Below are 56,401 nucleotides of genomic sequence, written 5' to 3' on the forward strand. Positions count from 1 at the left end.
CTTCTACATCTTCGACGACGAGCTGGTCCGGAGCGAGATGTGGACAGGGTCGTTCAGGACTTCTCAGTCCACCGACATCGCGTTCTTCGAGCAAGCATTCGAGCGGCTCCGGAGCAACGCCGTGTACGGCGATGCCGCGCGCCAACTCATTGCCACCCAGCTCGAGAATCTGCAAACTTCAGAAAACCCCTAGAAGCTCTCGCGCGCTGCGAACGAAGGTTGTCATCTGGCCGAGTTCCACAAGGAGTTCAGATGACTGATCCGGCGGCAACCGCCGAGTGGTTTGCGCGGGAACCCTCGTCCTTGATCCTCCAGCCCACCACGCTGTGCAACCTGAACTGTGTCTATTGCTACCTGCCCGAACGGGCGAAGAAGCGGGACATGACGGTCGAGGTGGCGGCCGCGATCGCCGATGGAATACCCGCTGGCTGGCCGTCTATGGGAGCCATCGACGTCGTCTGGCACGGTGGCGAGCCGTTGACTGTCGGGCCGGAGAGTTTCCTGAAGCTCATCCGGCCGTTCGAACAACTCCGCGTTGCAGGTCGCGTGAAGCAGGTCATCCAGACCAACGCGACTCTTGTCACCGAGCAGTGGTGTGATGTCTTCTCGGCGTACGACGTCGCGGTCGGCGTGAGTATCGATGGCCCGCCGGCCGAAAACATCGGACGAGTCGACTGGCGGGGACGGCCTGTATTCGACCGGATCGTAGCGGGCATTGAGCGGCTCAAACGACACGGCATTTCTTTCACCGTCATCGCCGTGGTCGGCAAGTCGCAGATCAGCCAGGCGAAGATCATCCTCGACTTCCTGAGGGATCTGGGCTGCGCGCAGGTGGGGCTCAATCTGGAGGAGCAGGAAGGTGTCAACACCCGTGCGGGGACGCCATCGGCGGACCAAGCGCGCCGGTTCTGGCGCGACACCATCGAGTGGGCACACGCCAACCCCGAGGTCAGTGTCAGGGAAATCGTCCAGCTCCTCGACTTCCTCACCCTCACCCCCGACAGACGAAGCTCCGACACAAAGCACGACCTGATACCGACCATCGGTGTGACCGGCGACGTCGTGCTCCTTTCACCGGAACTGCTCGGCACGCAGGCTCCGGCCTACGGGAACTTCATCGCCGGCAACGTCACTCAAGAGCCATTGTCGTCAATCTTGGACCGGGCACCCGGCCTGCGCTATGTAAAGGACTTCGCCCGTGGCATCGAGAACTGCAAGTCGACCTGCGAGTTCTTCGCCGTCTGTCAGGGCTCGCACGCCGGAAACCGGTACTTCGAGCATCGCGACTTCACCGTCACCGAGACCGAGCACTGCAAGACATCGACCCAGGCCCTCGTGCTGGCGATGGCCGATCTGACGCTTGAACGGAGCCGGGCATGCTGACCCTTCTCGAACGACTCGCCAACGGTACGGAGCCGATCCTTGCCGACTTACTGCAGCGCCGACGCGCCGAAACGGAATCCGCGCCCGATACGATCGACATCGTTGATTGGAACAACAAGCCAGGCTGGGACAACTGGAACCAGAAAGCACCAGCCTGGAAGAAGAAGCGCGTCTACTTCACGAAGAAGAACTAGAGGCCGCCAGGTGCAGACCACGACGTACGGCAGGACGCGGATCGTCCTGCCGCATGTGGAGGACGAACTGCATCCGGCCGGCACGGTTCCCACATCGGGCAAGCTGGCAGACTTCGTGTTCACCACGCCACAGGTTCGTCACCTGGCGATGTCCGACGGCCGCCTACTGGGCGGCCGCGTGACGGGCTCCGAAGCGCAGCGCGTCACATTCGATCGGGTGCGGCTCGAGTCGCTGTTCATCGAGGACGTCAGCTGGACCTCTGCCCAACTGACCGATTGCACATTGTCCCGGGTTGTGTTCCGTCGCTGCAAGCTCCTCGGTACTCGCTTCGTCGCCACCCGGTTCAGCAATGTCGTCTTCGAAGACTGCCGGCTCGAGTACGCGGATCTCGACCGGGTCGTCAGCGAGGGACCGGTGGTCTTCGTCCGCACGCTGGTCAACGAGACGACGTTCAGCGACTGCCGATTTCCCGGCGGTGCAATGACCGAGTGCGAGCTGAAGTCGGTCACGTTTGCGGGCGGCGACTACGTGGACTTCGACGTACGTGGAACCGACCTGACTACCGTGCGGGGAGCCGCCAGCCTGAGCGGGACGCTGATCACGCCCGAGCAGCGATACCAGCTCGCGGAGGCTTTGGTGAATGAGCTGGATCTGCGGTATCCGGAGGATGACGCGTGACGGACGACGCGGCGCGCCGAGGATGGATGGACCGCCATCTCAGCTGGTTCGCTGACTACTTCGGCGTGCTGATCGTCGGCCAGTCCGTACACACCGATCGGTTTCACTCCGTCGGTGCCAAAGTCGAGCTCGACGGTGGCCCCGCGTGGCTTCGGGTGGTGTACGCCGATCCGGAATGGGGTGTGGGCGAATACCTTGACGGCAATGTGACAGCCGGCGAACTCGACTTGCCCAGGCCGCACGTGCTTCGGTGGCTGGAGCGGGAGGATGAAGGCCGCCGGCTGCGTGCCGAGCTGCAGACCTACATCGCCGCCCGCCCGATCGCGCCGGGAATGATCCTTACCTCCGAACCGGAACTGCCTGAGCCCTGGTTCGACAGGCTTCGAGAGATACTCGACCAACTCGCCGCTCACCCGTCGCCGCGATCCGGATTGGATCCCGACGACCTCGACCACGGCATTCGTGCCTTCTTCGGGGTCGGCATCTCCACCCGATCAGTACCTTGGACATCCGCGCACTGCGATCTCCATTGGAACAATCTGACGGCTCCGGAGCTTTTCCTGCTCGACTGGGAGATCTGGGGAAAGGCGCCGGCTGGATACGACGCCGCGACGCTGTACTGCGCGAGTCTTTTGACGCCAGATGCCAACAGCAACATCCAGCACACGCTTGGCCGGCACCTCCAAACCACCGCCGGCCGAATCGCAACCTTGGCCGCCGCCGTACGCTTCCTGCGATTTGTCGACGAAGGCCAGTACTCACCTCTGGCGGCCCCGCTCCACGCGGCCGCCCACTCGGCGCTCATCAACCTCTCACCAATCAATGGGCTCAGTTGACCACGAGTAAGCCGATAGACCGGCGCCCGCCAGGCAGCCGCTGAACTCTTCTCTGTCTTTGTCTTTCCTTATCTTTTCTGTGCCTTTGTCTTTTCTGGTTGTTTTCTTGTTTGTTGTTCTTGTTGCTTTTCGGGGCTGTGGGGTCCGGTTAGTTGCGGAGGTGGAGGCGGCGGGCGGCTTCGGCTATGGAGCCGGTTATGGAGGGGTAGACGGTGAAGGATTGGGCTACCTGGTCGACGGTGAGGCGGGCGCCTACGGCCAGGGAAATGGGGTGGATGAGTTCGCTGGCTCGGGGGGCTACTACTACGCCGCCTACGACGATTCCGGTGTTGGGGAGGCAGAAGAGTTTTACGAAGCCGTCGCGGACGCCTTGCATTTTGGCTCGGGCGTTGTCGGCGAGGGGGACCTTGACGACGAGGGCGGTGCTGCCGCCGGCGTCGACGGTTGCCTGGGTCAGGCCGACGGTGGCGATTTCGGGGGCGGTGAAGACGTTGGCGGAGACCGTTGACTGGTCCAACGGTGTGACGGCGTCGCCGAGCGCGTGCGCCATCGCGATCCGGCCCTGCATCGCGGCCACCGACGCGAGCATCAGGACACCGGTGCAGTCGCCGGCCGCGTAGACGCCGCGGGCGGTGGTACGCGACACCCGGTCGACCTGGACGAAGCCGCCGTCGGTGAGCGACACGCCCGACTCGACCAGGTTCATGTCGTCGGTGTTCGGGAGGGAGCCGACGGCGAGCAGCGCGTGCGAGCCCTCGACCGTACGGCCGTCGGTGAGCGTCACCACGACACCGTCGCCGCGGCGCTGGACCGACTCGGCGCGGGACTTGCTCAGTACGGTCAACCCGCGCCGCTTGAACACGTCCTCCAGCACCGCCGCCGCGTCGGCATCCTCCCCGGGCAGCACCCGGTCCCGCGAGGACACCAGGACCACATCGCTGCCGAGCGCGTCGTACGCGCTGGCGAACTCGGCGCCGGTGACACCTGACCCGACCACGATCAGCCGCTCCGGCAGTTCGGAGAGCTCGTAGACCTGCTCCCAGGTAAGGATTCGCTCGCCGTCCGGCTCGGAGCCCTTGAGGATGCGAGGCCTTGCACCGGTGGCGATCAGCACCACGTCGGCGTCCAGCCGCTCGTCGCCGACGACCACGGTTTCGGGTCCGTCGAGCCGGCCCCGGCCCTGGATCACCCGCACCTTGTCCCGGTCCAGCCGGCGGCTGATGCCGGTGGACTGGGCGGCGGCCAGCGCCTTGACCCGTTGGTTGACGACGGAGAGATCGACACGCACGGAGTTGGCCGGATCGTCGTCGCCGTCGTCCAGCCGGACGCCGAGCTCGCCTGCCTCCTCCACCTCGGTCATCACCTCGGCGGTGGCGATCAGCGTTTTGCTCGGTACGCAGTCGGTGAGCACCGCTGAACCGCCGATTCCGCCGGAATCGACAACTGTCACCTCCCCGCCGAGCTGGGCAGCCGCACTGGCCGCTTCGTACCCGCCTGGACCGCCTCCGATGATCACAACTCGCGCCACGGGAGGCCATTGTTCCGTATCCTCTGATTCCGTGAACCTGTACGCCGCGTTTGCGTCGAATCTGGACCCGAACCTGATGGCCGACCGGTGCCCGTACTCGCCGCTGCGTGGGACCGGCTGGATCACCGGTTGGCGGCTCACGTTCGGTGGCGAGGAGCTCGGCTGGGAGGGCGCGATGGCGACCGTGGTCGAGGACCCGGCCGACCCGTCCAACCAGGTCTTCGTGGCGCTGTACGACGTGCACCCGAAGGACGTCGAGCGGCTGGACGAGTGGGAGTGGATCGACCAAGGCGTGTACCGGAAGATCCAGGTCCGCGTACAGACGCTGGACGGCGAGCAGCTGGCCTGGATGTACGTGCTGAACGCCTACGAAGGCGGGCTGCCCTCCGCCCGCTACCTGGGCGTCCTCGCCGAGGCGGCCGAGGCCGCCGGCGCCCCGGACGACTACGTCGCCGACCTGCGCGCCCGCCCGTGCCAGTCGTCTGGTCACTAGGCGTGGGATCACCAGACAGGGCCTAAAGTGCATGTGTGACAGATGATTTGAAGGCTGCCGCCGAGGCGTGGCTGCGTGAGGACCCTGACCCCGATACCCGCGCCGAGCTGGAGCGGCTTTTGGCTGCCGGGGAGACTGCTGAGCTGGCCGATCGCTTCGCCGGCACCCTCGAGTTCGGTACGGCGGGACTGCGCGGTGCCGTCGGCGCCGGCCCGAACCGGATGAACCGGGTGGTCGTGATCCGCGCCGCCGCCGGCCTCGCGGCGTACCTGAAGGCGCAGGGTCGTACGGATGGCCCGGTGCTGATCGGGTACGACGCGCGCCACAAGTCCGATGTGTTCGCCCGGGACACCGCTGCCGTGATCCGCGGCGCCGGCCTGGACGCGGTCCTCCTGGATCGCCCCGCGCCGACCCCGGTGGTTGCCTTCGGAATCAGGCACTTGAAGGCCGTCGCGGGCGTGGTCGTGACCGCGTCGCACAACCCGCCGCAGGACAACGGGTACAAGGTCTACCTGGGCGACGGTTCGCAGATCGTGCCGCCGGCCGATGCCGGGATCGCGGCCGCGATCGCCGCGGTCGGACCGCTGGCCGAGGTGCCGCGCGGTGACGACTGGCAGACCACCGGCGACGACCTCCTGAACGCGTACCTGGACCGGATCGCCGAGCTCGTCCCGGCGGACGCGCCACGGGACCTCAAGGTGGCGTACACCCCGCTGCACGGCGTCGGGCGCACTTTGGTCGAGGCGGCCGTCGCCCGGGCCGGGTTCGAGGCACCGCGGGTGGTGCCGTCGCAGGCCGACCCGGACCCCGACTTCCCGACCGTCTCTTTCCCGAACCCGGAGGAGCCCGGCGCGATCGACGCCGCGCTCGACCTGGCCCGCGAGATCGGCGCCGACATCGCGGTCGCGAACGACCCGGACGCGGACCGTTGCGCGGTCGCGATCCCGGATCCGGCCGCCGCGGACGGCTGGCGGATGCTGCGCGGCGACGAGCTCGGCGCCCTGCTGGGTGAGTTCCTGCTGTCAAAGCGCCCGGACGGTGTGGCCGCCTGCTCGATCGTGTCGTCCTCGTTGCTCGGCAAGATCGCCGCCTCGTACGACGTGCGGTACGCCGAGACGCTGACCGGATTCAAGTGGATCGGCCGCGTACCGGAGCTGGTCTTCGGCTACGAGGAGGCACTCGGGTACTGCGTGGACCCGTCGGCCGTGAAGGACAAGGACGGCGTGTCGACGCTGGTCCGCGTACTGCAACTGACCGCGCAAGCGAAGGCGGCGGGGCGTACGTTGCTGGATTTGCTGGACGATCTCGCGATCAGGCACGGTCTGCACGCGACCGATCAGCTGTCGGCGCGGGTCGAGGACCTGTCCTTGATCGGCGCGGCGATGGACCGGCTCCGGGCCACGCCACCGGCGACGCTGGGTACGTACACGGTCGAGCGGATCGACGACCTGAGTCAGGGGTCGGCGGCACTGCCCCCGACGGACGGGCTGCGGTACACGCTGTCCGCGGGCGCACGCGTGGTCGTACGCCCGTCGGGGACGGAACCCAAGCTGAAGTGCTACCTGGAGGTCGTCGTGCCCGTGACCAGGGACGTGGCCACGGCGCGCACCACGGCGGCGGCAGCGTTGGCAGCCATCAAGACCGACCTGGCTGCCGCGGCAGGTATCTAGAAACGGAACACCTGGCGGGTGGTTCCGGTCCCGGATCAGCGGGCGGCGGCGGCCGCCTCGGCTGCCTCGGCGTGCAGAGAGCTCTGCAGCGACGAGTGCAGGATGCGGAGCGTGCTGGTGGACTGCATCAGCGCGTCCCGCTCGTCCGGGTTCCGGTTCGCCAGCGCGGTGATGTCGTTGATGCTGGCCTCGATCCGGGCGATCCGGTCCGCGACCGTACCCTCCTGGCTGCTGGCCTTGCGGATCGCGTCCGACGTGACCGTCCAGACGTCTTCCTTGTCGTTGGTCCGCCGGGACATGTCCACCATCTGGCTGAGCGCGGCCAGGTCGTGGTCGACCTGGGTCCGCTCGACCGGTGCGGTGATCCCGACGGTGGCCTGCCGCAGCCGGGTGACGTGCCCGGACAGCTCCGACCAGGTGCTCCGACCGCTCTTGATCTTGTCCAGCACCTTCGCGTACTCGGTGTTGAACTCGTCGTAGTTCACTTTGACTCCTGCTCGTTCGACGATCGACTCAGAACTCTAGGGCGTGCGCACCGAAAACTTGTAGCCACACGATCGCAGATCGTGCAGGTGTCGCCAAAACGCAACAGCCGCCCGGTACGCCAACGCGTACCGGGCGGCTGAGTTACGTCAGGACTTCAGCGGGGTTCAGGAGACCGCGCTGGAGGCCGCGTTGAAGGTGTTGCAGCGACCCGCGTAGGTCTTCGAGCTGGCCGCGTAGAAACCGGCCTGCGACCACCAGCCGTGGTTCTTCATCGAACCGTGGTCACGCGCACCGCCCGGCTGGTCGCCAGAGTGCTGCACCAGGTAGACCCACTGCTGGTACAGGCCACCGCTCATCGGGTAGTAGCGCTTGTTCGCGCCGATGTTCGCCGAGCCCAGGCAGGACGCCTGCAGCTCACGGCGACGGCTCTCCTCCATCTGGCCCGCGTAGGTGCTGATGGCGCGCTGACGCTGCCAGGAGGCGCCCAGGATTCCGGTCAGGAACTGGACGTGGTGACCGTACTCGTGCGACAGCGTGTTGGTCGCGTACGCCCGCGCGAACGTCGGGCTCTGCTTCCAGAAGTTCGTGACCGTGTAGGTCGGGATGTACAGCAGGCCGTTGCCGTAACCGCAGTAGAACGCGGTCCCGCCCCGCACCACGCCACACGGCGAGTTGACCGCGCTCGACTGGTGGAAGATCAGCTTCGGAGCGACCTTGTACGCCGCGCCGGCCTGCTTCAGCGGCAGCGCCCAGGACGCGTAGAGGCACTTGAACAGCTGGGTGTCGTACGCCACGACGCCGGCGTGGGTACGCAGGGAGACGTTGACTTCCTTGCACTTCGACGCGGTGATCGGACCGGTCTTGTACAGGCGGTTGTAGCGGACGACGTTGGTCGTCGAGGACTTCGTCGTCAGGCCTTCACCGGCCGGCGGCGGGCCGGCGACCATGCCGGTGCCGTCCAGCAGGATCGGCTTCGGGGTCGCGGCGGCCTGGGTCGCGGCGGTGCTGACCGAACCGGCGGTCGCGGCGGTGGCCGCCGAGCCGGAGGTCTGTGCTGCCTGGGCGGGCAGCGCCAGCGTGGCGGCGAGGCCGGCCAGGGCACCGGCCGTGGCCAGGCCACGCAGGGTTGTGCGGGAGAGGTTGACCATGAGCTCCACTCTCGATGTGTCTTCAGGGACCTGTCAGCCCAATCCTGGGTGCACAAAGGTTCACCCGGGGCCGAACACGACGTGAGACGCGGCGATTCTCGCCACAGTTCCCGTCAGGACGGAAGTTTCGCACCCAGGAATCGCAGGTGGTCAGGCAGCATGCGCCGCCAGTAACCGGGGGTGTGCCGGCCGGCCTGCTGACCACCCGCCGCCCGCAGCTCGTCGCGCAACTCGAGCGCGGCGTCCGCGAACGGATCGTCCCGGCCGCAGTCGATCCGGACGGCGACGTCGCGGAATCCGTTGGGGCGCCCGAAAACCTGGCTGCGTTCGAAGTCGCCGGCGTCGTCGAATGCGCCCGGCTGCGCCTCTCCGTACGTCCGCCACAACGCCGGACTGAGCGCGCCGACCGCGACAGCCTGGACCTCCGGCCGTACCCGCCGTTGCCACGACTGCAGTGCGACCCAAAGCAGTGCGCCGTACCCGCCCATCGACCAGCCGAAGACGCCGTACCGGTCGATCCGCAGACCGCGCTTGGCCAGCAGCGGGAGGAATTCCTGATTGAGCATGTACCCGGTGTCGTTGCCGTCCGTCCGGTGATGCCAGTAGCTGTCCTTGCCGCCGTCCACCGTGGCGATCGCAAAAGGGCGTGTACCACCCTGTACGGCCGCGGTCAGGTACTTGTCGATGCCGAGGTCGTTGACCGCCGAAGTGTGGTCGCCCCCACGACCGTGCAGGACGATGACGACCGGAAGCTCGGCCGACGCGGCGTACCCGTCCGGGTAGAGCACGCGGTAGCCGACCCGGGTGCCCCGGCCGTACGACTCGAAGCTGCCGGACACCGCCGGACCAGCTGGTACGTCAGGCACTACACCGTCCGGCCCGGTCAGCCCGAGGGCCTCGTGTACGCGCGCCCGTCCTGGGATCACACCGGTCTCCAGCGCAGCCACTCCCGCGACACCAGCCGCGCCGGCCGCGACACCGGTCCGGAGCAGCGCCCGTCGTGTCAGCACTGACTTAGCCCAGCGCCGGCTCAGCGGACCAGGGCCGCGACGATGGCGACGACGGCCAGTACCGCGACGATGATCAGCTCGGGCCGCGCCCAGCGGGTGATCACTTCGCCGGTGGACTGCTCGGCGTACTGGTCCTGGTGGGTCTCGATCCGGTTCACGACGAAATCGGCCTTGGAGATCGAGCTGTCGGCCGCCAGCTTGCGGCCGCCGACGCGCTGTTTGCGCATGTCCCGCATCACCAGCTGGACGCCGGGAGCGCGGAACTTGGTGTCGCCGGCGTGCACCCGGAGGATGTCGGTGATGTCCACGCCCGACACCGCCGACCAGGGGATCTCGTGGTCGCGGAGATGGTTACGCAGCAGCAGGTTCTCCGGGCTGAGGGTGACCGACGGGCGCATCAGGCCGACATACGCCAGCACCATGAAGATCCCGATGATGCTGCCCACCAGTAGCCCACTGGCGGTCCGCCACTCCAGGATCACGTCGAGCAGGCCGAGCGCCCCGATCACCAGCACGATGCTGCCGGTGATCCGGTTCGATGCCGACATGTAGTGCTCGCTCTCGGGCGACTTCGACTTCACCCCGACAACGTAACCGGCGACCGGTACTACCACTAGCGGCGGTGACCGGAACGTCACCTGCGGCGTCGGCACTAGACTGCCGTGGTGACCACTCTCGACAGCGGCGTCGACAGCCTGGCCGACGTGACCTCGTCCGAGGACCGGCTGCGCCGGTTCCTGCTCGGGCTGCCGGGCGTCGACCAGGTCGGCGCCGAGGCCCGCGCCGCCACTCTGAGCACCCGTTCGATCAAGACCAGCGCCAAGCAGTACGCGCTGGACCTGGCGATCCAGATGATCGATCTGACCACGCTGGAGGGCCAGGACACCCCTGGCAAGGTGCGCGCCCTGTGCGCGAAGGCGAAACGGCCCGACCCGGCCGACACGACCGCGCCGCGGGTGGCCGCGGTCTGCGTCTACCCGGACCTGGTCGCGACCGCGAAGCGCGAGCTGCAGGGCTCCGGGATCAACGTCGCGAGTGTCGCGACCGCCTTCCCCAGCGGGCGTTCCAGCCTGGCGATCAAGGTCCAGGACACCAAGAACGCGGTCGCCGACGGCGCCGACGAGGTCGACATGGTGATCGACCGCGGGGCCTTCCTGTCCGGGCGGTACGCGATGGTGTTCGACGAGATCGCCGCGATCCGCGAGGCCGCCGGTGACGCGCATCTCAAGGTGATCCTGGAAACCGGCGAGCTGGTCACGTACGACAACGTCCGCCGGGCGTCCTGGCTGGCGATGCTGGCCGGCGCCGACTTCATCAAGACCTCCACCGGCAAGGTGTCCCCCGCGGCCACGCTGCCGGTGACGCTGGTGATGCTGGAGGCGGTCCGCGACTATCACGAGGCGACCGGGCTGCACATCGGCGTCAAGCCGGCCGGCGGTATCCGGACCGCGAAGGACGCGATCAAGTACCTGGTCACCGTCAACGAGACGGCCGGACCGGACTGGCTGGACCCGGAGCTGTTCCGCTTCGGCGCCTCCAGCCTGCTGAACGACCTGCTGATGCAACGCACCAAGCTGGCCACCGGGCACTACCCCGGCCCCGACTACTTCACCCTGGACTGACGGCATGAGCAGATTCGAGTACGCCCCCGCGCCCGAGTCGCGGGCGATCGTCGACATCAAGTCGTCGTACGGGCTCTTCATCAACGGGCAGTTCGTCGACGCTACCGACGGGAAGCCGTTCAAGACCGTGTCGCCCGCCTCCGAGGAGGTGCTGGCCGAGGTCAGCGAGGCCGGTCCGGCCGACGTCGACAAGGCAGTACGCGCCGCCCGGAAGGCGTTCGACAAGGTGTGGGGCCCAATGAGCGGGAAGGACCGGGCCAAGTACCTGTTCCGGATCGCGCGGCTGATCCAGGAACGCGCCCGCGAGCTGGCCGTGCTGGAGTCGCTGGACAACGGCAAGCCGATCCGGGAGTCCCGCGACGTCGACATCCCGCTGGTGGCGGCACACTTCTTCTACTACGCGGGCTGGGCGGACAAGCTCGAGTACGCCGGCGTCGGTGACGACCCGCGGCCGTGGGGCGTGGCCGGCCAGGTGATCCCGTGGAACTTCCCGATGCTGATGCTGGCCTGGAAGATCGCGCCCGCGCTGGCGGCCGGCAACACGGTCGTGCTCAAGCCGGCCGAGACCACGCCGCTGACCGCGCTGGCGTTCGCGGAGATCTGCCGGCAGGCCGATCTGCCGCCGGGTGTGGTCAACATCGTCACCGGCGCGGGCCACACCGGTCAGGCGCTGGTCGAGCACCCGGACGTGGACAAGGTCGCGTTCACCGGCTCGACCGATGTCGGCCGGGCGATCGCGCGCTCGGTCGCCGGCACCCGCAAGGCGGTCACGCTGGAGCTCGGCGGCAAGGCGGCGAACATCGTCTTCGAGGACGCGCCGATCGACCAGACGATCGAGGGCATCGTCAACGGCATCTTCTTCAACCAGGGCCACGTCTGCTGCGCGGGTTCGCGGCTGCTGGTCCAGGAGAGCGTGTACGACGAGGTGCTCGGCCGGCTGAAGCGGCGGATGGAGACCCTGCGGGTCGGCGATCCGCTGGACAAGAACACCGACATCGGCGCGATCAACTCGGCCGCCCAGCTGGCGAAGATCCGGGAGCTGTCGCAGATCGGCGAGGACGAGGGCGCCGAGCGCTGGTCGCCGGAGTGCGAGCTGCCGGCCAACGGCTTCTGGTTCCCGCCGACCGTGTTCACCGGCGTCTCGCAGGCGCACCGGATCGCCCGCGAGGAGATCTTCGGCCCGGTGCTGTCGGTGCTGACGTTCCGGACCCCGGCCGAGGCGGTCGAGAAGGCGAACAACACCCCGTTCGGGCTGTCGGCCGGGATCTGGACCGAAAAGGGTTCCCGGATTCTCTGGATGGCGAACCAGCTACGCGCCGGCGTGGTCTGGGCGAACACGTTCAACCGCTTCGACCCGACCTCGCCGTTCGGCGGGTACAAGGAGTCGGGCTACGGCCGCGAGGGCGGCCGCCACGGCTTGGAGGCCTACCTTGCCCACTAACGAGACGCCGAGGCTGGAAGTGCGCAAGACCTACAAGCTGTACGTCGGCGGCGCCTTCCCACGCAGCGAATCCGGCCGGTCCTACGTGGTGAACAATGCCAAGGGCAAGTTTCTCGCGAACGCGTCCCAGGCCTCCCGCAAGGACGCCCGGGACGCGGTGGTCGCGGCCCGGATGGCGTTCGGCGGCTGGCACGCGCGGACGGCGTACAACCGTGGCCAGGTGCTGTACCGGATCGCCGAGGTGATGGAGGGGCGGCACCAGCAGTTCAGTACCGAGGTGGCCGCCGGTGAAGGGATCTCGATCGGCAAGGCCCGCGCGGTCGTGGACGCGTCGATCGACCGCTGGGTCTGGTACGCGGGGTGGGCCGACAAGCTCGCCCAGGTGGTCGGGTCGTCGAACCCGGTCGCGGGCCCGTACTTCGACTTCTCGTTGCCCGAGGCAACCGGCGTGGTCGCGGTACTTGCTCCGCAGGACTCGTCGCTGCTCGGTCTGACCAGCGTGATCGCGCCCGCGATCGTCTCCGGCAACACGGTCGTCGCGGTCTCGTCGTACGAGCGCCCGCTGCCGGCCGTGACGCTCGGCGAGGTGATGGCGACCTCCGACGTACCGGGTGGTGTGGTCAACATCCTCACCGGCTCCGCGTCCGAGATCGGGCCGTGGCTGGCATCGCACCAGGACGTGAACGCGATCGACCTGTGCGGCGTCGCGTCCGAGGACGAGGCCCGCGACCTGGAGATCGCCGCCGCCGGCAACCTCAAGCGGGTACGCCGTCCGGCCGACGAGGACTGGACCGCGGACCAGGGACTGTCGCGCCTCACGCAGTACCTCGAACTGAAGACCGTGTGGCACCCGATCGGAGTCTGAGCAGCGAACCGCTGCAGCCAACTCAGCGCCCTCCGAGAGGCTCCCCAAACCAGTTCGGGGAGCCTCTCGAGCACGACCGGGGAGCGCAACTGCCCGATTCGGGAGGGCACGACTCCCCAAACCGGTTTGGGGAGTCGTGCCGCACGGCGGCGGGTGCAGGGCGGGTGCAGGGCGGGTGCAGGGCGGGTGTGCAGGGCGGGTGCAGGGCGGCGGGGTACTAGCGGACAACTGTCCTGGTCAGGGCCGGGTTGGGGTTCGGGAAGCAGGCGACCGGCGCGGTGGTGGTGATGAACTTCCATTTGATCTTGGCCTGCAAGGTGAGGCCGGGGTCGTCGTAGCTGCTGCCTTTGAGCCGGGTCTCGACGGCCGTGCCACGGCCGCCGGATCTGAGCCGCACGCTCAGTGTCGGCAGTTCGTAGTTGGCACCGCCAGGAATCGGGCCGGCCACTTTGACGACCACGACGTTCCCGTCGCGCTGGATGCTCGGCGTGGAGTTGAGCCCGGAGCCGCCGGACAGGCTCGCGCTGAGGTAGACGGAGTTCGCCGGGACCGGCACCCGCAGCGCCAGGTCGCGGACCTCCTTGAGCTTGAAGCCCTTGACCTCGCTCGGCAATGCGCCCGGCTGGAGATCGACGGCGATGGTGAAGCGGGTGTTGGGGCGTACGGTGGCCGGCGCCTTGGCGTTGACGCCCTGGCGCAGGGACAGAGTGTGCTGACCGAACTTGGTGTTCGCCCGGCACGCATAGCTGGCAACCGGCTGCGCCGCCGAGGCGGCCTGCGCCGGCGGGAGTTGGACGATGAGAAGCGGAAGAACGGCGAGCACCACAAGACTGCGGTAAGTAGCCATGAAACTACTCTATGCAGTCACCTTGTGAAGAGGAACCAGCCGCCCACGCCCGCCGCTACGAACACCACGGGCAGCGCGAGCAAGTACCATGCGCGCATCCGCCGCCGGCGCCGTACCGGTGGATCGGTCGCGACCGTCGTGTCCAGGTCGTCGTCCGTGATCGCGGTGCGCTCCCCGGCCCGCAGCGGCGCCTCCTGCTCCAGCCGGTACGCCTCCGCCTCCAGCCGGTCGGCCAGGGTGTCGGCGCGCTCCCAGCGGTCGGCGACCCGGTACGCGAGTGCTCGCCCGAAGACGTCATCGAGCTGGCCGACCGAGTCGTGCAGTACGGAGCGCAGGCTCGGCGGCGGGAGATCGGGGTCGCGGTTGAGTACGTCGCCGATCGAGCCCGCGGTGTACGGCGGATGGCCGGTGAGCAGCGCGTACGTCACCGCGCCGACCGCGTAGATGTCCGCCCGCTCGTCGAATCCACCGTCGCCGCGACCCTGCTCCGGCGCCATGTACGACGGCGTGCCGACCGCCTGGGTCAGCCCGGACGCCTCGGCGGCCCGTTTCGCCAGGCCGAGGTCCGCAAGCACGATCCGGTGCGTACCGCCGCCGGCTTCGGCGCCCGCGCGGAGCAGCAGGTTCGCCGGGGTGACATCGCGGTGTACGACACCCTCGCCGTGCAGCGCCGCGACCGCCCGGGCCAGGTCGGCGCCCCACCAGAGCGCGTCCACGGCGTCCAGGCGACCCTGCCGAAGGACCTCGGCCAAGGTACCGCCGCCGACGTAGTCCATCACGAAGTACGGCCGGCCGTCGTCGAGTTTGCCCAGGTCGAAGACCCGGACCACCCGGTCGCTGGCGATCCGGCGCATCAGCCGCGCCTCGGACAGGAAGCGTTCGCGCACGTCGGCGCGGGACGCCCAGTTGTCCGCGAGGATCTTGACGGCGACGTCGACGTCCAGGTCGTCGTCGTATCCCCGCCACACCGTCGCGAACGCACCGGCGCCGATCTTGTCCCGCAACCGGTACCGCCCGATGACATCCATCCCGGCTATTGTCGGTCACAGCGAGCTCATCCAACACTGGGGGACGATGAACGACGAGCTGGAGGTCCTGGCTGCTCGCGCGGCGGCCGGTGATCAGGCTGTGCTGCCGGAGCTGCTGCGGGCGATCCGGCCGCAGGTGCAGCGGCGGGTGGCCAAGTTCCTGCCGTACCGGGAGGACGCCGAGGAGGCCGTCCAGGACACCCTGCTCCAGGTCGCGAACAAGGTGCACACGTTCAAGGGCACCGGCAGTTTCGCCGGGTGGGTGACGATCGTCGCCACCAACCAGGCCCGGCAGACGTACCGCTCGCTCAAGCGCCGCTCGGTCGAACAGTCCGCCGAGCTGCTGCCCGAGTCCGTCGACCCGCGGACCACCTCGGTGATCGCGGGCTCCCGGCTGGACCTGCTGGAGGCGCTTGAGGCGCTGGAGTCCAGTCACCCACAGCTGGTTCAGCCGCTGGTACTGCGTGATCTCGGCGCGCTCACGTACGCCGAGATCGCCGACGAGCTGGATGTCCCACTCGGCACCGTCAAGGCCCGCATCCACCAGGCCCGGAAGGCCGTCGCGGAGCGGCTCACCGTCCGCTGAACGCCTGCCGGACCGCGAGCGTACGGCGCAGGTCGTCGAGGAAGTCCGCCGTCTGCCGGCGGATGCCCGAGACCACCTCCGCGTTCCCGATCAGCGCCTCGGCCGGGGCGATCAGCGCCGGATCGATCGCGTACCGGGGCGCGATCCGGCGTACGGTCAGGCTGACCACCATCCCGGCCCGGATCTCGCCGGTCCGCGGGATGTCGGTGAAGTAGCGGTCGACGTACGGAGCCGTGACTCCGGACTGCATCGGGTGCCAGAAACCATCGGCCGCGGCCAGCAGTTCCTGCACGCCCATCGACGGGTCGGTCATGATCCGCGTCCAGGCCGCCTCTTTGCCGTCCGGCAGCGCGGCGCGGCAGCGGGCCGCGTGGTTCACGCCCTCGGTCGACTTGTCCCGGCCCAGCTCGGCGTCGATCTCGGCCGCTCCGAAGGCGCCGAGCCGAACCAGCCGCAGGGTGATCGACCAGCGCAGGTCCTGATCGATCGCCAGACCGTCAGGGCCCGCCGAACCCTCCAGCCAGGACTGCAGCAGGCGCGCGTCATCGGTGGTCGCGACGACGCCGCGGGCCGTGATCAGCTGCAGGCTGCTGCCGGGCTCGGTCGTCGCCAGTTTGTTGCTCAGGGCATCGGCAATCGGGCCGCGGGCCGCTTCGTACTCCAGGTAGCCGCCGAGCACCCGGTTCTCGAGCCAGCCGATCAACGAGCCGACCGCGATGTCGCTGTCCTCGGCCGGCAGCGCGGCGCGGAACAGGTCGAGCGCCTGCCGCGGGTCGAGCTCGGCGTCGGCGACCGCGTCCCGGATCGAGTTCCAGATCACCGCGCGGGTGGTACTGTCCGCGATCGTTGGCAGCACCCGCGGCAGGACGGCGAGACTGGCCGGATCGAGGCGGATCTTCGCCCAGGTGTCGTCACCGGCATCCGGCACGACAACCGCGACATCCTTGCCCAGCGCAACTTCCACTGAATCAGAGTCCAGTACGACGTCGGCCAACGTGGCCGATCCGTCCGCGGCGTACCCGCCGACGCTCAGCTTGTGCAACCGGCGCGACGAGTCCGGGCTCTTCCGGTGCAGGACGGCGCCGGAGTCCGTACGCTCGACCGTGATCGTGTCCACGCCCGCGGTCCGCAACCATTGGTCCACCCAACCGTCAAGCCCTTGCGCGCCGGCCTCGGTGAGCTTCGCGACGAACTCGTGCAGGTCGGCGTTGCCGTACTCGTGCGCCTCCAGATGCGCGTTCACGCCCTTCAGGTACACGTCATCACCCAGGTACTTCGCCAGCTGCTTCAGCACCGCCGCGCCCTTCGCGTACGAGATGCCGTCGAAGTCGTCGAGCGACTGGCGAGCGTCCTTCAGGCTGTCCGGTGCCACCGGGTGCGTCGAACTGCTCTGATCGGTCTGCAACCCCCACCACTTCCGCACGAACGCGAAGTCGGTCCAGTTGCCGCCGTAGCTGGTCGCGTCCTCGGTCACGCGGTGCGCCATGTACTCGGCGAACGACTCGTTCAGCCACATGTCGTTCCACCACTTCATCGTGACCAGGTCACCGAACCACATGTGCGCCATCTCGTGCACGACGATCCGCGCGCGGGTACTGCGCTCCGCTTCGGTCGCCTGCCCGCGGTACAGCAGGCCGTCGGTGAAGGTCACGCAGCCCGGGTTCTCCATCGCGCCGAGGTTGAAGTCCGGTACGAACACCTGCCAGTACTCGCCGAACGGGTACCGCGCGCGGAACAGCTGGTGGTACGCGTCGAACGCTTCTCCGGTGGTGCGGAACAGATCCTCGGCGTCGCGGTCCAGGTACTCCTTCAGCGACTGCCGGCAGGCGAGGCCGAGCGGAATGCCGTCATGCTCGTCCCGGAGCTGGTGGTACGGCCCAGCGACCAGCGTGACGAAGTACGTCGACAGCGGCTTGGTCTCGGCGAGCGTCCACTCCCCCGGCGCGGTCCGGGTGGCGGCACCGTTGCCCAGGACGATCCAGTCCTCGGGACACTTCACCGCGACCGTGTACGGCGCCTTGAGGTCGGGCTGGTCGAAGCACGGGAAGTATCGCGGCGCGGACTCCAGCGACGACATGCCGTACGTGTAGACCCGGCCGTCCGCGACGTCGACGGATCGCACCAGACCCTCACCGTCCGCGGAGTACTTCAGCTCGGCCGTGACGACCAGGTCGTTCTCCGCCTGCAAACCGGTCAGCGGGAACCGGCCGCCGTCGAGCGCGGCCGGGTCGAGCGACTGCCCGTTCAGGAAGACGGCGATGAGCCGCTCGGGCTTCACGTCCACCCAGGTGCTCGTACTCGTCGCATCGAAGCGAATCCGGCTGCTCGTCACGAACGTGTCGCCCTCGCCGGTCAGGTCGAACGAAACCTCGTACGACCGCAGGCTCAGGTCTGCCGCCCGCTGCCGGGCCTCTTCCACTGTCAACGCACGCATGGGTGAACGCTATCCCTCGCCGCCGGTCACCTTGCGACGCGCGGTGTCTGCTGCCAGCGCCGTGTTCGCTGCCAACGACGCGACGGCCCGGATCTGCTCGTCCTGGGTACTGTCCAGCACCGCGGCGATCAGGTCGGCGTCGGCGGGCTCGGCGAGCGTGGTGAGGACGTTCAACGCGCTCAGGTGGTCGAAGCCGGCCTGGATGTCGTCACTCGCCTCGACCGGCGGCCGGGAGATGATCTCGCGAGCCACCTGCCGTACGTCGTCGGCCATCGGTTCGAGCGGGTTGCCGCCGCTCAGCTGGGTGTACGCGGCCGCGACCTGGTACATGTTCAGCGCCCGGCAAACGGTCGGGATGTTCGCACTGTGCAGCAGCGCGCCGAACGCCTGCAAGGGAATGTCCACGCTCATGTAGGCACGCTAGCCGCCAGATGCAAGTGCTCGGCCAGCAGGTGCACGGACTCCGGCGCATCGGTGGCATAGCAGAGTAGGTGCTCGCGTGTGGACCAGGCGTCCTGGAGCGGGCAGATGTCCACGTCGGCGTTGGAGTACACGGCCCGGCGGGGTACGACGGCCAGCCCGGCGCCCGCGGTCGCGAGCGTGATCAGGGCGTGCAGCGTCGGGACCAGCGTGCGGTAGCGGGGCGCCGGCGCGTGCCGACCTAGGCGTTCGTCCATCCATTGACTGAGCGGTGAGTGCCGGTCCAGTCCTACCAGCGGGTGCTCCGCGACCTCCGCGTACGCGATCGAGGCGCGCCCGGAGAGGATGCCGCCCGCCTGGCCGATCACGACCAGGGAGTCGTCGGCGAGCGGTTCGGTCCGGAGCTGGGTGGGTTCGTCGTCGAGGATCACGCCGAGATCGGCCTCACCGGCAGCCAGCAGCCGGACGCTGCGGACCGTCCGCCGCTCGGCCACGTTCACGTCGTACTCGGGGTGGTCGCGGAGGAACGTCGCGAGGGCGAGCGGGACGAGCTGGTGCATCGCGGACCCACCGGCGACCAGCCGGATCGGGGCGGTACGGGCGACCGCGTACGAGGCGACCGCGCTGTCCAGGCGGATCGTTTGGGCGAGTACGTCACGGGCGTGCCGGGCGAGCGTGGCACCGGCCGGAGTGAGCCGTACGCCCCGGCGCTCGCGCACCAGCAGGGGTACGCCGGCCTGCGCTTCGAGCGCCCTGACCCGCGCGCTGGCCGAAGGCAGACTGAGGTGCATCATGCGCGCGCCGCCGGTGATCGAGCCTTCTGCCGCGACGTTCGTGAACAGGCGGAGGTCATCCAGGTCGTAGCGCATGAACCCAGCCTACGCCTCAGCCTTAGGCTGGCTACGGGGATCGCGCATTGTGACTGCCCGGCCGAACCCTGATCCTCGAAGAGTGCTGCTGATCCTCCTGGCCGGTGTCGTGGCCGGCGCGCTGAACGCCGTCGGCGGTGGCGGGAGTTTCGTGGCGCTGGCCGCGCTGGTCGCGACCGGGATGCCGCCGGTGACCGCGAACGCGACCACGACGGTCGCGATGCTGCCGGGGAACGCGACCAGCGCGTGGGTCTACCGCCGCGAGATCGAAGGGATCGGGCAGCCGTCGCGGACCCGGTTGACGCTGGCGAGCGTGCTGGGTGGGGCGCTCGGTGCCGGGTTGCTGCTGTGGTTGCCGTCGGCATCTTTTGACGTGGCGGTTCCTTGGCTGCTGGCGTTCGCGACCGTCGTGCTGGCGTTCGGAAAGCGGGTGAGCGCGGCACTTCGGCTGGGCCGGCCGGGGCCGGCGGTGATCTTGGCCGGGCAGTTCGTGCTGGCGATCTACGGTGGGTATTTCGGCGGCGCGGTCGGGCTGATGATGCTGGCGTTCTGGACCGCGACGACCTCGCTGGACCCGGCGCGGGGGAACCCGCTGCGGGTGATTCAGGTCGCGGCCGTGTACTTGACGGCCGGCGTGGTGTTCGTGTTCGCCGCTGACGTGTTGTCGCGGCCGGTCGCGTTGGTGGCGATGCTTGGTGGGGCGATGGTTGGCGGGTACGCGGGTGCACAGCTGGTCCGGCGGATGCCGGCGCGGGTCCTTCGTACGCTCGTCCTGACGACCGCGGTGCTGATGACCATGGTGTTCTTCGTCCGGGCGTTCGGATGAACCGCGCCGAGCTGGCGATGGCGTATCAGGCCTGCGAGGTGGCCGATCTGGCGGCCGCGTTCGTACGCGACCCGGGGGAAGCAACCGAGCAAGCCGCCCGGGTACTAGCCGCCGCCAAGGCGCTGGTTGCCGCCGCCAACCGCCTGACCACGGGTGAACCGCCGACCGATCCGCTCCAGTTGTTCGCGTACGAACATCCGGAAGAGGCAGCCGCCGACATAGCCAGCTGGTTACAGCGGACTACTTGAGCTGCTGTTGCTCACGTTCTTTGCGGAGGTAGAGGCCTGCCGCGGTGGAGACGCTGGTGAGGAGCCACACGCCTACGCCGGCGTCGTCGGTGACGCCAATGATCGGGAGCAGGTCGGGGATGATGTCGATCGGCGAGACCAGGTACACCAGCGCGAGCAGCCACAGGAACGTGCGGCTCTTCGGCAGGTCCGCGTACGTGCCGCGGCGGACGTCGCGGAGCAGTCTCGGCAGTGCCTGCGCCCGCTCGATCACATTCCCGACCGGTACCGGCTCGCCGCGCGCGATCTTCCGCCGCCGCACCACCCGCCGGCGTACGACCCCGAGCGCGCCGACCCCGACCCCGATCACCAGCAGGCCGGCCCCAAGTCCAACCGCGGGCACGCCAAGCACGTCACCGTCGCGGAACACCAGCGTCAGCAACCCGATCAGCGCGATCAACCCACCGAAAGGCACCATCCAGCAACTGTAGGCGGTCCCAACCCGAACCGTCAGCTCACCGGGCTGAGGGCGCCCAGACGGTTCAGGTGGTCGGTGGTCAGGTTCAGACCGGTGGCGGCGACGTTCTCCGCCAGATGGTCCAGTGAGCTGGTGCCTGGGATCGGGAGCACGACCGGTGAGCGGTGCAGGAGCCAGGACAGCGACAGCTGGGCGGCGGTCGCTCCGAGTTCGGTGGCGATCATCCCGAGCAGTTGGGACGCGGCATGTTCGCCGTGCGCGATCGGCACCCACGGGATGAACGCGATCCCTTCGGCGGTGCAGTAGTCCACGACCGCTTCGTGCTGCCGGTCGGTGAGGTTGTAGCGGTTCTGCACGCTCACCACATCCACGTACTGGCGAGCCGCTTCCACCTGTTGCACCGACACCTCCGACAGCCCGATGTGCCGCACCTTGCCCTCGGCAACCAGTCCGGCCAGGGCGCCGAGCTGATCGGCGAACGGTACGGCGGGATCGACGCGATGCAGTTGCAGGAGGTCGATCCGCTCGACCCGCAGCCGGCGCAACGACAGCTCGGTGGCCTGACGCAGGTACTCGGGCCGTCCGCACGGTACCCACTCACGTGGTGACGGGCGGGTGTGCCCGACCTTCGTGGCGATCAGCACGTGGTCGTACGGATGCAGGGCTTCGGCGAGTAGTTCCTCGTTGGCGCCGACGCCGTACGCGTCCGCGGTGTCGATGAAGTCGACCCCCAGCTCGACCGCGCGACGGGCGACCCGGATCGCTTCGGTACGGTCGGCGGCCGGACGGTACCCGGTCAGGCGCATCGCGCCGAAGCCCAGTCGGTGGAGGTCGAGTTCGCCGATCTTCAAACGCAGGTTGTTCATACCGGACAGAGTCCGGCCGACGGACGGCGTCCCGGAAATGATTTAGGCTGAGCTGAATGCTGACGATCACCTTCACCGTGCCGGACCTGGCCCGGACGCGACTCGCGATGTCGCCGCTCTGGGAGGCCGTGGCGAGCATCCGGCTGCTGAAGGCGGCGCGGCCGCACCCGTTCCATCGCCGCTGGGTGTCGGCGGCGTGGGCGCGGCTCGCCGGCGCGGAGCTGGGGCTGCTCTTCGATCTGGTCGATCCCACCGCCTGGTACCTGGCCGACTTCCTCACCCCGCCGCCGAACAGTCCGCTGCCGGACCTCGAGTCCGACCTCGGCGCACTCCGCCGGGTACCGCCCGAGCAGGTCCGCGCCGACCTGGACGTTCTCGCGTACGCGCGCCGTACGCCGCTCGGATCGCTGGCCGAGGTGCGGGTGCCACGCCGGTTACGGCGGCCGCGGCCGGGCGAGCTGCCGTCCACGGCGGTCGTCGAGCTGTACGCCGACCCGAGCGCGGGCATCGCACGGCTCGCGGACCAGGTCGAGGTGTACTGGGAGCTCGCGATCGCGCCGTACTGGGGACGGATCCGCGCGCTGCTCGACGGCGATCTGCTGTACCGCGGCCGGCGGTTGGGGCAGGCCGGGCCGGCCGGGTTGTTCGAGGACCTGGCCGACGGCGTGCGGTGGCGCGACGGGACGCTGACGATCCGGCATCGGCGGTTCCAGGGTGAGCGGAGGCTGGCCGGTGAAGGGCTGCTGCTGATTCCGTCGGCGTTCCTCTGGCCGACGGTGTACTCGACCACGATCCCGCCCTGGCAGCCGACACTCACGTACCCGGCGCGTGGTGTCGCGGGGCTGTGGGACGAGTCGAGGCGCGCGACCCCGGCGGGGTTGGCCGGTGTGCTGGGCAGGTCACGCGCCGAACTGCTCAATCAGCTCGACGGTCCGCTGTCGACCACCGAGTTGGCGCGGCGCACCGGGCTCACTCCGGGTGGTGTGTCACAGCACCTCACGGCTCTTCGTGACGCCGGGTTGGTTGTCTCCCACCGCGTTGGGCGGGTGGTGCTGTACGCCCGTACGCCAGCTGCCGAGACGCTACTCGCCGCTTCCTCGTGATTACTGGTTGTAGGGGGTGGAGAGGAGTGGGCGGGTGTTGGTGAGGACCTGGTGGTAGTTGGCGCGGATGGCGGGGGCGTCGACGGTGATCGCGGGCTCGGGTTTGCCGAGGGGGACGTGCCAGGTAGGTGGGGTGGCGGCGCCGGACAGCGCCCAGGCGGCTTGGCGGGCGGCGCCCAGGGCTACGTACTCGGCTGGTTCAGGGAGGACGATCTCCGCGCCGAGCAGGGCCGGGGCGAGGGCTTGGACGGCGCGGGAGCGGGCGCCGCCGCCGAGGAGCAGGACGCGGTGTACGGGGACGCCCTGGTCGCGGAGGGCATCAACAGCGTCGGCCAGGCCGCAGAGCAGGCCTTCGACGGCCGCGCGGGCCATCGTGGCGGGCTGCATGGTGGCGCGGGTGAGGCCGTAGACCAGGCCGGTGGAGTGCGGGAGGTCGGGCGTACGTTCACCGTCCAGGAACGGGAGCAGGACCAGGCCGTCGCTGCCGGCTGAGGTGATGGCTGCCTCGTCGAAGGCGGACAGGTCAAGGCCGAGGAGTTGTGCGGTCGCGGACATCACGCGGGCGGCGTTCAGGGTGCAGACGAGCGGCAGGTACTCGCCGGTCGCGTCGGCGAAGGCGGCGACCAGGCCGGAGGCGTCCTTCGTCGGGTGCGCGGAGCGGGCGAACGCGGTGCCGCTGGTGCCGAGCGAGACCGCGACGTCGCCGGGTTGCAGGTCGAGCCCGAGCGCGGCGGCCGCGTTGTCGCCCGTACCAGCCGCGATCACCGCGCCGAACGCCGTCTCCCCCACCACTTCACCTGGTCCGGCAACACGCGGCAGAACAAGCTCCCGCCCGAACGCAAGCTCCACCAGATCAGTCCGGTAGTCGTTGGTCGTCGGCGACCACCACCCAGTACCCGACGCGTCGCCCCGGTCGGTGGTGATCCCGTCAATCCCGGACCGATCCACAGCCAGCCGATGCGTCATCCAGTCATGCGGAAGCACAACCGCCGCCGCCCGCGAAGCCGCTTCCTTGTCGCGTACCCAACGGAGTTTGGTGACGGTGAAGGACGGGACGGGGACCGAGCCGATTGCTTCGGCCCACGCCGCTGGGCCGCCTAGCTCCGCGATCAGTTCGGTGGTGGCATCCGCCGAACTGGTGTCGTTCCACAGCACCGCCGGGTGGACGACCTCGCCGGACTCGTCCAGCAGGACCATGCCGTGTTGCTGCCCACCGACCGCGATCGCCCGCACGCCGTCCAGCAGACCGTTGGACGCGGCCTCCCACGCCTTCCACCACTCGGCCGGGTCCACCTGGGTGGCATCCGGATGCGGCGCCCGCCCTTCGCGAACGACCGCCCCAGTCTCGGCGTCGCACACCAGAACCTTGGTCGCCTGGGTCGAGCAGTCCACCCCGGCAACCAGCCTCAGCTCAGTCATAGCTCCCAGACTAAATGGACTCGGCGGAAGGGGCTTCGAGTGTGGCGCGGGCGCCGATCTCGTGGAGCGACTTCAGGGCGGCCGTGTACGGCGCGGCGAACCGCTCGTCCGCGGCCAAGTCGCCGAACAGATCCGGATCCGAGATGAACTCCAACGGGTCCTCCCGGTTGTGCCGCGCGCGTTCGACCAGTTTGTCGCGCAGTCGATCGACAACCTCGATCGGCTCACCCTGCTCGTCGACGGCCTCCGCGTACCGTGCCCAGGACGCGACTACGAGCACTGACCGCGTGATCTCCCGCCCGGCCGCCAGCTGCTCACGCACCACCGGCAGCAACCACTTCGGGATCCGGTCCGAACTCTCCGCGCACAACCGCGCCAGCGTGTCCCGCACCTCCGGGTTCGCAAACCGTTCGATCAGCTGATGTTTGTACCGATCGAGATCCACCCCAGGCACCGCCGGCAGCGTCGGGGTCCCTTCGTTGTCCATGTAGCCCAGCAAGAACTCCACGAACAACTCGTCCTGACACACCTCATGCGCGTACCGGTAACCAGCCAGGTACCCGAGGTACGCCAGCGCCTGATGCGAAGCGTTCAGCAACCGCAGCTTCATCAGTTCGTACGGCTCGACATCCTCGACGATCTGAACGCCGACATCCTCGTACGGCGGCCGTACGCCCCCGAAATCATCCTCCAGCACCCACTGCGTGAACGGCTCACACACCACCGGCCAACCGTCCTCGACGCCGAACCGCTCCGCCAGCGCCGCCCGATCCGCGTCGGTGGTGACCGGAGTGATCCGGTCGACCATGCAGTTCGGGAAGCGGACCTCCGCCGCGATCCAGTCGGCCAGCGCCGGGTCCTTCAACCGGGCGAACGCCACCAGCATCTTCCGCGCGACGTGCCCGTTGCCCGGGATGTTGTCACAGGACATCACCGTGAACGGCGGTACGCCCGCTTCCCGCCGCCGGCGCAGCGCCTCGACGACGAACCCGAACGCGCTCCCCGGCGTCGCGCCCGGCTCCAGATCGGCGGCCAGCGCCGGGTCCGAGGCGTCCAGCTCCCCGGTCACCTGGTTCACGTGGTAACCACCCTCGGTGATGGTCAGCGACACGATCCGGGTCGCCGGGTCGACCATCCGCGTCAGCACCGCCTCGCGGTCGTCGGGCGCGAACAGGTAGTCGACGATCGACCCGATCACGCGCGGTTCGAGTGTCCCGTCCGGGTGCTTGATCACCAGCGTGTACAGGTGGTCCTGCGCCGACAGCACGTCGTACATCCGGCGGTCCTGCGGGAGTACGCCGACGCCGACGATGCCCCAGTCGAGTGCCTTCCCGTCCGACATCAGCCGGTCCAGGTACATCGCCTGATGGGCCCGATGGAACCCGCCGACGCCGAAATGCACGATCCCCGGCGTCACGGTCGCCCGGTCGTACGCCGGCACCTCGACGTCGTTGCCCAAGGCATCGAGAACCTCGGCTGACAACTTCTTCACTTGACCGCCCCCAGCGACAGGCCCTGGACGAGTTTGTCCTGGGCAGCGAACCCGGCGATCAGCACCGGCAACGACACCACGATCGACGCGGCACAGACCTTGGCGAGGAACAAACCTTGGCTGGTCACGAAACCGGTCAAGAACACCGGCGCCGTCTGCGCCACCGTACCGGTCAGCACCCGGGCGAAGAGCAACTCGTTCCAGCTGAAGATGAAGCAGATCAGCGCGGCCGACGCGATCCCCGGCGTCACCACCGGCGCGACCACGGAGCGGAGCGTACGGGTCAGTGACGCGCCGTCGACGGATGCGGCTTCGAGGATCTCGACCGGTACCTCGGACAGGAAACTGCGCAGCATCCAGACCGCGATCGGCAGGTTCATCGACGTGTACAGGATGATCAGCAGCCAGATGTTGTCCAGGAATCCGGTCTTCTGCGCGAACAGGTAGATCGGCAGCAGCCCGGCCACCACCGGAAGCATCTTCGTGGACAGGAAGAAGAACAGCACGTCGGTCCATTTGCGCACCGGCCGGATCGACAGCGCGTACGCGGCCGGGAACGCGAGCAGGATGACCAGCACCGTGGACAGGATGCTCGCGGTCAGCGAGTTCGCGATCGAGGGCCACGGACCGGTGTCGAAGAACGACTTGTAGCCGGCCAGCGTCAGCGGCGCGGCGACGTCCGGCGGGTTCTTCGCCGCGTCCTCCTCGGAGTGGAACGAGGTCAGCAGCATCCACAGCACCGGCAGCACGAACAGGATGCCGACGACCCACGCCACCCCGCTGAGCACGAACCCGCCGCCACGCTTCTTCTTCCCGGTCACGATCGTGACTTGGCCGCTCATCGACCGGTCTCCTCTCGGAACAGCGTGGACACCGACCGGAGCGCGAAGGTCGCGATCGCGATGGTTCCGATCACCACGATCACGCCCGCGGCCGACGCCCGGCCGTAGTCGTGCGCGGTGTAGAAGGTCTGATAGATCGTGTACGGCAGGTTGGCCGTCCCGAGTCCGCCGGAGGTGATCGTGAACACCGCGTCGAAGTTCTGTACCACGTAGATCGACCCGAGCAGCGCGGACAGTTCCAGGTACTGACGCAGGTGTGGCAACGTCATGTACCGGAAGATGCCCCACTGGTTCGCGCCGTCGATCCCGGCCGCCTCGATCACGTCCAGCGGGCGGCTCTGCAACCCGGCCAGCAGGATCAGCATCATGAACGGCGTCCATTGCCAGACCAGCGCGAAGATGATCGACCACAACGGCTGGTTGCTGATCCAGTCCGGCTGTGGTGCGTTCTCGCCGAAGATCCACTTCAGTACGCCGTTGAACAGACCGTACGTCGGGTTGTAGAGCGCGTGCTTCCAGAGCAGCGCGGCCGCGACCGGTACGACCAGGAACGGCGTGATCATCATCGTCCGGACGACACCACGTCCACGGAACTTCCGGTCCAGCAACAGCGCGATCAGCAACCCGAGTACCAGGCTGAGCAGGACCACGCCCGCGGTCAGCAGGATCGTCACCCAGATCGCGTTCCGGGTGTTCGCGTCGGTCAGCACCCGGCGGAAGTTCGCGAACCCGGCGAAACCGCGCTCGTCCGGGTAGTACGCGTTCCAGTCCATGAACGACGTGATGATCGTGACCACGAACGGCAGCTGGGTGACGATGATCATGAACACCAGCGCCGGCAGCAACGGCGCCCGCCGGGCCCAGTCGCCGGCCTTGCGCAGCGCCGTGCCTTCCGAACCGGGTGGTGCCGCGGGCCGGTGCTTGGCCTCGGGTTTCGCGTCGACTGACATGTCCGGCACCCCTTACTTCGCAGCGCGCGAGCGGTACCGCTCGGCGACGTCGTCAGCGAGCACCTGCCCGCGTTTCAAGGCCTTGTCGACGCTCATCCGCCCGGCGATCGCCGAACTGACGTCCTGGCTGACCTGCGTACCGAGGTCCGGGAACTCCGGGATGTCGATGAACTGGATCCCCGGCGCCGGACGTGGTTGCGTACCCGGGTTGTTCGGGTCGGCGTGCTCGATCGCGCTCTTCGTCGGTTCGGCGAACGCGGACGCCTCCTTGAGGTAGTCCGGGTTCGCGTACGTCGACGTCCGCTTGCCGGCCGGTACCCGGGACCAGCCGAGTTTCTCGCCGACCAGGTTCTCGTAGCCCTTGCCCGAGGCCCAGGAGATGAACTTCCAGGCGTTGTCCTTCTTCTTCGAGGCTTCCTGGATTCCCCACGCCCACGCGTACAGCCAGCCGGAGCTGTCCGTCTTCACCACGGGCGCCGGCGCGTAGCCCATCTTGCCCTTCACCGGGGAGTTCGGGGCTTCGAGCGAACCGGCAGCGGAGGTGGCGTCGTACCACATCGCGACGTTGCTCTGGATGGTGTTGTTCAGGCATTCGGTGAAGCCGGCCTGCGGCGCGCCCGCCTCGCCGTGCGCCCGGACCAGGTCGACGTAGAACTTGGTCGCCTCGGTGAACGCCGGCGAGTCCACCTGCGCCTGCCAGTCCTTGCTGAACCAGGTGCCACCGAAGGTGTTCACGACCGTGGTGAGCGGGGCGAACAGCTGACCCCAGCCGGGCTGGCCGCGCAGGCAGATGCCGCGCATCCCGGGCTGGGCGTTGTCGACCTTGGCCGCGATGTCCGCGACCTCCGGCCAGGTCGGCTTGGCCGGCATCGTCACGCCCTTGGCGGCCAGGACGTCCTTGCGGTACATCAGGAACGACGACTCGCCGTAGAACGGTTCGCCGTAGATCTTGCCGTCCGCGCCGGTCATCGACTGGGTCATCGGCTTCAGTACGTCGGCCTGGTCGAACGCGGCGTCCTTGCCGATGTAGTCGGACAGCGGCGCGATCCACTTGCTCTTCGCGTAGATCGGGATCTCGAAGTTGCTCAGCGACGCCACGTCGTACTGACCGGCCTGGCTGGAGAACTCCTGGCTGATCTTGTCCCGGACGTCGTTCTCCGGCAGCACGGTGAAGTTGACCTTGATGCCGGTCTGCTTGGTGAAGTTCTCGGCGGTCAGCTTTTGCAGGTCGACCATCTGCGGGTTGTTCACCATCAGCACGTTGATGCTGTCGGCACCGCCGCCACCACCGCCGCCACCCCAACCGGCACAGCCGCTGACCGCGCTCAGCGCGAGCACGGTCCCGACCGCCACCAGCCGTGTCCTCAACCTGCCTCGGGGCACGAGCCGCTCCAATCCGCTCAAACGAGCAACAGCCTGCTCAGGTTACGAGCTAACCGGGAAGGCACTTGACCTGTCAAGGGGTTGTGCAACACTTGGGTTCGGTGGTGCTCATATGAGCGGGGAGGCTGCAATGGAATCTAGTCCGGGTGCCGTCGGGCCGGCTCAGCTGGTGCTGACCGCGTCGATCGCGCGGCGGTACTACGTCGACGGGCGGTCGAAGGTGGAGATCGCCGACGAGTTCCGGCTCAGCCGGTTCAAGGTCGCGCGACTGCTCGACCAGGCTCGCAGCAGCGGTTTGGTACGGATCGAGATCAGCCATCCGGGCGCCATCGACCTGGACCTGTCCGCCCGCCTGCAGGAGGCGTTCGGCCTGCGCCGCGCGATCGTCGTCGACACTCCCGAGGTCGACGACCCGGCGCTCCGGACCCAGCTCGGCAAGGCCGCCGCGGACCTGCTCTCGGAGATCGTCACCGCCGAGGACGTACTCGGGCTGGCCTGGGCGCGGGCGGTGACCGCGATGACCGAGCAGCTGACCGCACTCGCACCCGTACCCGTCGTCCAGCTCACCGGAGCGCTCACCCGGCCCGACGTCGAGGCGAACTCGGTCGAGCTGGTCCGGCACACCGCGCGACTCTCCGGCGGCCCGGCGTACCTGTTCTACGCGCCGCTCGTGGTTCCGGACGCGGCGACCGCGCGGGCGTTGCGGCAGCAGCCCGAGGTGGCCGAGGCGATCAGCCACTTCGACTCGGTGTCGAAGGCGGTCGTCGGCCTCGGCTCCTGGTCGGCCGGCCAGTCCACGCTGTACGACGCGATGGACCCGAAGGCCTGTGCACAGCTCGAAAAGGGCGGGGTCGTCGCGGACATCTCGGGCGTGTTCGTCGACGCCGACGGTGTACCCGTACACAGCCGGGTGACAGATCGGGTGATCGCGATCAATGCCGAGCAGATGGCCAAGATCGACGAGGTGATCGCGATTCCGTACGGTCTGGCGAAGGTCGGCGCGGTGCGGGCCGCCGTACGCAGCGGACTGGTGAACGGGATCGTTACCCACGCACCCCTGGCGAAGGCGCTGCTGAACGAGACAGACTGATCGGCGATGCTCTCGGACGCTGAGACGGTGCTGCTGGGTGGGACCGCGAACCGCGGGTTCGTTGTGCGGATCGGAGACACCGTCCGGCGGCCGCTGCGTGCCAGCAGCGGGGCGACGCATGCGCTGCTGGAGTACTTGGAGCGGGTCGGCTTCGAGGGTGCGCCGCGGTTGCTGGGCGTCGACGAGCACGGGCGGGAAGTGCTGTCGTACCTGCCTGGGGAGACGGTGCAGGCGCCGTACCCGGCCTGGTCGATGACGGATGCGGCGCTTGACAGCGTGGCCGTGCTGCTGCGGGACTATCACCAGGCGGTGGCGGACTTCCGGCCGGTTGGGCTCGAGTGGGCCGAGCCGGTGCCGGACGCGTACGTGGACGGGCTGATCGGTCACAACGATCCGAACCTGGACAACGTGGTGTTCCGGGACGGGGTCGCGGTGGCGTTGATCGATTTCGATCTCGCCGGACCGGGCTCGGCGCTGTGGGACGTGGCGACCGCGGTGCGGCTGTGGGCGCCGCTGCGGCCGGACGCGGACATTCACGACGTACGCCGGGGACGCTCGCCGGAGCGGTTGCGGCGTTTCGCGGACAGTTATGGACTGTCGGAGCCGGATCGCGCGCGGTTGGTGCAGGCGGCGGCGGAGAATCACGTGTGGTGCATGGACTACGTACGCCGCGGGGCCGAAACCGGGCATCCGTGGTTCCACCAACGGTGGACGACCGGCGAATCCGAACTCACCGACCGGACCAACACCTGGTTCACCCAGTCGGCGCGGACCCTCCACCAGATTCTCGTGCGCTGAGCTCCTGCTCCCCTTCGGCGATGCCCTCGTAGTACTTCTCCTGCAGCTTCTGAATGCCGCGCGGGATGAAGATGGCGACGGCACTCGGCGCGATCAACGGCGAGGAGCCCCCGGCGAACGGGCCGCCGGTCTGGTCGTAGATGAATGCCAGCACAATCTCCACAGCCACCAGGCCGAGCACGAAAGCCCAGCCGCGGCGGCAGATCCATAGCCCCTCCGTGGCGATCAGCCCGCGCCGCGTCACCGCACCGATCACGTACAGCACGCCGGTGAGCGCGACCGCCGTCGCGGTAGCGATCAGGAACCAGCGGTCGGCGCCGGCGTAGTCGCCGTACCCACGGAGGATCAGCGCGGCGGACACCAGCCAGCCCACCGCGACGAGCGCGTAGACCGCGGCTCCCAGCTTCAGTTTCGGCACACCTGGTTATCGCCGCTCGGGATTGGGCGTTACGACGAGCGTGGCGGAGAATGGCCGGATGCGTTCACGGGTGGTGTTGCTGGCGGGTCCGTCGGGGGCCGGGAAGTCCCGGCTCGCCGAGCACGCCGGACTGCCCGTGGTCCGGCTGGACGACTTCTACCGCGACGGCGACGACGCCGCGATGCCGCGCTCACCGCTCGGCATCGTCGATTGGGACGACCCACGCTCCTGGGACGGCGACCGCGCCGTCGCCGCGCTGGAGCAGTTGTGTACGAGCGGCGCCGCCGACCTGCCGATCTACGACATCGCCGCCGACGGCACGGTCGGTCATCGCCCCGTCACCACCGGCGGTTCTCCGCTGATCGTTGCTGAAGGCATCTTCGCCGACCAGATCACCGGCGCGCTCCGCGACCGGGACCTCCTCGCGGCCGCGATCTGCGTGTACCACCACCGGATCGTCACGTTCGCGCGCCGGTTCCAGCGTGATCTCCGCGAACACCGCAAACCCCCGCTCACCCTGCTCCGCCGCGGCCTGCTCCTGCTCCGCGACGACCCGAAGGTGATCCGCCGCTGCGTCGAGGCCGGCTGCGAACCGCTCCGCCCGAAGGCCGCCCGGGCCCGGATCGAGACGCTTCTCACTGAGGTCGAATCTCAGTAATACAAGGTTGTTCGCCTGAAGTTCACCAAGATCTGATGCCATCAACTCCGGAATATCGGGAAGCGCGCGGGGGCGTATGACCGGACGGAGAGGAACCGTGACGCGAACTACGCCAGGCGTTGCCGTTGGAGTGATCGCGCTGCTGCTGGGCGTGACCGGCTGCGGAAATGAGGATGGCTCATCGACCGGGGCCGGACCGTCACCGGTCGCCGATCATTCGGCGCTCACCGGTCCGGCGGAACGAACACCGAAAAGCACGCTCGCCGCGTACGCCGTACTGCCGCGTGGTTTTGTCGCCGACGCGCGGAAAGGAACCGGTCCGTTCACCGCGACCGCGTTCCTGAACACCTGGTCCGCGGATCCCGCGCTGGATCGGGCGCTGCTGCTGAACGCGAGTTTCGCCGAGGGCTACCGGGCGACCCGGCTGAGCCCGGACAAGAAGAAGCGCTACACGCTGCAACTGTTCAAGGCCGGCTCCCCGGCGAAGGCGAAGACGCTGCAGCAGGGGCGGTGGTCGCAGGACCGCCGTCAGCACCCGTTCGCGGTCCCGAACGCGCTCGCCGACGCCCACGTCGAGTACGACGGCGCCGCCGACCAGTCGGTCGCCATCGCCGAGGCCAGCCTGACCGTCGGTGCGATCGTCGCCGAACTCACCATCCGCGAAACCGCACCCCTGGGTACCACCCTGACCCCCGACACCACCCTCCTCACCACCCTCGCCAAAGACCAACACACCCGCCTCACCACCACCACCTCCAGCTGACCCACCCCCACCCCCATCCCCCATCCCCGCTTCCCCGCCCCGAACCATTTCAGGGGTTCACCTCCGCCCCGCCCCGAACCATTTCAGACGTTCACGTCCCGCCCCGCCTCGCACCATTTCAGGGGTTCACCTCCCGCCTTGCCTCTTCACCACCCGCATGCCAGTGGTGAACGGTCCATTTCAGAGGTTCACCTCTGAAATGGACCGGGGCGCGGCGGGGCTCCCGGGAAGGCTGGGGGTGCCGGGTGCCGGGTGCCGGGTGGCGGGTGGCGGGTGGCGGGTGGCGGGTGGGTGGGATGGCGGGATGGGTGGGATGGCGGGGTGGGTTAGCTGATGCGGTCTATTACGAGGGGGCCGGGATTGTGGGTGGGGCCTACGGCGAGCGCGTTGGTGAGGGCGTCGATGGCGCGGGGGATGCGGGTGGGGTCGTCGGTGTGGAGGGTCAGCAGGGGCTGGCCTTCGACGACGTGGTCGCCTGGTTTGGCGTGGAGCTGGACGCCGGCTACCGGGGAGACCGGGTCTTCCTTGCGGGCCCGGCCGGCGCCGAGGCGCCAGGCGGCTACGCCGACCGCGAGCGCGTCGAGCTTGGAAAGCACACCAGAACCAGGCGCGGGTACGACGTGCTGCTCCGGCGCGACCGGGAGTTCGGCGTCCGGGTCACCGCCCTGCGCGGAGATCATCGCCCGCCAGGCGTCCATCGCGCTGCCGTCGCGGAGCTTCTCGGCCGGGTCGACGTCCGTGACACCCGCCGCGGCGAGCATCTCGGTCGCCAGCGCCAGCGTCAGCTCGACGACATCGGCGGGGCCACCACCGGCCAGTACCTCGACCGACTCCCGGACCTCGAGCGCGTTGCCCGCGGTCAGACCGAGCGGCACGGACATGTCGGTGAGCAAGGCAACGGTCTTCACTCCGGCGTCGGTGCCCAGGGCAACCATGGTCTCGGCGAGCTCACGGGCGTTCGCGAGATCCTTCATGAACGCGCCGGAGCCGACCTTCACATCCAGCACCAGCGCGCCGGTGCCCTCGGCGATCTTCTTGCTCATGATCGAGCTGGCGATCAGCGGAATCGCCTCGACCGTACCGGTCACGTCGCGCAACGCGTACAGCTTCTTGTCGGCCGGAGCCAGCCCGTCGCCGGCCGCGCAGATCACCGCGCCGGCGTCCTCCAGCTGCCGCATCATTTCGTCGTTCGACAACGCGGCGCGCCAGCCCGGGATCGACTCCAGCTTGTCGAGAGTGCCGCCGGTGTGGCCCAGACCGCGGCCGGACAGCTGCGGTACGGCCACCCCGCACGCGGCCACCAACGGTGCCAACGGCAACGTGATCTTGTCGCCGACGCCACCGGTCGAGTGCTTGTCGGCGGTCGGCCGGGACAGCTTGCCGAAGTCCATCCGCTCACCGGACGCGATCATCGCGGCCGTCCAGCGAGCGATCTCGCGCCGGTTCATTCCGTTGAGCAGGATCGCCATCGCCAGCGCGGACATCTGCTCGTCGGCGACGTCGCCCTTGGTGTAGGCGTCGATCACCCAGTCGATCTGCCCGTCGCTCAGTTCGCCCCGGTCGCGCTTGGTACGGATCACGTCCACCGCGTCGAAACTCATCTATTCCTCCAGAAACTCGGGCCCGAACGCGTCCGGCAGCAACTCCCGCAGCGGCCGGACGCCGGTCGCCGTCTCGATCAGCATGGCCGGGCCGCCATGCTCGTGCAGCAACTGCCGGCACCGTCCACACGGCGTCAGCAGGTGCCCGTGCCGATCCACGCAGGTGAATGCGACCAGCCGGCCGCCGCCGGTCCGGTGCAGCTCCGACACCAGACCGCATTCCGCGCACAACGTCAGCCCGTACGACGCGTTCTCGACGTTGCAGCCGGCAACGATCCGGCCGTCGTCGGCGTACGCCGCCGCACCCACCGCGAACCCGGAGTACGGCGCGTACGCGCGATGCATCGCGTCGACGGCCGCCGTTCGCAACGCCGGCCAGTCGACCTCATTCGGTGACGTAGGGCTCACCATCGGCCTTTGGAGCTCTGACCCGGCCGACCAGACCGGCCACCGCGATGATGGTCGCCAGGTACGGTGCCATCAGCAACAACTGGCCCGGGATCGGGGTGTTGATGATCTGCAGCTGGGACTGCAGCTGGGTCGCGAAGCCGAAGAACAGCGCCGCGACGGTCGCGCCGATCGGGTGCCAGCGGCCCATGATCAGCGCCGCCAGCGCGATGAACCCGTTGCCCGCGGTCATTTCCTTGCTGAACGATCCGGCGTACCCGACGGTGAAGAACGCGCCGCCCAGGCCGGCCAGGATGCCGGCCGCGAGCACCGCCGAGTACCGGATCCGCTTGACCTTGATGCCGACCGTGTCGGCCGCCTTCGGGTGCTCGCCGACCGCGCGGATCCGCAGGCCCCAGCGGGTCTGGAAGAGCACGAACGTGACCACCACGACCGCCAGGTACATCAGGTACACCAGGATCGTCTGGCGGAACAGGATCGGCCCGATGAACGGGATGTCGCCCAGGCCCGGGATCTTGATCGCCGACAGCACGGCCGGCGTGTTCAGCTGATCCGCCTTCGGCTGCATGAACTGGTCGAACAGGAAGCCGGTGATACCGGTCGCGAACACCACCAGCACGACCCCGAGGACGACCTGGTTGACCAGGTACTTGATCGAGAACACCGCCAGCAGCGCGGCCATCGCCACCCCGCTGACGGCGGCGGCGATCAGTGCCGCCGCGGCGCTGCCGGTCGTACTCGACACGATCGCCGCGGTGAACGCGCCGACCAGGAACTGGCCCTCGATCGCGATGTTGATCACGCCGGCCCGCTCACACATCACCCCGGCCAGCGCGCCGAGGATCAGCGGGGTGGCGAAGTTCAGCGTGCCCTGGAACTGGTTGGCCAGCGGGAAGGTCTTGCCGGCCGCCGCCCAGCACAGGAACGCGCCGATGAAACAGATCCCGAGCGCGGCGGCGAGCCAGCCGGAGTACCGCTGCGGCACCCGGCGGAGTACGTACGCGACCGCCGCGCCGACGCCGAGGATGCCCAGGATCAGGCCGACCGCCTGCGCGGGCAGACCGAGCAGGTTGTTCTCGAAGTCCCCCGACACCAGCTGGAACGTCGCCTTGCCGCTCTTGGTGAAGATCGCCAGCCCGAGACCGAGCAGCGCGAACACCACCATCAGACCGCCGACCCGCAACCGCCGGGTCCGCTCCGCCGGCGCCTCGATCTGGCGCACGGCCGGTGCCGCCGCCGGCACCGCGTCCGGAGTCGTGTCGCTCATCCGTTCCAACCCTTCGCGAGGACGGCGCCGGCGCCGCGTTCCTTCGGGAGGAAGCGGAAGATCGAGCGCACCAGTGCCGGAGCCGCGACGAACAGCACGATCACGGCCTGCAGAACAGTGGTCAGGGTCAGCGGCGTCTGCGTGATCAGCTGCATCTGCAGACCGCCCGCGTTCAGCGCGCCGAACAGCAACCCGGCAAGTACGGTCCCGAGCGGCGTACCGCGGCCGAGCAATGCCACCGTGATCGCATCGAACCCGACCGACGCCGCGACCCCATCGGTCAGCGGTAGATCAGTTCCGAGCACTTGTTGGACACCGGCCAAACCGGCCAATGCCCCCGCAACCACCATCGCGATCACGTACGCGCGACCGACCGACATCCCGGCCGTACGAGACGCGTCCGCGTTCGCGCCGACCGCGCGCAGCTCGAAGCCGATCGTGGACTTGTTCAGCAACCACCAGACGAACACGGCGGCCAGCAGCGCGAGGACGAACCCGAGGTGCAACCGGGTGCTGCCGAACTTCGGGAACTGGGCGTTCGCGTCGACGATCGGCGAGATCGGGTCGGTCCGGCCCGGCCGCTGGAAGGTCGTTGTCGTCAGCAACCACTGCAACAGGTAGATCGCGACGTAGTTCAGCATGATCGTCACGATCACCTCGTGCGCGCCCGTCCGCGCCTTGAGCAGGCCGACCACGCCGCCCCAGATCGCGCCGCCGACCAGACCGGCGACGATCGCGAGGACGAGGTGCAGTACCGGCGGGAGGTGCCAGGCGAAACCGACGTACGCCGCGAGCACCGCGCCCATGATCAGCTGACCCTGCGCGCCGATGTTGAACAGCCCGGTCCGGAACGCCAGCGACACCGCCAGGCCGCCGCAGATCAGCGGCGTGGCCTGGGTCAGCGACTCACTGATCGGCGTCCAGCCGCCGAGCGCGCCGGCCGCGAGCGACTTGTACGCCTCGCCGACCGCGCTCAGCGCCGCCGACACCGTGTCCATCGGCGCGGCACCGAAGTACCCGACCGTGGTCTGCACCTTGTCGTCGCCGACGATGATCAGGATCGCCCCGACCACCAGCGCCAGCACGACCGCGCTCAGCGACACCAGGCCCTGGACCGCCCAGGTGGGCAGCCCGGACCGCCGCGGCTCCGTGGCCGGAGCTGGCGCCGGAGCTGGGGCCGGCGCCGGCTCGGCGGGAATGTCCGTGTTGTTCTCTTCGGGCGTCATCTAGATGGTTCCCAACGTGGTCGGGTGCTCGATCGCCTCGTCGTGCGCCTCGGACTTGGACGCGCCGGCCATCATCAGGCCGAGCTCGTCGCGGGGGGTGTCGGCCGGTACGACGCCGACCACCTTGCCGCGGTACATCACCGCGACCCGGTCCGCCAGCGCGGCGATCTCGTCCAGCTCGGTGGACACGATCAGCACCGCCGTACCGTTGTCGCGTTCCTCGACGATCCGCGTGTGCAGGAACTCGATCGAGCCCACGTCCACGCCGCGGGTCGGCTGCGAGGCGACCAGCAGCTTCAGCGGCCGGGACAACTCCCGGGCCAGCACGACCTTCTGCTGGTTGCCGCCGGACAGCGACGACACCGGGAGGTCGATGCCCTGCGTACGGATGTCGAACTCCCGCACCCGGGCGGTCGCGTTCTTCTCGATCTCGTCCGTCCGCAGCGACAGCCCGTCGCCGAACGGCGCCTGGCGGAACAGGTTGAGGACCAGGTTCTCCGCGACCGAGAACGAGCCGACGAACCCGTCGTGCCCACGGTCCTCGGGCACGTACCCGATGCCGGCGTCGAGCCGGTGCCGGGTGTTCCGCGTGGTGAGGTCCTCGCCGTCGAGGGTGATCGTGCCCGCCGCGACCGGCGTCAGCCCGAGCAGCGCCTCGGCGAGCTCGGTCTGGCCGTTGCCCTGCACCCCGGCGACCGCCAGGATCTCACCGGCGCGTACCTCGAGGTCCACGTCGTCGACCGCGGTGAAACCACGCTCGTCGATCACGGTCAGCCCCTCGACCCGCAGCACCGCGTCCTTCGGCTCGGCCGGTCGCTTGTCCACGACCAGATCGACCGCGCGGCCGACCATCAGCTCGGCCAGCTCCTCCTCGGACGCCGACGGCTCGGCGTTGCCGACCACCTGGCCGCGGCGGATCACGGTGATCTTGTCCGCGATCGCCTTCACCTCTTTGAGCTTGTGGGTGATGAAGACGATCGACGTACCGCTCTCCTTGAGCTGCCGCATGACCCCGATCAGCTCGTCGATCTCGGCCGGGGTGAGGACCGCGGTCGGCTCGTCCAGGATCAGTACGCTGGCGTCGTTGGTGAGCGCCTTGATGATCTCGACCCGCTGCTGGACGCCGACCGGAAGGTCCTCGACCAGTGCCTCCGGGTCGACCTGCAGGCCGTACCGGTCGGACAGCTCGCTGACCAGGGCGTGCGCTTTCTTCCGGTCCAGTACGCCGCCGGGGTGGGTGTTCTCCCGGCCGAGCATGATGTTCTCGGCGACCGTGAACACCGGGACCAGCATGAAGTGCTGGTGCACCATGCCGATCCGGTGCCTGATCGCGTCACTCGGCGAAGTGATCTTCACCTTCTCGCCGTCGATCAGGATCTCGCCCTCGTCGGGCTGCAGCAACCCGTACAGCATGTTCATCAGCGTGCTCTTGCCGGCGCCGTTCTCACCGAGCAGGCAGTGGATCTCACCCGGCTCGATGACCAGGTCGATGTGATCGTTGGCGACCAGCGAGCCGAAGCTCTTGGTCAGCCCGGACAGCTCGAGGTGCATGCGGGGACGCCTCCCTCTCAGACGGCGAGCCAGGAAGGCGGGACCTGTAGGTCCGCCCTCCTGGCTCGCACCGTACTCCTTGTTCGGTACCGCGGTGGATCAGGACGCGCTCTTCGGCTGAGCCTTCGACGCGATGGTGATCTTGCCGTCCACGATGTCCTTCTTCAGCTGCTCGATCTCCGACTTCAGGTCGGCCGGGATCTTGCTGTCGAACTCGTGGTACGGCGACAGGCCGGTGCCGTTGTTCTGCAGCGTGCCGACGTACGCGGTCGGGTCGAACTTGTTGTCGACCGTCGCCGTGATGACGTCCTGGACCGCGACGTCCATGCCCTTGAAGACGCTCGACAGCAGGACGCTGCAGTACTCCGCGGCGCTGACGCAGCCGTCGGTGTCCACCCAGATCGCGTTCACCTTGCCGCTGCTGGCCTTCGCCGCCTGAAGCGCGCCGAGACCGGCCGGGCCGGCGACCGGGAACAGGATGTCCGCGCCCTGGGTGACCAGGTTCTGCGCGGTGGTCTGGCCCTTCGCCTTGTCCTCGAAGCCGCCCGCGAACAGGCCCTTCTGGGTGCTCGCGTCCCAGCCGAGGACCTGGACGTTCTTGCCCTTCGCCTCGTTGTAGTGCTTGACGCCCTCGGCGAAACCGTCCATGAAGATGGTCACGGTCGGGATCTGCACGCCGCCGAACGTACCGACCTTGCCGCTCTTCGACATCCCGGCGGCCAGGTACCCGGCCAGGTAGCTGGACTGGGCGGTGTTGAAGGCCAGCGGCTTGACGTTGGCCGCCTTCGGCAGCGTGGCCAGGTCACCCGGGTCGACCAGGGCGAACTTGATCCCCGAGTTGGCCGCGGCCGCCTTGTAGGTGGAGTCGTTCAGCTTGAAGCCGACCCCGACGATGATGTTGCACTTCTGGGACACCATCGCGGTCATGTTGGTCGGGTAGTCGTTGTCCGACTTCGACTCGACCTTCGCCTCGTTGATGTTCAGCGCCTTGACGGCGTCCTGCATCCCCTTGTACGAGGTCTGGTTGAAGGACTTGTCGTCGAAACCTCCGGAGTCGGAGACCATGCACGCCTTGAAGTCCTTCTTGGCGCCGCCGGCGTTGTCGCTGGTCGTCGGCTTGCTACCGCATGCGGCAACGGCGAGCGTGAGTACGCCCGCAACTGCCACTCCCCGCAGGTACATCTTCACCGGAGGTCTCCTTAGTCCCGGAAATCTTTTCGCGACACGCCGGATTCCGGCGTACCGCATCGCAGACTATAAGCGTCCGGACGCATTCGCAGAACCGTGCAGCGACCCCGATACCTGATAGTGACCAGCCATCCCGGCCGATCGACTTTCGGTGACGAGTCAACCTCGATGTGTGATAGACCACATTGCAGGTTGTTGCAGAAGGCATCGACCTGGTCGCGGACGGCGACCTATGTTGTGACTCTCAGCAACCATTCCGGGCGGCTCCGGCCACCGGGTCAACTGTTCGGGGGAGCAACAGATGAGTTCACGTTTGATCAAGGCCGGTGCCGCCGGCCTGACCGCCACCCTCGCCGTCGTCGGCCTGAGCGTCGTCCAGGCGCCGACCGCCTCGGCCGCGACCTCCTGCAAGTCGGGCTACAACTGGCGCGCCTGCAGCACGATCGACAAGCGGATCCCGGTCTCGTTCACGGCCGGCTACCGCGACTCGGTCCGCAACCTGCGGAACTACCCGATCACGGCGTCCTGCCAGGCGTCGGTCAGCAAGACCGTCACCTGGGGCGTGAGCGTCGGCGTGAAGGCCGAGCTCAAGGCCGCGATCTTCGCCAGCGTCGAGGCGTCGGTGACCGCGAACGTGCAGACCTCGATGGCCACCGGGTACGTGACCTCGGCGAACTTCACCGTGAAGGCGAAGGACACCGTGTACTGCGACCGCGGCATCTACCAGGAGAACGTCCGGGGCCACAGCACCCTGTCGTACTACGGCGGCGGGGCCGGCACGATCCGGCAGTCCTGGACCGCGCACGCGCCGAGCCGGGCCCAGTGGCTCATCTACTGAGCCGGGCACGCTTTTCGGCCCTGGGGGTGGGCGCGGCGGTGACCGTGCTCGCCCTCGCGGCCGGGTGCGGCCAGGACTCCGGCACCACCGGGAGTACGCCGGCAAGCCCTGTCACCGAGCCGACGTCCGGCGAGCCGACCGCGACTGGGGCCGGCGCCGTGGGTTCCGCGGGTGATGTGTCGCTGACGACGCTGCCCACCGATGTCGCCGTCGTCACACGCAGTGGCCAGAGCTCGCTCAAGGCGCCGATCGCCGGAACCTTCGGTCCCGATTACGTTCTGTATGCACGCTGCCGGGGCGCCGGCCTGCGGGTCGAGGTCACCGGCAGTGATCCGTGGGACGTCAGCTGCGACGGCGTACCGGCCCGGCTCCGGATGCTGACCGAGTCCAAGGCCACCTCGTTGCGGCTGACAACGACACCCGGAACGCACTGGACGTTCATCGTGGCGAAGGAGAAGCAACCGGCGAATTAGCGGTTTCCGGACCGGAATTCACCGTCTGCCACAATCGCGGGATGACTCACCAGTTACTGGTCGCGGACGTGCTGGCGCGCGTCGAGGCGGTGCGCGAGGAGATGGTCGACGTACGGCGTGACCTGCACGCGCACCCCGAGCTCGGGTGGCACGAGGTACGGACGACCGAGCTGCTGGAGAAGCGCCTGGTCGAGGCCGGACTGTCGCCGCGGGTGCTGCCGACCGGTACCGGGCTGATCTGCGACATCGGAGCGGGTGACACCTGCGTCGCGCTCCGGGCCGACATCGACGCGCTGCCGGTGCCCGATGGTGTGGTCGAGCCGTGGCAGTCGACGATCGACGGAGTCGCGCACGCGTGCGGGCACGACGTACACACCTCGGCGCTGCTCGGCGCCGGACTGGTACTGGCCGGGATGGCGCGGGACGGGCAGCTGGACCGGCGGGTACGGCTGATCTTCCAGCCGGCCGAGGAGGTCATGCCCGGCGGCGCGCTCGGAGTGATCGCGGCGGGCGGGCTGGACGGCGTACGCCGGATCTACGGGGTGCACTGCGACCCACGGCTGCAGGTCGGGCAGGTCGGCCTCCGCGTCGGCGCGCTGACGGCCGCCGCCGACAAGCTCCTGGTGCGCCTGACCGGGCCGGGTGGTCACACTTCCCGACCACATTTGACTGCTGATCTGGTGTACGCGCTGGCGACGCTGGTTTCTCAGCTGCCGGCGGCGCTGTCCCGGCGAGTGGATCCGCGGGCGGGCATGTCGCTGGTCTGGGGCCGGATCACTTCAGGTTCCGCCGCAAACGCCATCCCGTCCCGCGGCGAGGCCGAAGGTACGCTCCGCTGCCTGGACGTGAACGCGTGGCGCCTCGCCGAGGAACTGATTCCCGCGCTGGCCGCCCAGATCACCCGCCCGTACGGCGTGGAGGTCGACACCGAGGTCACCCACGGCGTACCACCCGTGATGAACGACGCCACCGCGATCACAATCCTTCAGAATGCCGTCCACCAAACACTGGGTTCCAGCGCGGTAGCCCCCACCGATCAGAGCCTCGGCGGCGAGGACTTCGCCTGGTACCTGGAACACGTCCCCGGCGCCATGGCCCGCCTCGGCGTCCGGCCCCCCACCCTCGACACCACCGGCGACCTCCACACCCCCACCTTCGACCCCTCCGAAGAAGCCATCACCGTAGCCACCACCCTCTTCACCTCAACCGCCCTGCTGGACTAGAGGGCGTTTGAGTCAGAAGGTGTCGGCGGGGACGTACGCGCCCCACACCTCGCGGAGGGTGTCGCAGACTTCGCCGACGGTGGCCTGGGCTTTCAGGGCCTGTTTCATGGGGTAAAGGCAGTTGTCGGTTCCCTGGGCGGCTTTTTTCAGGGCTGACAGGGCCTCGTCCACGGCCGCCTGGTCGCGGGTGGCGCGGAGGGTGGCGAGGCGGGCGGTCTGTTGAGACTCGATGGCGGGATCGACGCGGAGTGGCTCGTACGGTTCCTCGGCGGTGATCGTGAACTTGTTCATGCCGACGACCACTCGTTCGGCCGAGTCGATCTGCTGGGCGATGCGGTACGCCGAGCGTTCGATCTCCTGTTTCTGGAAACCTTGCTCGATCGCGGCGACCGCGCCGCCGTACTCCTCGACCTGCTCCATCAGCTCCAGCGTCGCGGACTCGACCTCGTCGGTCAGCGCCTCGACCACGTACGACCCGGCGAACGGATCCACCGTCGCGGTCACATCGGTCTCGTACGCGAGCACCTGCTGCGTACGAAGGGCCAGCCGCGCCGCCTTCTCGGTCGGCAGCGCGATCGCCTCGTCGTACGAGTTCGTGTGCAACGACTGCGTTCCACCGAGTACGGCGGCCAGGCCCTGCACCGCGACCCGGACCAGGTTCACCTCGGGCTGTTGCGCGGTGAGCTGGACGCCGGCGGTCTGGGTGTGGAAGCGGAGCATCAGCGACTTCGGGTTCAAGGCGCCGAACTCGTCCCGCATCACCCGCGCCCAGATCCGCCGCGCGGCCCGGAACTTCGCCACCTCCTCCAGCAGCGTGGTCCGCGCCACGAAGAAGAACGACAGCCGCGGCGCGAACTCGTCCACGTCCAGCCCGGACGCGATCGCCGCGCGCACGTACTCGATCCCGTTCGCCAGCGTGAACGCGATCTCCTGCGCGGGCGTCGCACCGGCCTCGGCCATGTGGTACCCGGAGATCGAGATCGTGTTCCAGCGCGGCAGTTCGGCCTGGCAGTACGCGAAGATGTCGCTGATCAGCCGGAGTGATTCCTTCGGCGGATAGATGTACGTACCGCGGGCGATGTACTCCTTCAGCACGTCGTTCTGGATCGTGCCGGTCAGTTTGTCCCCGGAGACGCCCTGCTCCTCGGCGACCAGTTGGTACAGCAGGAGCAGCACCGAACCGGGCGCGTTGATCGTCATCGAGGTGGACACCTGGTCCAGCGGGATCTTGTCGAACAGCACCCGCATGTCGTCGATCGAGTCGATCGCGACGCCGACCTTCCCGACCTCACCGTGCGCGATCGGGGCGTCGGAGTCGTACCCCATCTGGGTCGGCAGGTCGAAGGCGACCGACAGTCCCATCGTGCCGTGGTCGATCAGCTGGTGGTACCGCTGGTTCGACTCGGCCGCGGTCCCGAACCCGGCGTACTGCCGCATCGTCCACGGCCGCTGGGTGTACATGGTCGGGTAGACGCCCCGGGTGTACGGAAACTCGCCCGGCGCACCGAGCTTCGCCGCCGGATCGAACCCGTCCAACGGCCCGTACACCGGCGAGAACCCGAATCCCGACTCACTGCGATGACCCATCTCCCCACGGTAATCCGAACCACGCCCGCACTGGTACGCACCGCCAGGTGACATCCAGCACCTCCGCGAGCGAACCCGGGCGGTTCGCGGCCGGTCAACCGGCGACCGCCCGGTGGCTACCTGAAGGACACTTCAATGTTCTGCAGCCGTCGCCAGGGGATCGACGCGGGGTCATGGGAGCGTCGCCGAGGGTTCACGCGCGGTGCGGAACCTTCGAAGTGTGCGAATCGTGATGGTGGCCGAGACCTTCCTGCCGCAGATCAATGGCGTGGCGAACACGGCTCGCCACGTCGCCGACCGGCTGCGTGCCCGCGGGCACGAGTTGCTGATCATCGCCCCCGGACCCGGCCCGGACAGCTACGGCGACGTCCAGGTGATCCGGGCCCGCAGCTTCCGCACGCCCGGGTACAAGGAGTACCCGGTCGGCCTGCCGGACCCGTCGATCGAGCGCGCGATGGCCGGCTTCCGCCCGGATCTGGTGCATCTCGCGTCGCCGTTCATCATCGGCGCGTACGGGCTGCGGGCCGCGCGCCGGCTCGGCGTACCGACGGTGGCGATCTTCCAGACCGACATCGCCGGCTTCGCCCGGCAGTACCCGTGGTACGCGGCCGCGGATCGCGGAATTTGGCGCTGGGTGACCCGGACGCACTCCCGGGCCGATCGCACCCTTGCGCCGTCGTCAGCCGCCGTGGCCGCGCTGGTGCAGCGGGGCGTGCCGCGGGTACACCTGTGGGGGCGCGGGGTGAACCTCGACCTGTTCGATCCCAAGCACCGTGATGAGCAGTGGCGGCGGGAGCTCTCGCCGGACGGGCGGCCGATCGTCGGGTACGTCGGCCGGCTCGCCGCGGAGAAGAAGGTCCGCCGGCTGGCCGAACTGACCGACCTGGGCTGCCGGATCGTGATCGTCGGGGACGGGCCGGATCGGGCCGCGCTGGAGCACGCGTTGCCGACGGCAACTTTCCTCGGGATGCGCCGCGGCGCTGACCTGGCGTCGATCTTTGCCGGGCTGGACGTTTTCGTCCACACCGGTGAGCACGAGACGTTCTGCCAGACCATCCAGGAGGCGCAGGCGTCCGGGGTCGCGACCGTTGGTCCGGCCGCCGGTGGTCCGCTCGACCTGATTCATCCGGGTGAAAACGGTCTGCTGTTCGAGCCTGGCAAGCCCGGGTCGTTGCGCGGGGCGGTCAAGACGCTGCTCGATCATCCGAACGCCCGCGGCCGGATGGCGGCGAGCGGCCTGCGACGGGTCCAGTCGCGCACGTGGCCGGCGGTCGTCGACGATCTCGTCGACCGGCACTACGCAGAGGTACTCCGGGAAGCCGCCTACATCCGGCGGGTCGCATGACCGGGCTGCGGATCGCTCAGTTGGCCAACTTCGTCGGGCCGACGTCCGGTGGGATGCGGACCGCGATCGAGCATGTCGGGCGTGGGTACGTCGAGGCCGGCGCCGAGCGGATCGTGATCACGCCGGGTGCGAAGGACGTGATCGTCGAGACCGAGTTCGGCACGATCGTCCGGGTGAAGGCGCCGAAGGTGAGTGGCGGGTACCGGCTGATCACCACGCCCTGGACGGTGATCGACCTGCTGAAGAAGTTCCGGCCGACCACGGTCGAGATCTCCGACAAGTCCACTCTGCTCCCGGTCGCGCGCTGGGCCCGGCGGAACGACATCGGCACCGTACTGTTCAGCCACGAACGGCTGGACGCGATGCTCGCGCTCGGCGCGGCCCGTCCGGGGCAGCTCGGCGGGAACGACGTACTCCGGCCGGGCCGGATGCTCGGCGCGGTCACGCAGCGGGCGAGCGACAGCAGCCCGCGGCCGTTGTGGTGGGGCTCCGACGGCGTGAAGTACAGCCAGCTCGGGATGGTTGCGACGGTGGCCGCGCTGTACAAGCTCCTCGGGCGTACGTACGACGCGGTGGTGGTCACGTCGCGGTACGCGGCGGCCGAGTTCGACGAGGTGACGACGCCGCTGGTACGGATTCCGCTCGGGGTCGACCTGGACACCTTCCACCCGTCACTCGGCACGCCGGCCGACGACGGCGTACTGAAACTCGTACACGCCGGACGGTTGTCGCGGGAGAAGAGCCCGCACCTCGCTGTCGCTACTGCCGCCGAGCTGCACCGGCGGGGCGTGAACCTACGGCTGGACGTGTACGGGACGGGTCCGCATCTGGATGAACTGGTCGAGATCGCCGGTGACGCGCCGGTGACGTTCCATGGCTATGTCGACGGTCGGCAAACGCTCGCGACCCGGCTCGCCGAGGCCGACATCGCGCTGTCCGTCTGCCCCGGCGAAACCTTCGGTCTGGCGGTTCTGGAGGCGCTCGCCGCCGGCACCCCGGTCGTCACCGCGAACACCGGCGGCGCCCGCGAGCTGGTCGACGAAACCTGCGGCCGCTGGGCGCCCGCCAACCCCACCGACCTCGCCGACGCCGTCCTGGCCCTGGCCGCCCACCCCAACCGCCGCGCCGCGGCCCGCCACCGAGCCGAGCGCTACCCCTGGCAAACCTGCACCGACCGCCTCCTCGCCCTCCACCACCGCCTGGCCCACGCCCGCCTGGCAGCCTGACCGTCTAACGACAGGAGGTAGTCGCCGCTGAGCCGGAGTTCGCGCTCAGCACGACATCGCCGGTCCAGCAATCCAGCACTACCTCCTGTCGTTAGCCGCACGCTCAGGTCAGATGGTCGTAGTCGCCGCGGGTCCAAGCGGCGTGGCGGTCGGCGGAGCGGCGGACCACGGCCTTGGCGTCCACCGGGATGGAGGCGCCGAAGTTGTTGTACAGGCGGTCGTACTCGAACGGGTCCAGCGACCGCGCGACCCGATCCACGACCGCGCCGGACAGCGGGATCCGGTTCGGGTAGCTGCGCATGAAGCTGACCGACGTCCGGTCGGGGTTGGCGAAGATGGTGTCGCCGGACAGGATCACTCCCTTGCCGTCGGCACCGTTCGCCCAGTGCACCACCGCGCTCCCCGGAAAGTGACCGCCAGGTTGAAGAACGGTCACGCCTGGTAGCGGCTTCAGCTCACCGGACCAGGTACGAATCACCGCGTCGGGTCGTGCCACCCACTCCTGATCGGCCTCCGCGACGTACACCGGGACATCGCCGAGCCGGTGGCTCCACTCCACCTGCACGCCGTACATGTGCGGGTGACTGGCGATGATCGCGACCACCTCGCCGAGCTCCCGGACCCGGCGGACGGCATCGTCGTCCAGGTACCCGATCGGATCCCAGAGCAGGTTGCCCGCGGTCGTTGTCACCAGCATCGACTGCTGCCCGATCCCGACCGGCGGCTTCGAGCGGATGCCGTACAGGCCGGGCTCGACCTCGTCGATGGTCACCTCGGTGCCGGCCAGCTCGTCGAGGGTGGTCCAGTGCTGACCGTCGGCGGGGACGTACTGCCGCTCGTCGGCGCAGATCGCGCACACCTCGACCTGGTCGGCGTGCTCGACCGCGCAGGTCGCACAGATCCAGAAACTCACCGTCGTTCTCCTGTCGTTCGGCTGCCTGCCAGTCTTTTCGTTCAAGCTCAGTTGAAGTCAAGTGCATCGACAGGCACGCCGTCGAGGGCCACTCCGTGGCGGGTGTGATGGGCCACCGACGCGACCGATCTCACACCTGTCAGGACATTTCCGGGGCGGTGGCGGGACTAGCATCGAATCGGCCTGGTGTCCGCCAGGTTCGGAACCCCGATCGGAGGATCGGTTTGCCCAGCAAACCAGCCGGTACGCTCTACCGCGGCCGGGAGGGCATGTGGTCATGGGTCGCGCACCGGATCACCGGTGTGGGGATCTTCTTCTTCCTGCTGGTGCATGTGCTGGACACCGCACTGGTCCGGGTCTCGCCGCACGCGTACAACGAGGTCATCGGCACCTACAAGAACCCGATCGTCGGCCTGCTCGAGGTCGGGCTGGTGGCGGCGATCCTGTTCCACGCGTTCAACGGCATCCGGCTGATCCTGGTGGACTTCTGGGCCAAGGGCCCGCGCTACCAGCGGCAGCTGATGATCGGTGTCGGCGTGCTCTGGGTGGTGCTGTTCGTGCCGTTCGTCATCCGGCATCTGACCCACGTGTTCGGAGGCTGAGATGTCAGAATCCACTCCTGCCATCGCCGCGCCCCGGTCCAGCAGCCGTGGCCGCCGGCTCAAGGGCGGCGGCCGGAACCGGTCCGGCCAGACCAACTTCGAGCTGTACAGCTGGCTGTTCATGCGGCTGTCCGGGCTCGCCCTGGTGATCCTGGTGCTCGGGCACCTGTTCGTGAACCTGATGCTCGGCGGCGGGATCACCGCGCTGGACTTCGGTTTCGTGGCCGGCAAGTGGGCCAACCCGCTCTGGCAGGTCTGGGACCTGCTGATGCTGTGGCTGGCGATGCTGCACGGCAGCAACGGGCTGCGCACGATCATCAACGACTACGCCGAGAAGGACCAGACCCGGTTCTGGCTGAAGGCGCTGCTGATCACGGCCGCGGTCGTGATCGTCGTCCTCGGCACCCTGGTGATCTTCACCTTCGACCCCTGCCTCGACCCCAACTCCACGTTGTCGGTCTGCACCAACAAATAAAGGACGTCATGCAGGTCCATCAGTACGACGTAATCATCGTCGGCGCGGGCGGAGCGGGTATGCGCGCCGCGCTCGAATCCAGCAAGCGGACCCGTACCGCCGTACTCACCAAGCTGTACCCGACCCGCTCGCACACCGGCGCCGCCCAGGGCGGGATGTGCGCCGCGCTGGCGAACGTCGAGGAGGACAACTGGGAGTGGCACACCTTCGACACGGTCAAGGGTGGTGACTTCCTGGTCGACCAGGACGCGGCCGAGGTGATGTGCAAGGAGGCCGTGGACGCGGTTCTCGACCTGGAGAAGATGGGCCTGCCGTTCAACCGGACCGCCGAGGGCAAGATCGACCAGCGGTTCTTCGGCGGGCACACCCGCAACCACGGTGAGGCCGTCGTCCGCCGGTCCTGCTTCGCGGCCGACCGTACCGGTCACATGATCCTGCAGACGCTGTACCAGCAGTGCATCAAGCAGAACGTCGAGTTCTTCAACGAGTACTACGTTCTGGACCTGCTGATGACCGACGGCAAGGCCAGCGGCGTGGTCGCGTACGAGCTGGCCACCGGCGAGCTGCACGTGTTCTCGGCGAAGTCGGTGATCTTCGCGTCCGGCGGCTTCGGCAAGGTGTTCCGGACCACGTCGAACGCGCACACGCTGACCGGCGACGGGATGGGCATCGTCTGGCGCAAGGGCCTGCCGCTGGAGGACATGGAGTTCTTCCAGTTCCACCCGACCGGCCTGGCCGGGCTGGGCGTACTGCTGTCGGAGGCCGCCCGTGGCGAGGGCGGCATCCTGCGGAACAAGGACAACGAGCGGTTCATGGAGCGGTACGCGCCGACGGTCAAGGACCTGGCGCCGCGCGACATGGTCGCCCGCGCGATGGCGAACGAGGTCCGCGAAGGCCGCGGCTGCGGTCCGGACGGCGCGTACGTGATGCTCGACCTGACCCACCTCGAGCCGGCGCACATCGACGCCAAGCTGCCGGACATCACCGAGTTCGCCCGCACGTACCTCGGGGTGGAGCCGTACACCGAGCAGATCCCGGTGTTCCCGACCGCGCACTACGCGATGGGCGGCATCCCGACCAACATCGCGGGCGAGGCGCTGGCCAACAACGACGAGGTGATCCCCGGCCTGTACGCCGCGGGTGAGGTCGCCTGCGTGTCCGTGCACGGCGCGAACCGGCTGGGTACGAACTCGCTGCTGGACATCAACGTGTTCGGCCGGCGCGCGGGCATCGCCGCCGCCGAGTACGCCGCCACCGCGTCCTTCGAGGAACTCCCGGAGAACCCGGAGGCGTACGTCGTCGACCTGGTCGAAGGGCTGCGCACCTCCACCGGCGAGGAGCGGATCGCGGCGATCCGGTCCGACCTGCAGGCGACGATGGACCTGAACGCGCAGGTGTACCGGACCGAGGGCTCGCTGAAGCAGGCCCAGGTCGACATCGCGGCACTGAAGACGCGCTTCGCGAACGTGGCCGTCCAGGACAAGGGCAAGCGGTTCAACACCGATCTGCTCGAGGCGGTCGAGCTCGGCTTCCTGCTCGACCTGGCCGAGGTACTGGTGGAGGGCGCGCTGGCCCGGAAGGAGTCCCGCGGCGGGCACTTCCGGGAGGACTACGACAAGCGCGACGACGTGAACTTCATGCGGCACACGATGGCGTACCGCGAGGTCGATGCCGAGGGCAACGTCAGCATCCGGCTCGACTACAAACCCGTCGTCCAGACTCGCTACAAGCCGATGGAGCGGAAGTACTGATGGACGCTACAACTGCCCTTGCGGGGGTCTGGGGGTCGTCCCCCAGATGAATGTCACTGTCAAGATCCTCCGGTACAACCCCGAGGTGGTCGACGAGGCCGAGTGGAAGACGTACTCGGTCACGCTGCAGCCGACCGACCGGGTGCTGGACGCGCTGCACAAGGTCAAGTGGGAGCAGGACGGCACGCTGACCTTCCGGCGGTCCTGCGCGCACGGTGTCTGCGGTTCGGACGCGATGCGGATCAACGGCCGGAACCGGCTGGCCTGCAAGACGCTGATCAAGGACCTGAACCCGGAGAAGGAAATCACCGTCGAGCCGATCAAGGGCCTGCCGGTGCTGAAGGACCTGGTCGTCGACATGGAGCCGTTCTTCGAGGCGTACCGGGCGGTGATGCCGTTCCTGGTCACCTCCGGGCACGAGCCGACCCGGGAGCGGATCCAGTCGCAGGCCGACCGGGACCGGTTCGACGACACCACCAAGTGCATCCTGTGCGCGGCGTGTACGACGTCGTGCCCGGTGTTCTGGTCGGACGGGCAGTACTTCGGGCCGCAGGCGATCGTCGGGGCGCACCGGTTCATCTTCGACAGCCGGGACGAGGGCACCGAGCAGCGGCTGGAGATCCTGAACGACAAGGAAGGGGTTTGGCGCTGCCGGACCACTTTCAACTGCACCGACGCCTGCCCCCGCGGCATCGAGGTCACCAAGGCAATCCAGGAAGTAAAACGAGCCCTGATCTTCCGCCGGGTGTGATCCGGGTCGGGCGTGACACAGCCCCACCGCTCGCGTTCCGCCGGGTGTGACGCGGCTCGGCCGCGCGCCTTCCGCCGGGTGTGAGGTGGGTGGGCCTGGGGGCAGATAGGATTCTCCCGCCGACCTGATCCCTGACCTCGCCGGGGACCTATCTGACCCCGGGGGGTGAGCGTGCAGCGCCTGCGTGAGGTCCTCGACCGCGTGTACCGCCGGCTGGTGGACCTGCTGGAGCGCTGCGGCCTCCCCCGGAGCATGCCCCCGCTGCTCGTCCTCGGGGTGCTCGCCGTGGTCACCTCCCTCGTGCTCGCGGTACTGGCCGCGACCGGCCACCGGGGCGAGACCGGCGCGGACCCGGTGGTGATCTCCCCGGCGGCGGCCGGGCGGCCCGGCAACGCCGTGGTGAACGCGTCCCGGGCGCAGGTGCTGTCGATGACGATGGTGACCCGGAACCGCTGGGCGGCCGGCTGGTCCGACTGCACCAGCGGCCCGAACTGCAAGTACGCCGCGGTGATCGACCGGGACGGCGCCCGCGCGACCGCCCCGGAGTGGCCGGTTCCGTACGTGACGCTGAAGTCCGGCAACGAGGCGATCGCGATCGCCCCGCCGCGCGAAGGCACGCTGACCGGCGACACCACGATGATGTACCAGCTCACGTACGACGGTCCGCTGCTGACCCGGATGCGGTACCGGCTGTCCACCTCCACGTTCCAGCGCGGCGAGATCCTGTCCGACCGGATCGTCCCGGGCCGGATCGTGGTGGTGAACCCGCAGGAGTCGTCGGTGCGGATGCTCGACACCCGCGGCACCCGGTCGCCGGTCTGCGACCGGACCAGCCGCTGCTGGGTGCTGGGCGGGATCGGCCGGACGGACGTGCTCTGGACCGACGACGGCGGCCGGACCTGGGGTACGCGGGCGCTAGACAGCCACAACCAGCTCGGCCAGCTCGCGGTCAGCCCGAACGGGCGCACGCTGGTGATGACGGCGGTCACGGTCGGCGACAACGGGCAGACGGTCGCGTCGATGCGGATCTCCACCGACCGCGGCGGCAGCTGGCGTACGGTCGACCACCCACCGCCGGCCCTGAACACCCCGCCGCTGGCGTTCGACGACGGCACCGCGCTGATGCTCGGCGGCCGCGGAGGAGAACGCCCACGGCTGTACCGGGTCCGCGACGGCGCCGCCAACCTGGACCGCGGCTACCCCGGTGACCTGGCCGACCTCGAAGGCGACGCCCAGTTGATGTACGGGTTCGAGGTGCCGAAGCGACGCACCACCGAGGTGGTTCTGAGCACCGACCAGGGCAAGACCTGGACCAAGTTCGCGCCGCGCTGAAGCCCGGCCGCCCGAGCTGCGGCCGTTCGCGCCGGAGCGATACCTGGTCAGGGGTGCTTGGTGGCACCCTTCAGGACCTTGTCGACGGCGTTCTTGGGGCCGTAGAAGGCGATGCCGACCAGGTCCAGCCCGGCGGTATGGACTGCCTTGACGGCCGCCCGGTTGTCGCGGTCGTTGCCGGTGCTGAACAGGTCCTGGGTGAAGATCGCGTGCTCGAGCTGCCGCGTCAGCGCCCGCTCGTGCGCGGTCGTCATGAACTCCTTGGACCCCTCGAACACCATCACCGGCTGGCGGAACATCGGCAGGTACGCCGTACCGTCGGCGTCCTCGTAGGGCGCACCCACGACTTCCGGATGCGTACCGGCGATGCCGCTGACCAGGAAGGCGGTCACGTTCAGCCGCTGCCAGCCGGCCAGGTCGTCCCGGAGCAGCACGGCAATCTTCGTGTCGAACTTGATCGGATCATCCACGGCACCGATCGTCACCCACGGCACGGGCGCGGGTCTTGTACGTTCCTAACCTGCTAGCAGTAGGGCGGGTTTGAGGTGACGGATGAACAGACCCGCAGGAAGAGGTTGAACAGCCGGTAGAGCTGGAGGGTGTCTGCTTCCACTACGACCGTGCGGTCGTCGCGGCGGCTGACGCCTGGGATCGCGGTCAGGTGGGACGCCACCGACGCCGACTGCCAGCGTACGGCGAGCGTGTGCTGACCGGGCTCGTGCTTCGCCAGCCTCAAGTCCGTGAGTGCCGCGGCGGTCGTGGTCTCGATCGCCTCCCGCGCCTCGCCGACCGGTACGAGCTGCGCCGCGAACCGGTCCTTGGCGAACTTCACCGGCACCGTGGCGATCGCCGGATCCCACGCGGTCGCCTCGTCACACGCCGCGTCGTCGCCGGTGAGCAGCGCGAGCGGTACGCCATACGCGGCCGCCGCGGCGTGGAACATGCCGATCTCCCCGGTCACCCGGTCGTCCAGCCACATGTCCTCGATCTCGTGACCCATGTAGCTGTGACTCAGTACGCCGAGGACGCCCGCCCGCGCGTGGAAGCCGACGCACAGCGCCGCGTCGTACTCGGGAGTCAGGCCCTCCATCATCCCCATCGGCTTCGGCCGGCCCTTGATCAGCCGGGCCCGCGGATCGAGCAGCTCCGGGAGCAGGTTGCGCATCGGGCCGTGCGCGTCGTTCACCAGCACGGCGGTCGCACCGGCCGCGTACGCGCCCCGTACCGCCGCGTTGACGTCCTCGGTCATCAACACCCGGCCGCGCTCGTAATCCCGCCCCGGCGGCTGCACGTCCTCCGCGTCCACGACCCCGGTGACGCCTTCCATGTCCGCACTCACATAGACCTTCACAGACAGGAGCGTATGTTCTGACTATGAGCGGTCGCGCCACGGTTCGGGCGTGGCGGCCCGGGGTGGCCGGGGTCGTCGAGGTTCTGCATGCGCATTTTCCGTCGCATACGTACCCGAGTCACACGCACGACGCCTGGACGGTGCTGATCGTCGACGAGGGCGCGGTGCGGTACGACCTGGATCACCGGGAGCACGGATTGGCTCAGGCGCAGGTCTCGTTGTTGCCGCCGCATGTACCGCATGACGGGCGGTCGGTGCGGCCGGAGGGTTTCCGGAAGCGGGTGCTTTACCTGGCGCCCGAGCGGCTCGGCGACAACCTGATCGGCGCCGCGGTGGACCAGCCGGAGTACGTCGACCCGCTGTTGCGGCACCGCATCCACCAGCTGCACGGCGTACTGGAGAACGGCCAGGAGGATCTGGAAGCGCAAAGCAGACTGACGCTGATCGAGGAACGTCTCGGACAGCACCTGCGACGGGACGTGATCGCTCCACCCGACCGCTACGACGCCGGGGTGGCCGTACGGCTCCGGGAGCTGTTGGACGCGCATGTCACCGAAGGCATCACCCTGGAAGCGGCGTCCAGGCTGGTGCGCGCGCATCCGGCGCATCTGGTGCGGGCGTTCAGCCGCGAGTACGGACTGCCGCCGCACCGGTACCTGACCGGCCGACGGGTCGATCTCGCCCGGCGGTACCTGCTGGACGGGCATCCGGCGGCGGAGGTCGCGTCACTGGCCGGGTTCTACGACCAGTCGCACCTGAACCGGCACTTCAGGAAACTGCTCGGTGTCACACCGTCGACTTTTGTGAAGTCTTAGCCGCCTTGTACGCGCGGACGCCCCACGTACCGAGCAGTGCCGCGATCAGCAGGTTCACGATGATCAGGATCGTGTGGGCGACGTAGTACCCGGTCGGGCGGTCCTCGGTGTCGATCAGCGCCTTGATGAAGCGGATGTACGTGATCACGTTCCAGGCGGCGATACCGAGCAGGACGAAGGCGTGTTTCTTTTCGAGCTTCACTCAGCCATTGTTACCGGGCCGGTCGACCGTGCGGAGCAGCTGGGTGCGGTTGGCGACGCCGAAGCGGCGGTACAGGCGGGTCAGCTGGGACTCGACTGCCTTCACCGACAGGTACAGCGCGGCGGCGATCTCGCGGTTGGTGGAGCCGTCCCGGACCATCGCGACGATCTGCTGCTCGTTGTCGGTCAGCTCGGACGGCTGCCTGGTCCGGCTCGGAACGTCCAGCCGGGCCAACTCGGTCTCGGCCACCTCGCGCCAGGCTGGCGCGCCGTACGCCTCGAACTGCTCGATCGCGTCCAGGAACGCGGTTCGGGCGACCGAGCGGCGGCGGGCCTGCCGGGCGACCCGGCCGCGGGTGAGTTCGCAGCGGGCCAGGTCGAGCGGGTACACCCGGTCCCCCGCCGTCCGGATCGTTTCTTCGAGCAGGTCCAGTGCGGCGGCCGGGTCGCCCTGCTTGGCAATCAGCAGCGCCTCGGAGCGGGCCAGACCGATCAGGATCACGGCCCGGTCCAGGTTCCGCGCGCGAGACCGGATGTCGGCGATCAGCGCGGCCGCGTCGTCCAGCCGGCCGGCCGCGACCAGCGCCTCGGCGTAGTCCGCGTGCCACGGGATGATCGCCGGGTCGTACGGCATCGCTGCCTCGCCGGATGCCGCGATCGCGTCGAACGCCTCGACCGCCCGCTGCGGATCGCCGGTCAGGACGCCGATCATGCCGAGGCTGGCCAATGCCGGGCCGGTCCACTCGTCGTTGCCGGCCTGGCGTACGCCGTCCAATGCGGCTTCGGCGAGCTGCCGCCCGATCACCGCCGTACCGCCGGCCCACTCGGCACGGGCCGCCGCGACCAGGCCTACCTCCGGCTCGTCACCGATGTCCTGCATCAGCTGGTAGCACTCGTGTCCGGCGGCCAGCGCGTCCGCGCCACGACCGCTGCGCTCGTAGATCGCCGTCGCGGAGATCAGTACGGAGGCCAGCCAGCGCATCGCGCCGTGCTCACGGACCTCATCCACCAGCGCGTTGATCGCGGCGATCGCGGGTGCCGTACGCCCGTGGAACAGCTCCTGCATCGCGGCCATCTGCCGCGCGTTGACGACCGACCGGGTCAGCGGCAGGCCCTGCGCCAGCTCGGCCGCCTGCTGCAGCACGGCATCCGCGGACTGACCCGCGTCCCGGGCCATCAGCACCGAGCTGAACGCGCTCAGCGCATCCACGACCGCCTCGGTGTCGCCGGCCGCCCGGGCGAGCTCCTCGGCGGTCCGCGCGTCGTCCAGCGCGTCATCGAGACTACGGTCGAAGTACTGGCTGTGGCTGCGCTCGATCCGTACCCGCGCCTCCAACCGCTGATCGCCGACGGCCGCCGCGAACGCTTCTGACAGCAGCTCCACCCGGCGATCCCGCTCCGGCCAGACCGCGTCCGCGCACAGCA

59 protein-coding genes (2 of these 59 cut by a window edge) are annotated in these 56,401 nt (G+C 68.7%); 29 read left to right on the forward strand and 30 right to left on the reverse strand.

Annotated features, from left to right (window positions below; translation table 11 throughout):
• The 5 genes in view from HDA44_RS19740 to HDA44_RS19760 are tightly spaced (at most 59 nt apart) and all read left to right on the forward strand, a layout consistent with a single transcriptional unit that may run on beyond the window.
• Positions 1-193, forward strand: the 3' portion of a protein-coding gene (locus HDA44_RS19740) for a helix-turn-helix domain-containing protein (RefSeq protein ID WP_184836538.1). Its footprint begins 665 nt before the window's first position; the window shows 193 of its 858 coding nt (coding positions 666-858); its start codon lies beyond the left edge, outside the window; the stop codon is at positions 191-193.
• Positions 194-252: 59 nt separating this feature from the next.
• Positions 253-1,383, forward strand: coding sequence for a cyclophane-forming radical SAM peptide maturase AmcB (gene amcB / locus HDA44_RS19745; RefSeq protein ID WP_184836540.1), 1,131 nt, complete (start codon positions 253-255; stop codon positions 1,381-1,383).
• Entirely contained in the window at positions 1,377-1,577 is a 201-nt protein-coding gene (locus HDA44_RS19750; RefSeq protein ID WP_184836543.1) for a hypothetical protein, read from the forward strand. Before amcB ends, HDA44_RS19750 begins: the two co-directional genes overlap by 7 nt.
• Before the next feature lie 55 nt (positions 1,578-1,632).
• Positions 1,633-2,256 (forward strand): pentapeptide repeat-containing protein, encoded by a 624-nt coding sequence (locus HDA44_RS19755; RefSeq protein ID WP_184836545.1) that lies wholly within the window; start codon positions 1,633-1,635, stop codon positions 2,254-2,256.
• Entirely contained in the window at positions 2,253-3,092 is an 840-nt protein-coding gene (locus HDA44_RS19760) for a hypothetical protein (protein ID WP_184836547.1), read from the forward strand. The genes HDA44_RS19755 and HDA44_RS19760 overlap by 4 nt, the downstream gene beginning before the upstream one ends.
• 148 nt (positions 3,093-3,240) lie before the next feature.
• Here HDA44_RS19760 and HDA44_RS19765 read toward each other — a convergent pair whose 3' ends face one another.
• Positions 3,241-4,620, reverse strand: a complete 1,380-nt coding sequence (locus HDA44_RS19765) for an NAD(P)H-quinone dehydrogenase (protein WP_184836549.1) — start codon at positions 4,618-4,620, stop codon at positions 3,241-3,243.
• A gap of 31 nt (positions 4,621-4,651) precedes the next feature.
• Between HDA44_RS19765 and HDA44_RS19770 the strand changes: the two genes are divergently transcribed.
• Both HDA44_RS19770 and HDA44_RS19775 read left to right on the forward strand, forming a co-directional pair.
• Positions 4,652-5,113, forward strand: a complete 462-nt coding sequence (locus HDA44_RS19770; RefSeq protein ID WP_184836551.1) for a gamma-glutamylcyclotransferase — start codon at positions 4,652-4,654, stop codon at positions 5,111-5,113.
• Positions 5,114-5,148: 35 nt separating this feature from the next.
• Positions 5,149-6,783 (forward strand): phosphohexomutase domain-containing protein, encoded by a 1,635-nt coding sequence (locus HDA44_RS19775; protein ID WP_184836553.1) that lies wholly within the window; start codon positions 5,149-5,151, stop codon positions 6,781-6,783.
• Between the two features lie 35 nt (positions 6,784-6,818).
• Here the strand turns inward: HDA44_RS19775 and HDA44_RS19780 are convergent, their stop codons facing one another.
• The 4 genes from HDA44_RS19780 to HDA44_RS19795 form a co-directional block, all read right to left on the reverse strand.
• Positions 6,819-7,268: a hypothetical protein gene (locus tag HDA44_RS19780; RefSeq protein ID WP_184836555.1), complete on the reverse strand. Its 450-nt coding sequence runs from the start codon at positions 7,266-7,268 to the stop codon at positions 6,819-6,821.
• A gap of 165 nt (positions 7,269-7,433) precedes the next feature.
• The gene (locus tag HDA44_RS19785; RefSeq protein ID WP_184836557.1) at positions 7,434-8,417 is read right to left on the reverse strand and encodes a neutral zinc metallopeptidase; all 984 of its coding nucleotides are present in this window, start codon (positions 8,415-8,417) and stop codon (positions 7,434-7,436) included.
• A gap of 113 nt (positions 8,418-8,530) precedes the next feature.
• Positions 8,531-9,427 (reverse strand): alpha/beta hydrolase, encoded by an 897-nt coding sequence (locus tag HDA44_RS19790; protein ID WP_184836559.1) that lies wholly within the window; start codon positions 9,425-9,427, stop codon positions 8,531-8,533.
• Positions 9,428-9,447: 20 nt separating this feature from the next.
• Positions 9,448-10,008 (reverse strand): PH domain-containing protein, encoded by a 561-nt coding sequence (locus tag HDA44_RS19795; protein WP_184836561.1) that lies wholly within the window; start codon positions 10,006-10,008, stop codon positions 9,448-9,450.
• Positions 10,009-10,092: 84 nt separating this feature from the next.
• On the opposite strand from HDA44_RS19795, the gene deoC reads away from it, so the two are divergent.
• From deoC to HDA44_RS19810, 3 genes are read left to right on the forward strand one after another with little or no spacing between them, the layout of a single operon-like run.
• The gene (gene deoC / locus HDA44_RS19800) at positions 10,093-11,049 is read left to right on the forward strand and encodes a deoxyribose-phosphate aldolase (RefSeq protein ID WP_184836563.1); all 957 of its coding nucleotides are present in this window, start codon (positions 10,093-10,095) and stop codon (positions 11,047-11,049) included.
• A gap of 4 nt (positions 11,050-11,053) precedes the next feature.
• Positions 11,054-12,490: an aldehyde dehydrogenase family protein gene (locus HDA44_RS19805; RefSeq protein ID WP_184836566.1), complete on the forward strand. Its 1,437-nt coding sequence runs from the start codon at positions 11,054-11,056 to the stop codon at positions 12,488-12,490.
• Entirely contained in the window at positions 12,480-13,355 is an 876-nt protein-coding gene (locus HDA44_RS19810; RefSeq protein WP_184836568.1) for an aldehyde dehydrogenase family protein, read from the forward strand. Before HDA44_RS19805 ends, HDA44_RS19810 begins: the two co-directional genes overlap by 11 nt.
• A 217-nt stretch (positions 13,356-13,572) precedes the next feature.
• On the opposite strand, the gene HDA44_RS19815 is transcribed toward HDA44_RS19810, so the two are convergent.
• Positions 13,573-14,202 (reverse strand): hypothetical protein, encoded by a 630-nt coding sequence (locus HDA44_RS19815; protein ID WP_184836570.1) that lies wholly within the window; start codon positions 14,200-14,202, stop codon positions 13,573-13,575.
• A gap of 17 nt (positions 14,203-14,219) precedes the next feature.
• Positions 14,220-15,230, reverse strand: coding sequence for a serine/threonine-protein kinase (locus tag HDA44_RS19820; RefSeq protein WP_184836572.1), 1,011 nt, complete (start codon positions 15,228-15,230; stop codon positions 14,220-14,222).
• A gap of 46 nt (positions 15,231-15,276) precedes the next feature.
• On the opposite strand from HDA44_RS19820, the gene HDA44_RS19825 reads away from it, so the two are divergent.
• Positions 15,277-15,816 (forward strand): RNA polymerase sigma factor, encoded by a 540-nt coding sequence (locus tag HDA44_RS19825; RefSeq protein ID WP_184836574.1) that lies wholly within the window; start codon positions 15,277-15,279, stop codon positions 15,814-15,816.
• Here HDA44_RS19825 and pepN read toward each other — a convergent pair.
• From pepN to HDA44_RS19840, 3 genes are read right to left on the reverse strand one after another with little or no spacing between them, the layout of a single operon-like run.
• On the reverse strand, positions 15,803-18,250 hold the full coding sequence (pepN, locus tag HDA44_RS19830; RefSeq protein WP_184836576.1) for an aminopeptidase N: 2,448 nt from the start codon (positions 18,248-18,250) through the stop codon (positions 15,803-15,805). The genes HDA44_RS19825 and pepN overlap by 14 nt on opposite strands.
• 9 nt (positions 18,251-18,259) lie before the next feature.
• Positions 18,260-18,661 carry a hypothetical protein gene (locus HDA44_RS19835; RefSeq protein WP_184836578.1) on the reverse strand — a complete coding sequence of 134 codons (402 nt, stop codon included), beginning with the start codon at positions 18,659-18,661 and terminating at the stop codon, positions 18,260-18,262.
• Positions 18,658-19,539: a LysR family transcriptional regulator gene (locus HDA44_RS19840; RefSeq protein ID WP_184836580.1), complete on the reverse strand. Its 882-nt coding sequence runs from the start codon at positions 19,537-19,539 to the stop codon at positions 18,658-18,660. The genes HDA44_RS19835 and HDA44_RS19840 overlap by 4 nt, the downstream gene beginning before the upstream one ends.
• An 82-nt stretch (positions 19,540-19,621) precedes the next feature.
• Between HDA44_RS19840 and HDA44_RS19845 the strand changes: the two genes are divergently transcribed.
• Positions 19,622-20,365, forward strand: coding sequence for a sulfite exporter TauE/SafE family protein (locus tag HDA44_RS19845; RefSeq protein WP_337906163.1), 744 nt, complete (start codon positions 19,622-19,624; stop codon positions 20,363-20,365).
• Positions 20,362-20,613 (forward strand): hypothetical protein, encoded by a 252-nt coding sequence (locus HDA44_RS19850; RefSeq protein WP_184836584.1) that lies wholly within the window; start codon positions 20,362-20,364, stop codon positions 20,611-20,613. Before HDA44_RS19845 ends, HDA44_RS19850 begins: the two co-directional genes overlap by 4 nt.
• On the opposite strand, the gene HDA44_RS19855 is transcribed toward HDA44_RS19850, so the two are convergent.
• Both HDA44_RS19855 and HDA44_RS19860 read right to left on the reverse strand, forming a co-directional pair.
• Positions 20,606-21,070 (reverse strand): YkvA family protein, encoded by a 465-nt coding sequence (locus HDA44_RS19855; RefSeq protein WP_184836586.1) that lies wholly within the window; start codon positions 21,068-21,070, stop codon positions 20,606-20,608. The genes HDA44_RS19850 and HDA44_RS19855 overlap by 8 nt on opposite strands.
• Positions 21,071-21,102: 32 nt before the next feature.
• Positions 21,103-21,936 (reverse strand): aldo/keto reductase, encoded by an 834-nt coding sequence (locus HDA44_RS19860; protein WP_184836588.1) that lies wholly within the window; start codon positions 21,934-21,936, stop codon positions 21,103-21,105.
• Positions 21,937-21,992: 56 nt separating this feature from the next.
• On the opposite strand from HDA44_RS19860, the gene HDA44_RS19865 reads away from it, so the two are divergent.
• Positions 21,993-23,039 (forward strand): ArsR/SmtB family transcription factor, encoded by a 1,047-nt coding sequence (locus HDA44_RS19865; RefSeq protein ID WP_184836589.1) that lies wholly within the window; start codon positions 21,993-21,995, stop codon positions 23,037-23,039.
• Here the strand turns inward: HDA44_RS19865 and xylB are convergent, their stop codons facing one another.
• Genes xylB through HDA44_RS19890 form a run of 5 tightly spaced genes read right to left on the reverse strand, consistent with a single transcriptional unit; the run spans position 23,040 to position 29,095 of the window.
• Positions 23,040-24,458, reverse strand: coding sequence for a xylulokinase (gene xylB / locus HDA44_RS19870; RefSeq protein ID WP_184836591.1), 1,419 nt, complete (start codon positions 24,456-24,458; stop codon positions 23,040-23,042).
• Positions 24,459-24,468: 10 nt separating this feature from the next.
• Positions 24,469-25,950, reverse strand: a complete 1,482-nt coding sequence (locus HDA44_RS19875; RefSeq protein ID WP_184836593.1) for a mannitol dehydrogenase family protein — start codon at positions 25,948-25,950, stop codon at positions 24,469-24,471.
• On the reverse strand, positions 25,947-26,792 hold the full coding sequence (locus tag HDA44_RS19880) for a carbohydrate ABC transporter permease (RefSeq protein ID WP_184836595.1): 846 nt from the start codon (positions 26,790-26,792) through the stop codon (positions 25,947-25,949). Before HDA44_RS19880 ends, HDA44_RS19875 begins: the two co-directional genes overlap by 4 nt.
• Positions 26,789-27,742, reverse strand: coding sequence for a carbohydrate ABC transporter permease (locus tag HDA44_RS19885; RefSeq protein ID WP_184836597.1), 954 nt, complete (start codon positions 27,740-27,742; stop codon positions 26,789-26,791). Before HDA44_RS19885 ends, HDA44_RS19880 begins: the two co-directional genes overlap by 4 nt.
• A 12-nt stretch (positions 27,743-27,754) precedes the next feature.
• Positions 27,755-29,095, reverse strand: a complete 1,341-nt coding sequence (locus HDA44_RS19890; RefSeq protein ID WP_337906165.1) for an ABC transporter substrate-binding protein — start codon at positions 29,093-29,095, stop codon at positions 27,755-27,757.
• 160 nt (positions 29,096-29,255) lie between these two features.
• Between HDA44_RS19890 and HDA44_RS19895 the strand changes: the two genes are divergently transcribed.
• Together HDA44_RS19895 and HDA44_RS19900 are read left to right on the forward strand one after the other, a co-directional pair.
• Positions 29,256-30,215: a sugar-binding transcriptional regulator gene (locus HDA44_RS19895; protein WP_202887450.1), complete on the forward strand. Its 960-nt coding sequence runs from the start codon at positions 29,256-29,258 to the stop codon at positions 30,213-30,215.
• A 6-nt stretch (positions 30,216-30,221) separates the two neighbouring features.
• On the forward strand, positions 30,222-31,013 hold the full coding sequence (locus tag HDA44_RS19900; RefSeq protein ID WP_184836599.1) for a phosphotransferase: 792 nt from the start codon (positions 30,222-30,224) through the stop codon (positions 31,011-31,013).
• Here the strand turns inward: HDA44_RS19900 and HDA44_RS19905 are convergent.
• Entirely contained in the window at positions 30,970-31,431 is a 462-nt protein-coding gene (locus tag HDA44_RS19905) for a hypothetical protein (RefSeq protein ID WP_184836601.1), read from the reverse strand. The two genes, HDA44_RS19900 and HDA44_RS19905, sit on opposite strands and share 44 nt — an antisense overlap.
• 58 nt (positions 31,432-31,489) lie before the next feature.
• Between HDA44_RS19905 and HDA44_RS19910 the strand changes: the two genes are divergently transcribed.
• Positions 31,490-32,089, forward strand: coding sequence for a uridine kinase family protein (locus HDA44_RS19910; protein ID WP_184836603.1), 600 nt, complete (start codon positions 31,490-31,492; stop codon positions 32,087-32,089).
• Positions 32,090-32,186: 97 nt separating this feature from the next.
• A complete protein-coding gene (locus HDA44_RS19915; RefSeq protein ID WP_184836605.1) occupies positions 32,187-32,852 on the forward strand; it encodes a hypothetical protein in 666 nt (221 codons plus the stop codon).
• Between the two features lie 326 nt (positions 32,853-33,178).
• Here HDA44_RS19915 and HDA44_RS19920 read toward each other — a convergent pair whose 3' ends face one another.
• The 6 genes from HDA44_RS19920 to HDA44_RS19945 form a co-directional block, all read right to left on the reverse strand.
• Positions 33,179-34,453, reverse strand: coding sequence for a thymidine phosphorylase (locus HDA44_RS19920; RefSeq protein ID WP_184836607.1), 1,275 nt, complete (start codon positions 34,451-34,453; stop codon positions 33,179-33,181).
• Positions 34,454-34,864, reverse strand: coding sequence for a cytidine deaminase (locus HDA44_RS19925; protein WP_184836609.1), 411 nt, complete (start codon positions 34,862-34,864; stop codon positions 34,454-34,456). It lies immediately after the preceding gene.
• Positions 34,839-36,128: an ABC transporter permease gene (locus HDA44_RS19930; RefSeq protein WP_184836611.1), complete on the reverse strand. Its 1,290-nt coding sequence runs from the start codon at positions 36,126-36,128 to the stop codon at positions 34,839-34,841. The genes HDA44_RS19925 and HDA44_RS19930 overlap by 26 nt, the downstream gene beginning before the upstream one ends.
• A complete protein-coding gene (locus HDA44_RS19935; protein WP_184836613.1) occupies positions 36,125-37,354 on the reverse strand; it encodes an ABC transporter permease in 1,230 nt (409 codons plus the stop codon). The genes HDA44_RS19930 and HDA44_RS19935 overlap by 4 nt, the downstream gene beginning before the upstream one ends.
• Positions 37,355-38,905 (reverse strand): ABC transporter ATP-binding protein, encoded by a 1,551-nt coding sequence (locus HDA44_RS19940; protein ID WP_184836615.1) that lies wholly within the window; start codon positions 38,903-38,905, stop codon positions 37,355-37,357.
• A gap of 99 nt (positions 38,906-39,004) precedes the next feature.
• Entirely contained in the window at positions 39,005-40,087 is a 1,083-nt protein-coding gene (locus HDA44_RS19945; protein WP_184843934.1) for a BMP family lipoprotein, read from the reverse strand.
• 307 nt (positions 40,088-40,394) lie between these two features.
• Between HDA44_RS19945 and HDA44_RS19950 the strand changes: the two genes are divergently transcribed.
• The 3 genes from HDA44_RS19950 to HDA44_RS19960 are packed head-to-tail and all read left to right on the forward strand — an operon-like array spanning position 40,395 to position 42,627.
• Complete coding sequence (locus HDA44_RS19950; protein ID WP_184836617.1) at positions 40,395-40,931, forward strand: hypothetical protein; 537 nt, start codon at positions 40,395-40,397, stop codon at positions 40,929-40,931.
• Between the two features lie 38 nt (positions 40,932-40,969).
• Entirely contained in the window at positions 40,970-41,404 is a 435-nt protein-coding gene (locus HDA44_RS19955; protein ID WP_184836620.1) for a hypothetical protein, read from the forward strand.
• A gap of 41 nt (positions 41,405-41,445) precedes the next feature.
• The gene (locus HDA44_RS19960; RefSeq protein ID WP_184836622.1) at positions 41,446-42,627 is read left to right on the forward strand and encodes an amidohydrolase; all 1,182 of its coding nucleotides are present in this window, start codon (positions 41,446-41,448) and stop codon (positions 42,625-42,627) included.
• A gap of 12 nt (positions 42,628-42,639) precedes the next feature.
• On the opposite strand, the gene HDA44_RS19965 is transcribed toward HDA44_RS19960, so the two are convergent.
• A complete protein-coding gene (locus HDA44_RS19965; RefSeq protein WP_184836624.1) occupies positions 42,640-44,214 on the reverse strand; it encodes an acyl-CoA mutase large subunit family protein in 1,575 nt (524 codons plus the stop codon).
• A gap of 220 nt (positions 44,215-44,434) precedes the next feature.
• Here HDA44_RS19965 and HDA44_RS19970 point away from each other — a divergent pair, with 220 nt between their 5' ends.
• Together HDA44_RS19970 and HDA44_RS19975 are read left to right on the forward strand one after the other, a co-directional pair.
• A complete protein-coding gene (locus HDA44_RS19970) occupies positions 44,435-45,559 on the forward strand; it encodes a glycosyltransferase family 4 protein (protein WP_337906169.1) in 1,125 nt (374 codons plus the stop codon).
• A complete protein-coding gene (locus tag HDA44_RS19975; RefSeq protein ID WP_184836626.1) occupies positions 45,556-46,785 on the forward strand; it encodes a glycosyltransferase in 1,230 nt (409 codons plus the stop codon). Before HDA44_RS19970 ends, HDA44_RS19975 begins: the two co-directional genes overlap by 4 nt.
• A gap of 103 nt (positions 46,786-46,888) precedes the next feature.
• Here HDA44_RS19975 and HDA44_RS19980 read toward each other — a convergent pair whose 3' ends face one another.
• Positions 46,889-47,698 carry an MBL fold metallo-hydrolase gene (locus HDA44_RS19980; protein ID WP_184836628.1) on the reverse strand — a complete coding sequence of 270 codons (810 nt, stop codon included), beginning with the start codon at positions 47,696-47,698 and terminating at the stop codon, positions 46,889-46,891.
• A 224-nt stretch (positions 47,699-47,922) separates the two neighbouring features.
• Here HDA44_RS19980 and sdhC point away from each other — a divergent pair, with 224 nt between their 5' ends.
• The 5 genes from sdhC to HDA44_RS20005 all read left to right on the forward strand — a co-directional run bounded on the left by sdhC (position 47,923) and on the right by HDA44_RS20005 (position 52,609).
• Entirely contained in the window at positions 47,923-48,300 is a 378-nt protein-coding gene (sdhC, locus tag HDA44_RS19985) for a succinate dehydrogenase, cytochrome b556 subunit (protein ID WP_184836630.1), read from the forward strand.
• A 1-nt stretch (position 48,301) separates the two neighbouring features.
• Positions 48,302-48,775 carry a succinate dehydrogenase hydrophobic membrane anchor subunit gene (locus HDA44_RS19990; RefSeq protein ID WP_184836632.1) on the forward strand — a complete coding sequence of 158 codons (474 nt, stop codon included), beginning with the start codon at positions 48,302-48,304 and terminating at the stop codon, positions 48,773-48,775.
• An 8-nt stretch (positions 48,776-48,783) separates the two neighbouring features.
• On the forward strand, positions 48,784-50,526 hold the full coding sequence (gene sdhA, locus HDA44_RS19995; RefSeq protein ID WP_184836634.1) for a succinate dehydrogenase flavoprotein subunit: 1,743 nt from the start codon (positions 48,784-48,786) through the stop codon (positions 50,524-50,526).
• A gap of 46 nt (positions 50,527-50,572) precedes the next feature.
• The gene (locus HDA44_RS20000) at positions 50,573-51,277 is read left to right on the forward strand and encodes a succinate dehydrogenase iron-sulfur subunit (RefSeq protein WP_184836636.1); all 705 of its coding nucleotides are present in this window, start codon (positions 50,573-50,575) and stop codon (positions 51,275-51,277) included.
• 171 nt (positions 51,278-51,448) lie between these two features.
• On the forward strand, positions 51,449-52,609 hold the full coding sequence (locus tag HDA44_RS20005) for a WD40/YVTN/BNR-like repeat-containing protein (RefSeq protein WP_184836638.1): 1,161 nt from the start codon (positions 51,449-51,451) through the stop codon (positions 52,607-52,609).
• A gap of 47 nt (positions 52,610-52,656) precedes the next feature.
• Here HDA44_RS20005 and HDA44_RS20010 read toward each other — a convergent pair whose 3' ends face one another.
• Complete coding sequence (locus HDA44_RS20010) at positions 52,657-53,079, reverse strand: DUF2000 domain-containing protein (protein WP_337906172.1); 423 nt, start codon at positions 53,077-53,079, stop codon at positions 52,657-52,659.
• A gap of 53 nt (positions 53,080-53,132) precedes the next feature.
• The gene (locus tag HDA44_RS20015; protein ID WP_184836640.1) at positions 53,133-53,960 is read right to left on the reverse strand and encodes a M55 family metallopeptidase; all 828 of its coding nucleotides are present in this window, start codon (positions 53,958-53,960) and stop codon (positions 53,133-53,135) included.
• A 23-nt stretch (positions 53,961-53,983) separates the two neighbouring features.
• Between HDA44_RS20015 and HDA44_RS20020 the strand changes: the two genes are divergently transcribed.
• Positions 53,984-54,775 (forward strand): helix-turn-helix transcriptional regulator, encoded by a 792-nt coding sequence (locus tag HDA44_RS20020; protein ID WP_184836642.1) that lies wholly within the window; start codon positions 53,984-53,986, stop codon positions 54,773-54,775.
• On the opposite strand, the gene HDA44_RS20025 is transcribed toward HDA44_RS20020, so the two are convergent.
• Both HDA44_RS20025 and HDA44_RS20030 read right to left on the reverse strand, forming a co-directional pair.
• Entirely contained in the window at positions 54,747-54,977 is a 231-nt protein-coding gene (locus tag HDA44_RS20025; RefSeq protein WP_184836644.1) for an SCO4848 family membrane protein, read from the reverse strand. The genes HDA44_RS20020 and HDA44_RS20025 overlap by 29 nt on opposite strands.
• Positions 54,978-56,401, reverse strand: the 3' portion of a protein-coding gene (locus HDA44_RS20030) for an AAA family ATPase (protein WP_184836646.1). 1,336 nt of this gene lie beyond the right edge of the window; only the last 1,424 of its 2,760 coding nucleotides appear in the window; the start codon falls outside the window, past its right edge; it ends in the stop codon at positions 54,978-54,980.

The organism is Kribbella solani (assembly GCF_014205295.1).
In the GTDB taxonomy this organism is placed as follows: Bacteria; Actinomycetota; Actinomycetes; order Propionibacteriales; family Kribbellaceae; genus Kribbella; species Kribbella solani.

Bases quoted from the DNA above. Each gene is read 5' to 3' on its own strand.
- HDA44_RS19860 (WP_184836588.1), bottom strand. From the start codon at position 21,936: ATGAACAACCTGCGTTTGAAGATCGGCGAACTCGACCTCCACCGACTG.
- HDA44_RS19945 (WP_184843934.1), bottom strand. From the start codon at position 40,087: ATGTACCTGCGGGGAGTGGCAGTTGCGGGCGTACTCACGCTCGCCGTT.
- HDA44_RS19910 (WP_184836603.1), top strand. From the start codon at position 31,490: ATGCGTTCACGGGTGGTGTTGCTGGCGGGTCCGTCGGGGGCCGGGAAG.
- HDA44_RS19900 (WP_184836599.1), top strand. From the start codon at position 30,222: ATGCTCTCGGACGCTGAGACGGTGCTGCTGGGTGGGACCGCGAACCGC.
- HDA44_RS19825 (WP_184836574.1), top strand. From the start codon at position 15,277: ATGAACGACGAGCTGGAGGTCCTGGCTGCTCGCGCGGCGGCCGGTGAT.
- HDA44_RS19885 (WP_184836597.1), bottom strand. From the start codon at position 27,742: ATGTCAGTCGACGCGAAACCCGAGGCCAAGCACCGGCCCGCGGCACCA.
- HDA44_RS20020 (WP_184836642.1), top strand. From the start codon at position 53,984: ATGAGCGGTCGCGCCACGGTTCGGGCGTGGCGGCCCGGGGTGGCCGGG.
- HDA44_RS19815 (WP_184836570.1), bottom strand. From the start codon at position 14,202: ATGGCTACTTACCGCAGTCTTGTGGTGCTCGCCGTTCTTCCGCTTCTC.
- HDA44_RS19750 (WP_184836543.1), top strand. From the start codon at position 1,377: ATGCTGACCCTTCTCGAACGACTCGCCAACGGTACGGAGCCGATCCTT.
- HDA44_RS19805 (WP_184836566.1), top strand. From the start codon at position 11,054: ATGAGCAGATTCGAGTACGCCCCCGCGCCCGAGTCGCGGGCGATCGTC.
- xylB (WP_184836591.1), bottom strand. From the start codon at position 24,458: ATGACTGAGCTGAGGCTGGTTGCCGGGGTGGACTGCTCGACCCAGGCG.
- HDA44_RS19920 (WP_184836607.1), bottom strand. From the start codon at position 34,453: ATGAGTTTCGACGCGGTGGACGTGATCCGTACCAAGCGCGACCGGGGC.
- HDA44_RS19850 (WP_184836584.1), top strand. From the start codon at position 20,362: ATGAACCGCGCCGAGCTGGCGATGGCGTATCAGGCCTGCGAGGTGGCC.
- HDA44_RS19785 (WP_184836557.1), bottom strand. From the start codon at position 8,417: ATGGTCAACCTCTCCCGCACAACCCTGCGTGGCCTGGCCACGGCCGGT.
- HDA44_RS19975 (WP_184836626.1), top strand. From the start codon at position 45,556: ATGACCGGGCTGCGGATCGCTCAGTTGGCCAACTTCGTCGGGCCGACG.
- HDA44_RS19930 (WP_184836611.1), bottom strand. From the start codon at position 36,128: ATGAGCGACACGACTCCGGACGCGGTGCCGGCGGCGGCACCGGCCGTG.
- sdhA (WP_184836634.1), top strand. From the start codon at position 48,784: ATGCAGGTCCATCAGTACGACGTAATCATCGTCGGCGCGGGCGGAGCG.
- HDA44_RS19880 (WP_184836595.1), bottom strand. From the start codon at position 26,792: ATGAGCGGCCAAGTCACGATCGTGACCGGGAAGAAGAAGCGTGGCGGC.
- HDA44_RS19895 (WP_202887450.1), top strand. From the start codon at position 29,256: ATGGAATCTAGTCCGGGTGCCGTCGGGCCGGCTCAGCTGGTGCTGACC.
- HDA44_RS19990 (WP_184836632.1), top strand. From the start codon at position 48,302: ATGTCAGAATCCACTCCTGCCATCGCCGCGCCCCGGTCCAGCAGCCGT.
- HDA44_RS19935 (WP_184836613.1), bottom strand. From the start codon at position 37,354: ATGACGCCCGAAGAGAACAACACGGACATTCCCGCCGAGCCGGCGCCG.
- HDA44_RS19820 (WP_184836572.1), bottom strand. From the start codon at position 15,230: ATGGATGTCATCGGGCGGTACCGGTTGCGGGACAAGATCGGCGCCGGT.
- HDA44_RS19925 (WP_184836609.1), bottom strand. From the start codon at position 34,864: ATGGTGAGCCCTACGTCACCGAATGAGGTCGACTGGCCGGCGTTGCGA.
- pepN (WP_184836576.1), bottom strand. From the start codon at position 18,250: ATGCGTGCGTTGACAGTGGAAGAGGCCCGGCAGCGGGCGGCAGACCTG.
- HDA44_RS19950 (WP_184836617.1), top strand. From the start codon at position 40,395: ATGAGTTCACGTTTGATCAAGGCCGGTGCCGCCGGCCTGACCGCCACC.
- HDA44_RS19965 (WP_184836624.1), bottom strand. From the start codon at position 44,214: ATGGGTCATCGCAGTGAGTCGGGATTCGGGTTCTCGCCGGTGTACGGG.
- HDA44_RS19865 (WP_184836589.1), top strand. From the start codon at position 21,993: ATGCTGACGATCACCTTCACCGTGCCGGACCTGGCCCGGACGCGACTC.
- HDA44_RS19835 (WP_184836578.1), bottom strand. From the start codon at position 18,661: ATGAGCGTGGACATTCCCTTGCAGGCGTTCGGCGCGCTGCTGCACAGT.
- amcB (WP_184836540.1), top strand. From the start codon at position 253: ATGACTGATCCGGCGGCAACCGCCGAGTGGTTTGCGCGGGAACCCTCG.
- HDA44_RS20000 (WP_184836636.1), top strand. From the start codon at position 50,573: ATGAATGTCACTGTCAAGATCCTCCGGTACAACCCCGAGGTGGTCGAC.
- HDA44_RS19960 (WP_184836622.1), top strand. From the start codon at position 41,446: ATGACTCACCAGTTACTGGTCGCGGACGTGCTGGCGCGCGTCGAGGCG.
- HDA44_RS19940 (WP_184836615.1), bottom strand. From the start codon at position 38,905: ATGCACCTCGAGCTGTCCGGGCTGACCAAGAGCTTCGGCTCGCTGGTC.
- HDA44_RS19840 (WP_184836580.1), bottom strand. From the start codon at position 19,539: ATGCGCTACGACCTGGATGACCTCCGCCTGTTCACGAACGTCGCGGCA.
- HDA44_RS19855 (WP_184836586.1), bottom strand. From the start codon at position 21,070: ATGGTGCCTTTCGGTGGGTTGATCGCGCTGATCGGGTTGCTGACGCTG.